The sequence below is a fragment of the uncultured Methanobrevibacter sp. genome (genome assembly GCF_900314695.1).
Lineage (GTDB): Archaea > Methanobacteriota > Methanobacteria > Methanobacteriales > Methanobacteriaceae > Methanocatella.
Map to the genome: position 1 here is coordinate 1 of NZ_OMWD01000005.1, position 57,671 is coordinate 57,671.

Sequence of the window (57,671 nt, forward strand, 5' to 3'; positions counted from 1 at the left end):
AGCTGTCAACTTCCAATGGACTGATGATGAGTTAAAATATGTGCCTAACCAATACCATAATTATCCTGTTGTTGGTGGGTGGTATGGTTCTCAAGATGGCAGTTATGAGGAATTTATTGCATCCGAACCGGATATTGTAATTGAATCTATCGATGAAGGTGGAGATGGCGATTTGTCAACAGTTAAAGAACGTCAGGATAAATTTGGTAAAATTCCTGTTGTTGCAGTAAATGATACAACAAATGTTGAAAAGATTGGGGAATCAATAACATTTATGGGGGAAGTTGTTGGAGCACAAGACAAAGCAAAAGAGCTCAATGACTTCAACAATAAATATCTTGATATGGTTCATGATAAATCATCTAAATTATCTGACAGCAATAAAAAAACGGTTTATTATGCTCAAGGTGATGACGGTCTTCAAACCAATCCTTCACATTCAACCCATGGACAACTTATTGATTTGGTCGGTGGAAAAAATGTTGCAGATTCTGTCAGTCAGGGAAATACGACAGCTGGTGTTCAGGTTTCAATGGAACAGGTAATAAGCTGGAATCCTGATAAGATTATTACAAATGATCCTGAATTCTATTCACATGTTTATAATGATTCCAATTGGGGCAAAATCAATGCGGTCAAAAATAAGGAAGTTTACCTGTCACCGCAATCTCCTTTCAAATGGTTTGATAGGCCTGTTGGAGCAAACATGATTATTGGTGTGCCATGGACTGCAAAGGTTCTTTATCCTGATGATTATAAGGACATCAACATGAAAGATGCAACCAAAGAGTTTTATTCCAACTTTTATCATATTGATTTGAGTGATGATGATGCAAAACAAATTTTATTAGATTCAGGACTTAAGGAATCAAATCTGTAGTGGTTTTATGGATAAAGAAACAAAAGAGATTATAAGTATCATACTTTTAATCTTTTTTCCAATAATTTTGTTTTTCGCTTCATTTTTAATAGGGAGATACCCAATAAGTCCCATTGATGTAGTCAATACAATATTGTGTCCAATATTTCCACAATTGGAAGTGAACTCTACAATAACAACAATTGTTTATGAAATAAGGCTTCCAAGGATTCTTGGAGCAATTGTCGTTGGAGCATGTCTTGCAATTTCTGGAGCTGCATTTCAGTCAATATTCAAAAACCCTTTGGTATCCTCTGATTTGCTCGGAGTTTCAAACGGTGCTGGATTTGGGGCGGCATTGGCTATTTTGTTAAGTGGTGCAAACATTGTCACCCAGATATTTGCATTTGTCTTTGGATTGATTTCTGTTGCAACTACTTATTTGATATCAAGAACTTATAAAGCCGGTGGGATACTAGTTTTGGTTTTATCTGGAGTTGCAATATCCGCATTTTTCAATTCATTAATTTCTGCAATTAAGTTTATAGCAGATCCTGATGATAAACTGCCTGAAATTGTATATTGGCTAATGGGCTCTTTGGCTTCCATAAACGCTGACAAATTGCTCATGATTTTAATTCCCGTAATCATCGGCCTTGTGATATTGTTGCTTTTGAGATGGCATATGAATTTGCTTGCAATGGGTGATGAGGAAGCACAGTCATTAGGTTTGAACCCTTCAAGAATACGATTGCTGATAATTGCCGGTTGCACATTGTTAACTTCAGCTGCAGTTTCCATAAGTGGAATCGTCGGATGGGTTGGTTTGATAATACCTCACATGGCACGTATGATTGTAGGTCCTGACAATAGGGTACTTCTTCCGGCTTCTTTGAGTTTGGGAGCTAGCTTCTTATTGTTGATAGATAATATATCAAGGGCAGTCATAGCGATTGAAATACCAATAGGCATTTTAACAGCAATTATTGGTGTTCCAATATTTTTATACTTACTTAAAAGGGGTTATTCAGAATGGTCGTAGATACAAAATTGTTTGAAGTAAAAAATATTTCCTTTTCATATGATGATGAGGAAATTTTTTCAGATATCAGCTTTTGCATTAACCAAGGTGATGTATTATGTATTCTGGGACCAAACGGTACTGGAAAAACCACATTAATCAAATGTCTCAATGGATTGCATGAAATTGGTTCTGGTGAAATTCTCATTAATGGTGAAAATATGAAAAAACTATCATTTAGGGAAATTTCAAGGCATATTGGTTACATTCCTCAATCGCATGTACCTTCTTTTCCATTTAAAGTATTTGACGTTGTGTTGATGGGGAGAGCGCCTTATCTTAATTTAACAGATTCTCCTAAGGAGGAGGATGTTAAAATAGCTGAAGATACCTTAAAAACTTTAGGAATTGAAAATCTGAAAGATAAGGAATATACCAATTTAAGTGGTGGTGAACGTCAGCTGGTGTTTTTGGCTAGAGTCTTATGTCAAAAACCTGACATTCTGATACTGGATGAGCCGACTTCACACTTGGACTTTGGAAATCAGATTAAACTTCTTGAAATTATTGACAATCTGTCAAAAAGTGGATTGGCGATTATAATGTCGTCACATTTTCCTGATCATGCATTTTTAAGCTCAACAAAAGTAGCAATCATGAAAAATAAAAAATTCATAGATTTTGGAGCGCCTGATGATGTTGTAACTGAAGATAACTTAAAAAAGGCTTATTCAATTGATGTTAAATTAATGGAATTGGATGATAAAAGAAAAGTATGTGTACCAATGAAAACAAATTTAAAACTAGATTTATAAGGTGATATTATGAATGAAAAAGATTATGATGAACAATTGGCAAAAGCCCGTGATTTTCACGGCCATATTTGCGGGGGAATTGCAATCGGAACAAAACTTGCAATGTATGGGCTGGAATTGCTTGGAATGCCTTTAAATGAAAGACACAAAAACCTGATAGTATTTTTGGAAATAGACAGGTGTATGTCTGACGCAGTTCAATCAGTAACTGGATGTTCAATGGGTAAAAGAACATTGAAACAAATGTATTATGGTAAATTTGCAGCAACGTTCTACAATCAGGATACTGGCGAAGCCTTAAGAATTACTGATGCAGATGCAAACAAGAAATTCAAAGATGAAGAAACAAAAGATGAAATGATTGCTCGTTTCAGAAGAACTCCTCCTGAAGAGTTGTTCAGTGTTCAAAAAGTAAAAATTGAATTGTCAAGAGGTGATATGCCGGGTAAACCTTACACAACCACATTCTGTTCGGTTTGTGGTGAAAAGGTATCTGACGGTCGCCATAAGCTCATAGGTGGAAAACCTGTTTGCAGGTCTTGTGCTGAAGGTTCCTATTACGAAATTATTGATGAATGATATTGCTATTTTTTATTCATCATAATTTTTCTTATTTTTAAGTTTTAATCAAAATTTTTTATTTAATCTATTAAATACTTATTTTATTTATTTAATTTTACTTATTGGCAATTATTTGTTTATTAATTTATTTTTAAATTATTCATTACGATATGTTTATATATTCATGTTGATTAATATTTAATTGTATAAAGAGTATAGGTCGGAATAATGGATTTAATTGGGGGGTATTTAATAGTAATGCTGGTATTGTTTACAGGCAATATTGCATTATTGATGGGAAACATTAAGATCAACAATTTAAAATTGATTGCAACTTCAATACTTTTTTCTATCGTAGTATTTATAATATTAAATGTCTCTGTTTACTTAAATATATTCATAGTGGATTATTTTAGCTACATTTTTCTAATCATTTCACTCATATTATTTTTCGTAATTTTCTATTTCATTAGAAACAATAACTTCAAACTTGCATTGTACTCTGTTTTGGCATTGTTTATCATTTCATTGACATTGTTCTGTTCACAAACAAGTTTAAATTATTTAGAAATGATTTTATATTCTTTATGTGTATTTATTATATTATTTGTTGTTTATCAACTTTCAAAATTATTGCATCATGCAAAAAGGCAATATTCTGTAATAATTGGGGAGTATATGTGCTTATTTTCTATATTGACATTAATTTTTGCATTGACATATAACTCTACTTTAAATTTGGATTATTCGATGTTCAGTCCATTTTTAATTTTAACTCCTACATATCAGTTAATTTATGTTATTATCGCAATTATTGCTGTTTTGGTCATTGGTGTGTTCATAAATGATAGTAAAGGAGGAAATTCATGATAATTCAAGGAACTGAAACGTTAACTTCATTAATTCACATTTTATCCGAAAGCCTTTTAACTCCTGTTATTGTATTGCTTGTAATTTCAATTGTGATTGTTATTTTGTCTTTCGGTGGTTTAATTAATGAATATATTTCTAGAAAACCAATCAAATCTAAAGATTTGGAAGATTTGATAAGGAAAATTTCTTTTTCAACTAATGTCAATCAGATGAAAGAAGAGATTGCAAATAGTAATCTGTTTGATTATCAAAAGGAAGTTTTGACAAGAATTGCAGATAATTATGATATTGGTCCTGATGCAAGAAAAGCGTTAGCCAGTGAATTAATCTCTGCTCAAGAAACTAGATTGATTAAAAAAACTAATAAGACTGATATATTGGTTCGTGTGGGTCCTAGTTTGGGTCTTTTAGGTACATTAATTCCATTGGGTCCTGGACTTGCTGCATTAGGCAGTGGAGATATTGCAACTCTTGCAGAATCTTTGACAATTGCTTTTGATACTACTGTTACTGGATTGACTGTAGGTGCGCTTTCTTTTTTAATTTCAAAATATAAAAAGCAATGGTATGAAAGCGAATTGATTGATGTTGAAACTGTTGCTGAAGCGGTGCTTGAAACTATAAACAAATGGTGATTTGGATGCTTAGAAAAAGAAGAAGAATTTCGGAATCTGTTGATGATGATCCGATGAGTGGTTTAAATAACCTTTCAGATGCAATGCTAGTCCTTGCTTTAGGGTTTTTGATTTTTGCAATCATGGCGTTGGCTGTCAATCCGGATATGATTACTCAAACTCAATCAACTAAAGATGTTTCAACAGCAGACACATTTTCCCAAAATTACACTAATGCTAGTGGGATGGAAGACAGTGGATACAGTGAAGTTGGAAAAGTATATCAGGATCCGACTACCGGCGAACTGGTAATGGTGTCGAGCTAATATTTAGGAGTAATTTTGCTCCTAAACTATCATTTCATATACATGTCATTAATTTTAAATATTTTTTTTCAAGCAAGGTACAATAATTTTAATGTGGGATATTTTTAAAGTCGATATTGAAGGTATTTCATATCAAATAATTAATCGATAATTTGGTTTAATTAATTTTGGAACCGCACTCGCTACATGTTTTTGTTTGGAATTTTACAACTCCTCCACATTCTGGACATGACCATTTTTCCATATCTTGCACCATCATTTTGCCGATTCCTGTTGTCTTAATGCGTTTGGCACTTTCAAGTGTGTTTAAATCATGCCTTTTGACATATTTTTTTGAGTGCTTTTTCATTATGGGGCATGGAAACTCACTGCATCTGCCACAATAGCTGAAATTCTTTTTATCAAAGCAATTTTTTATTTTACACTTTAAACTGGCTTTGCTTTTCCCATCATCACCTATTAAGCATCCTGCACATGGATTTTGATATTTTTCACAGCTAATGCAATTGATGCCGCATGGTGCAAGTAATTTTGAATCGATTTCATCAGGCATTTTCATAAGTTAGTCCTCCTTAAGAAAGTTATATACATAATTTTAAGGTTTGTTAAATTTAAAATTTTCTTTAAAGGGTAATTTTTTCTTATTTTTACGATACCTTTATAAATACATAAAACAAATATTTGATTACTGTTATTTTATAGCAGTGCTAAAATACTTTTTTTGGGGATAAGTTCCCATATGGATGTGGCCCTTGTGGCTGAACAAAAAGGTGTTATTTATGTATAAATATATTAGAGACGCATGGAAAAACCCTGATGAGTCTTACGTACGTGAACTCATGTGGGAAAGAGCTCCTAAATGGAGAAGACAAAAAGCAGTTCAAAGAATTGAAAGACCAACTAGACTCGACAGAGCTAGAAGTTTAGGTTACAGAGCTAAAAAAGGTTTCGTTTTAGTAAGAACCAGAGTAAGACGTGGTGGAAGAAGAAAAACCCGTCACTTCAACGGTCGTAAACCTAAAAGAATGGGTGTAAACAAAATTACCCAAGCAAAATCCATTCAAAGAATTGCTGAAGAACGTGTAGGCAAAAAATACCCTAACTTAGAAGTTTTAAACTCTTATTGGGTATGGTCTGACGGTAGATATAAATATTATGAAGTAATTTTAGTAGATCCACAAAGTCCTTCTATCATTAATGATAAAAAAATCAATTGGATTTGCTCCAAAAAACACACTAACAGAGCTCTCAGAGGCTTAACTAGTGCTGGTAATAAAGGACGTGGAATCAAATCTAAAGGAAAAGGCTCAGAACAAGCTAGAAGAAGAAAAATTTAATTTTTCTTCATTCCTTTTTGATTAAAATGATTCATAATATAAAATTCAGGGCTTTCGTTTATGAAAATGAAAGTATTGATGAAATAACTCAATCTATTTTAAATATTCTTCCTGAAGCCGATATTGAAGCTGAAGAGGCTGAAGGATTGCTTGAAGATAAAATAATAATTTTATCTGGTGTTGTATCCAAAAAAAGATACACAAAGACTTTTTTTAAAACACTTTTGGACAGTGTTGATTTAGAAAAATTGAATGATGATTTAGAGCTTAAAATCGATGAAAAAGGTAACTGGTTTTTAAGATTCGATAAGGATGATGCTCTTGATGAAAAATGGACAATTCTGGATAAGGGTGATGCGATTCATCTTAAGGTTAAAATTGCTGCATTTCCTGCAAAAAAACAGATTGCAGTTGACAAGGTGCGCGAAGCTATTGAAAGCCATTCATGATTATTCATTTAAATGTGGTAGTTGCAATTTCTAAGCCGCATTCATCAATCATATTTAAAATTTCTTTAAATATTTCATATTTTAAAATATCGTTTGTTACAAGACTGTTTGCACCTGCATCGAGGTAATATTTACCATATTCCAGTTTATATTGGGAAAGTGGAACTGTAATGGTAATTTTTGGATACATTATACGTGTAATTGCAATTGTCTTTAGATGTTCCATAAGGGGGATAATCTGCTCTTCTTTGGTTGGAAGATCTGGGTATGTATTGTAATTTATGATAGGTATTTCTTCAAGTGTTCTATAATTGCTTAAAAATCTTAGATGTTTTAATCTATCTGGAATCTCTTCTCCAATTCCCAAAACTAATCCTGATGATAATCCTATTCCGTTTTTGGAAATGTTTTGACAAAGTTTAATTCTTTGAGTTAATGTGTCTTTTGGATGATTGTTTAGGAATACTTCATTATTCACTGTTGATAGGTTACAGCAAATTGTATCAACACCTATATTGGACAATTCTTCAATTGATTCAAATGAAAATTCTCCGCTTATGCTTACATGTGTCTTTAGGTTTGTATTTTCCTTAACAAGTTTACAGGCATTTATAACGTCTTCATCAGTTTCATATTGTCTAAAAAAATTCACTCGAGGAATATCCAATTCTTCGCTTCTTTTAATACATGCTAATAACTTTTCGCAAGTTTTATCTTTAATTGATAATGTTGGAGTTAATAAGACTTTTTTAGAGTATTTGTCTCGAATGGTTTTGGCTGAATTTAGCAATTGATTTATCTTATTTTCATCTTCGAGTGTAAGCAATTTTTCATAGTCTAAACTGGAAAGGTTTTTTCCTTTTTGACATTTATCCAAAATTGCATCGACCATATAAAACACCTGCTTTTTATTTTATTCTTCGTAATTTATTTCAATTTTTAAAATAATGTAATCTCCAATTGTTGCAATATCTTCGTAATTAATTTTGGTGATATTTGTACTAGATAGTATGTTCTTTTTCAATGCAATGTCTAAAGTTTTTATTTCACCTGTTTCATTGTCAAAATCTGCATTATCTATTCTTCCAATATCATTTGCATTTTTGTCTAATACTTGTTTTAAGAAAAGTTCTTTGATTTTCATGTTTTCACCTAAAGTTATAATTACTTTTTTTAACATATAATTTAATAGTAATATTATTTTGAATATTATTTAATTTAAACTTTTTTCATTTATAAAGTTATGTATGATTAAGGTGATATTTTGGAAAAACAAAGTAAATATTTAATAATTATACTTTTGGCCTTTGTAGTATGCATTAGTGTTTTCTGGTACCAATATAATAATAATGTTTCAACATTTATAATGATTAATGAGACAGAAGTGGCTCAAAATGGAAGCTTTTCAGGGATGTTGGTGGATGCTTATGGTCAGGGTGTAGCAAACAAGACAATAACTTATCATAAGCCAGGTTATCAAATGGGAACTTTGGTTGATGTAACAACAAAGGATGATGGTAGTTTTACAATTGATAATGCACAATATCTAGCCAATGCAAGTGATGGAAACTATTATGGTGATTTCACATTTGCTGGTGATGGTAAATACAAGGAATGCAGATATGAAGGTAATGTTACTGTCGTTGCCAAGTGAAATCATGTCATGTCGGCTTAAGCACTTTATCTTAAATGTGCAAGAATACCAGGACTTCCTTAAGTCATGATGAATTGCACTAATGTAGGCACTACTTTTCTAATGCTTTTTGATGAAATTTAAATAATAAGATAACAAAAATAATAAATGACAATGATAAAATCAAATTAAACTTTTTCAAAGATGACCAAGTTTAAAAAGCAATATTAATTAAATATTTCTGAACCTTTGGGGCAATGGGGATTGCACGGTAATCCTATACTCATAAGAGTATACGGCTCGTGAAGTAAGAATCCTCAAATCTATAAAGTTGAGGTAGTTCAATTCAAGTTCGGATGGTTAAATATCAATATTTAGTGAGATAAAGGGAATGGCATTATGAGTATAGAAAAAGATCAAAATGAAACAGTAACTGGAAGAATCAGAAAGATGTTTTCATTATCAGAGGATTCGGCATCATATAAGGAAATCCGCACACGTCTCTTGGATGGTGGGCAAGTTACCGGAACAAATATGTGTGTTCTTGTATGTGCAATGGTAATTGCTTCTGTTGGTCTCAATATGAGTTCAACAGCAGTGATAATTGGTGCAATGCTGATATCACCTATAATGGGAAGTATTCTTGCTTCCGCATATGCAACAGTGTCTGGAGATTATCCTCTTCTTCGAAAACATGCGTTGGGTTTTGGTGTGCAGATTGTAATCAGTGTTTCTGCAGCAATGATTTATTTTTTCCTCTCTCCGGTTAAAGAACCAACAGTAGAATTGCTTGCAAGAACATCCCCTACTTTTTTTGATGTTCTAATAGCATTCTTTGGTGGACTTGCAGGAATCATCGGACAAACTCGTGATGACAAAGTGAATACTGTTGTTCCAGGTGTTGCAATTGCAACTGCTCTTATGCCGCCTTTATGTACCTGTGGCTATTCGATTGCAAATGGAAGATGGGATATGCTCCTTGGAGCAGGATATCTATTTATTCTCAATGCTTATTTCATTTTCTTGTCAGCGGGAATTATTCTTAGTGTTTTGAAAATTCCAAAAAATAAGGATATTACACAAAAACAATGGAAAATACTTCGTTGGAGAATGGTCCGTAATACTATTATCATTGCGTTACCAAGTATCATTGCGGTTTATGCGATGATTCAATAGTACTGTATTTTGGATTACTTTCAGGTTAACAACTAATGTTAACTTATTTTCTTTTTTTTCTTTGGCAAAATGATAATTTTTTTAATACATTAAGTCAATATTTTTAATCATGAAAAGGATTTTTAAATTCATTGAAAAATATTTTTTCATAATAGTCTTGCTGGCTGTTGTTATTTCTTTAATTTATCCAAATGCATTTCTATGGGTTTTAGGTAATTTCAATGGCATAAATATATTGAATTTGCTTTTGGGTATAGTTCTTTTTACAATGGGAACTACTTTAAAATTAGGGGACTTTGTTAATGTATTTAAAAATCCAAAAGAGATTACTGTGGGTATTTCGGCACAATATGTTATAATGCCTATTATTGCATTTCTTCTTGCAAGAGTCTTCTCTTTAAATGATGCATTAACAGTCGGGCTTATTTTAGTCGGAACTGTGCCTGGAGGAACTGCTTCAGATGTCATCACATTTCTTTCCAAGGGGGATGTGGCATTATCTGTGTCTTTAACTGCAGTGTCTACTGTTATTTCACCAATTTTAACTCCATTGATTACTTTATTGCTAATAGGCAATCAAATTAATTTCAATCCTGTTGACATGTTTATTTCAATTATTGAAATTGTCATTATTCCAATTATTTTAGGAATACTGTTAAATTACAGATTCCCTGATTTCTGTGAGAAGTTGAAAGATTATTTACCAGGAATATCTTCAATTGTAATTTGTTTGATTGTTGCAGGTGTAATTGGTGTTAACAAACAAGCTATCTTGACATCTTCTGCAATAATAATTATTGTTATTGTTCTGCAATATTTCCTTGCAATGTTTATTGGATTTGGAGTTGGCTATTTGGCGGGAATGGATAAGAAACAGATTATTACTGTGGCCATTGAGTTGGCTTTTCAAAATTCTGGATTGTCTACAGGTCTTGCAAAGACTCATTTTCCAAACTTGTCTCAAGCAACGGTTCCGGGTGCACTCTATTCTGTTTGGCAGAATCTTGCAGGATCAATTCTTGCATATGTATTTAGAAGATATCTATGATTTGTTTTTGTTGATTTTTTAGATAATTTTAAGTCTTAAACATTCATTTCATTATTCGGAATCATTTTCATCAAAAAAACTTTATTACGATTAAATTATAAATATTATATTTAGCATTTATTTCAATAGTCTTTTTTTTTTGCTGTTGTCATATAATTGCGGACAATATTTTTTAATAATTAAAAGGAGATTGATTATGAATTATATGAAAGTTCTTGGAATTTTATATATAATATTGGGTATAATTTTCATGGTTTGCCCAATAGTTAGTGCAGAAGTGGTGTCTCTGATTGCAGGAATATCATTGATGGCATTTGGATTCGCCGCTATTATTGATGGATTTTCTGCACAGAGTCGAGCGACACATCTTTCAGCACTTAAAATATTGCTTGGAATTTGTGCAGTAATATTTGGATTACTATTTGTTTATAAAATAGACGCATTATCTTTCCTCGTTGCATTCCAATTTTATTTAATTTCATTTGTAATGATATTGATTGGTATAATTGGTGTTTTGTTAGAATCCGAAACAATGTCAAAAGTTGCAGCTGCTTTGATTTTCATCTTAGGTATAATATCTTTTTTCATTGCAACATTCGCAATCGCACAACCGTTATATACTGCAATTCTAGTTGGAATATGTCTGATTATGGAAGGTATAATTTGTTTTGCAACAGATGTTACTGAAATAAACTAATTTCGTGTTGAACCTCCCTCTGGAAGGGAGGATTCAAAAACACTTTGAAATGCCTCAGTCAATGATGTTGGGGATTTTTTAATCATGAATTCTATGCTTTAAAGAGTATAGAATTATCGTACTTTATTTTTTGTATATTTTTGCCATACTTTATCGTCATCACTTGCTGAAACCTTATTGTCAGCCATTACTCCAACCAGATCATGGGCTATGTAAGGTTCTTCAAGATAATTCATGTCTTTTGAGGATAATTTTAAATTCACTGCATTAACTGCACCATCTACATGATGCATTTTAGTTGCACCGACTATAGGTGAGGTAACTTTTTCTAAAAGCCAAGCAAGTGAAACTTCAGTCATTGAAACATCATATTTTTCTGATATTTCATTTACTCTTCTGATTATTTCTAAATCTTGTGTTTCTGTGTTTTGATATTTCAGTTTTGCATAGAAATCTTCCTGTAATCTTTTAGAATCTTCACCAGGCAACCTTGAGAGCCTTCCGGATGCAAGTGCGCTGTATGGGGTTAATGCAATATTGTCAGTTTTACATAATGGGAGCATTTCACGCTCTTCTTCACGAAAAATTAGATTGTAATGGCCTTGAATGGATACAAATTTACTAAAATCATTTATTTCAGCTAAGGCATTTGCTTTTGCAAGTTGCCAAGCGAAACAATTGGAAATACCAATATATCTAACCTTTCCTTCTTCAATCACTTCGTTTAGACCTTCCAGAATATCATAAAGGGGAGTATTGTAATCCCACATGTGATAAATGTATAAGTCTATATAATCCATTTGAAGATTGTCCAGGCTTTTGTTTACAAGATTATGGATATGTTGCTGACCTGAAACATTGTTTTTAATGTCTTCTTCAGTTCTAGGCAGGAATTTGGTTGCAATTACAATATCTTCACGATTGGCATGCTCGTCAATTGCTTTTCCAAGATATTGTTCAGAAGTGCCGTTCTGATAACCGATTGCGGTATCATAAAAAGTTATTCCATTCTCCAATCCTTTTTTAATCACTTCAATTGATTCTTTTTCCGGTAATGTCCAGGTATGCATTCCTATTGTTGGATCGCCAAAACCCATACATCCCATACACACTCGACTAACATTAAGGTTTGAATTTCCAAGTTTAATATATTTCATGATTATTATTTTTTAAGAAATTACTTTAAAAACATTGTTAATTAAATTTTTACCAAAATCATGATTTAGGGTTCAATTTGGTAAATGCAGCAGAAAATCCAACAATGATGATTGTAATGATTATATCCACTATTATTTCAAATGAGTTATTATTATTAAATAAGTCTACTAGTCCAAATGCCCAAATACCAATTAATAGGATAGGTAATAAATATTTTAATGTGAAAATCCATGTTTTTCCAACTTTTAAAGTTGAAAATTCATTCAATACTGGAATGACTTTTTCAACACCATAAAACCATCCGAAGATTATGACTTGAGCACCGATTAAGATTAATATTCCAAAATTATTTACAAATATATCCACTATTTCCACTAAATAACTGCTGATTCCTGTTGAAAAAAGAATGGCGCCTGCACATGCAACAATTGTAAGTATTGTAACTCCTTTTTTCCGGCTCCATCCAAATTTATCACATAAGGATGAAAGCAAAGGTTCAAAGAGTGCAAAAGAAGATGTAAATCCGGCAAACAATATGGATAAAAATAATAATGGGGCAATAATATGTCCCATCATTCCCATTGTGTTGAATATCTGTGGGAATATGATAAATATCAATCCTGTACCTTCACTAATTAGTTCATCCATAGGTATTGAAGAGTTTAAAGACATATATCCAAGTATTGAAAATACTCCAAAAGCTATGAAAATCTCATATAATGTGTTTGTAACAACAACAATCAACACTTCATCCACCAATTTAGTATTTTTAGGCAGATAACTTGAATATGTATATACCATTGCCTGTCCAATGCTTAAAGTAAATATGGTTTGCCCAAATGCTGCAAGCCAAACATTTATGTTTAAAAGTGCTGACCAATTTGGGTTAAGCAATGTGGTTACTCCCATGTGAAAACCGGGTAAAGTAAATGCATAAACAAGAATAAAAATCATTATGATAAATAATAATGGCATTAAAATGGTAGATAGTTTACCGATTCCCTTATCTACATCTTTAATAGATACTGCCCAAAAGATTGCCCATAATATTAATGTACAAATAAGTGTGGGCAATATTATTGTAGTTGAGGAGGATAAATTTGAACTTCCTCCAACATAACTTGTAAAAAATGATGAGGGGTCATTTCCCCATCCAAAATTAAAGCTATTTAACAGATATGCAAAGTCCCAACCTAAAATAACCATATAATAAATCACGACGATGAATACAGATAAAACCACCATCCATGCTATAATTTCAAATTCAGGACGAATATTGTACATTAAATTGGAAAAACTTCTTTTAAAACTAAATCCCAGTCCATATTCTAAAATTAAAAAGGGAATTCCCATAATTAAAATTGCAACTATATATGGTATAAAAAAAGAACCTCCTCCATTGGAATACAGTACATAACTGAATCTCCAGATATTTCCTATTCCTATGGTTAGGCCTATCATGGCTATTACGAATGTTAATATTGAATTCCATTGAGAGTTTTTGTTCATTTTTTTCCATCTTCGTTAATGGGGGTTGTTGTATTCTTTTTAAAAATATTGCAATAATATGTTTTATTGGTGAGGTTATTTATAATTTTTCAACTTGTATATAATTAGTATAATATTATTATCCAACTTATTTAAGTCGGAAAGGGGTCAATGATGATTAGTTATGAGATTATGTATTTAAATTTGAATTTTTAATTTTGTCCTTATCATCAATAAATATTATAGTCAAAATAAGCATGACAATATGTAGAATAAGTAAAATCAATGAAGTCTGATTGAATGCCACAACTGAAGCGGAATTGTGGCCTATTGCACCTCCAGCCAAAATAGCCACTATAACAACTACCATTGATGAGCCGATTGCAGCAAAAATCTGTCTTAATGTATTGTTGACTGCAGTTCCATCCTCGACTTTATCTGATACCATTGTCAAAGTCCATGTTGTGGCGGGCATCAGAGCCAAACCTACTCCAATATAACGGATTGACTGAGTTATGGTCATAAATTCAAATGAAGAGTCCTGAGTATAGAACATCATGGCTGCGAATCCTATTATGGAAATTATGCATCCCATAATAAGAACCTTTTTGATTCCTATTCTATTTGTAAGTAATGGACCTATGATATTAAAGACGATTATCAATAATCCGCCCGGCAGGAGTACTGAAGCGGAAAAGATTGCTGAATTGTAAGCTATTCCTTGAATGAATAATGGGAGAAGTGCGGTGCATCCATTCAGGCATGAATAGAGAATGCAGATAAATATTGTTCCCACCATGAAATAATTGTTTTTGAGTATGGATAAGTTAATCAAAGGCTTATTTAATTTTGATTGGCATTTTACAAATAGAATTAAAGTTATAATTCCGATTATTATTGGCAAAATTACCATGTAATGTGTAAATCCATAATCAGCAACATTTGTAAAACCAAGCATTATGCCTGCACATCCAATTATGGACAATACAACAGACAAATAGTCAAGAGGATAATCTTCAGTAGGAGTATCGTCTTTTACAAATACTACTCCTAAAACCAAAAGGATTATTGTGGCTATTGTGAAAAATGAGAACAATTCTCTCCAGCCATATAAAGCTATGACGAATCCTCCTAAAAAAGAACCAATGACTGGAGCTATTGCAATTACCAAACCATAAAGTCCCATATATGTCTGCCATTTTTCTTCAGGCATGGATCTCAAGAGCAAAATTTGAACATATGGCATTACAATACCGTTTCCAATAGCCTGGAGAATCCTACCAATAATCAAAACAATTAGGGAAGTTGAAAAATAACATATGATTGACCCTATGAGGAATATAAACAATGAAAAGAAGAATATTGATCTTGCACTAAATCTGCGTGATATAAAAGCACTTAATGGAATCATGACTCCAACAACAAGTAGAAATGCTGAATAGGACCACTGTGCTTGTGTTGATGAGACGGAAAAGTCACTCATTAAATAAACGAAACCTGTTGTAATAATCGATTGGGCTATACATACTAAGCTTGAAGCTAAAATGAACAAGACCAACAGTTGCATCTTATTGTTTAATTGGATATTCATTTTTTCACCAAATTGTATTGTAATTATTTTTCTATTTGGGCTTTATTTATAATTTTGGGATTTTTTTTTTGAAATGTGTTTAAAAGGAATGAAAAGGAATATTTGTTAGATTTGAATGTCATTACAAGTAGTATTTTTTTAATTGATGATGTGATAACCAATATTTTTTTATATAATCTTGAACAGAAATTTAAGTATTGATTAAATTATTATCAATTTGAGGAGGTATTTTTATTAAATCAAAACTAATTGTTGTTGCATTGAGTCTATTTGTTTTAATCAGCCTATCCTGTGTAAGTGCAGCTGATGACAATCAAACAGACATTAATGCACAAGTTTTTGATGTTAAGGTTGAAGAAACATTAACGGATGTAAGTACAGATGAGGGTAATTTTACGACTTTAAATGAGTTAATTTCCCAATCTGAAAATGAATTAACACTAGATAAAAATTATAAATTTAATCCATCAACTGATAAAGATATTGATGGATTTACAATTGCTAAGGATAATTATGTTGTTGATGGGAAAGGCCATACTATAGATGGTTCCAATCAAGTGAGGATATTTATTTTCACAGGATCAAATATTACTCTTAAAAATCTCAATATAATCAATGCTAATGGTACTAACGGCCCTGCAGCTTATTTTGCTTCTTTAGCAATGATTGATAATTGTAGTTTTATTAATAATACTGCTACTAATCAGGGTGGTGCGATTTATATTAATAATTCAATTTCTAATTGTAAAATCAACTCTACATTCATTAATAATAGTGCATATCAAGGTGGTGCAATATTCTTTAATGGTGAAACTGATAACAACAAAATTGCGGGATATTTTGATGGTAATGAGGCTGAAAGGATTGGTGGAGCATTATGTTTCCAAGCTAAAGCATCCAATAACATAATTTCTGCCAAATTTAATAATAATCGTGCAAATAGTGCCAGTGGTGGAGCAATCTTTTTCCGTGATCTTGCTGATGGCAATCAATTTGAAGGTATTTTCACAGCTAACTATGCAAATCAGGGTGGAGCAATCTTCTTTTACAATAAAGCAAACAATAACAGATTTAACAGTGATTTCAAATCTAATATGGCTAATACATCTGGAGGTGCAATTGTTTTCTTTGGAACTACAGATGGCAATAATTTCACTGGATCTTTCATCAACAACTCTGCTTGGGGTATAAGTTCAGGTGATAGTGTTGGTAACGGTGGAGCAATAACCTTCACTAACATATCAAGTAATTGCGTATTTGCTTGTGATTTCATTAACAACACTGCTGCTAAACATGGTGGAGCAATAAACTACAGGCAAACTCCGCAGGGTATTGCATTTAATGGTAATTTCATCAACAACAAAGCATCATATGGTGCTGGAATCAATTTCTTTGAAAGTATGGAAAATGTGGTATTTAATGGTGAATTCAATGGCAATACTGCTTATCAAGGCGGTGCGATTTTTATTAATAATTCCGTTTCTAATTGTAAAATCAATTCCACTTTCATTAATAATAGTGCATATCAAGGTGGTGCAATATTCTTTAACAATGAAACTGATAATGTTATAATTAATGGTTATTTTGATGGTAATGAGGCTGAAAGGATTGGTGGAGCATTATGTTTCCAAGCTAAAGCATCCAATAACATAATTTCTGCTGAATTTTATAATAATAAAGCAAATAGCGCCAGTGGTGGAGCAATCTTTTTCCGTAATCTTGCTGAAGGCAATCAATTTGAAAGTGTTTTCAGAGGTAACAATGCAGTTTATGGTGGAGCAATATTTTTCTACGATAAAGCAAACAATAATAGATTTAACAGTAATTTTGACTCCAATGTAGCTAATTCCACTGGTGGTGCTATTGTTTTCGTCAATACCACTGATAACAATAATTTCACTGGTCTTTTTGTCAATAATGCTGCTTTAGGTGAAGGATCTGGTGATTTGAATGGTAATGGTGGTGCTATGACCTTTAGGGATGTTTCAAGCAATTGTGTATTTACTTGTGATTTCATTAACAACACTGCTACCAATAATGGTGGTGGAGTGAACTATAGGCAAAATCCATATAACATTACATTTAACGGTAATCTTATTAATGTTACAATCAATGGGGTAGATATTGTCTCCGTAAATGATAATGCAACCCTCACATTAATTAATGCTGTTCCTGCACAATTAAAAAATATCAATGTTTCCAATATTACTTATGGAGAAACTGTAAAGATTTCTTCAGATGTTGTTGATGAAAATAATGTGCCATTAAATAATGGAACTCTCTCTGTTATTATCAACGGAAAAACATATTCTGCTGATGTATCTAATGGAACTGCAACTATCAAAATTTCAAATTTGAATGCAGGAAACTATAATGTTGATGTGAAATATCGAGGAAATGGACGGGTCTTTATTTCATCCGTTGCATTCAGTGTATCTAAACAGGGTGCAGCAATTTCTGCTAAAAATAAGGCATACATCATTAACTATGGTGGAAAATACAGTATCATTCTTAAAGATGCAAAAGGTAAGGCTATTGCTGGTAAAAAGGTTTCATTCAAATTAAATGGCAAAAATATAGGTTCAGCTAAAACTAATGCCAAAGGTGTTGCAACAATTAGCTTGACTGCAAAAATCCTAAAGGCGCAAAAAGCAGGTACTAAAAAACTTGTCATTAAATTTGCAGATTCAAATTATAATACTGTATCAAAAACTGTAAAGATAACAATAAATAAGGAAAAGACAAAAATTGTCGCTAAAAACAAAGTGTTCAAAAAGGCTAAAAAAGTAAAAAAATATACAATAACCTTGAAGAACAGCAAAAATAAGGCAGTTAAGAAAGTTCTTGTTACCTTAAAGGTTAAAGGTAAACTTTACAAGGCAAAAACAAACAGCAAAGGTAAAGCAACCTTCAGTCTTAAAAAGTTAACCAAAACAGGTAAATTTACAGCAGCAATTAGATTTAAAGGAAACACACTTTACAAGCCAACCCTTAAAAAAGTTAAAATCACTGTGAAAAAATAGAATCTTATTCTATTTTTTCTACTTATTTTTTTTAATTTCTGTTTTAATGTATTATGTATTAATTAATCTCATTTCAGATGACATATACAAAATATGAAATAGTTATAGATAAAAAATAGCTATTAATATTGATAAAAAAATAAAAAAATTGCAAGAAAAACTTGCAAATAATAAAACTATAGATTTATTTTTCCATTTTTTTAAATGATTTAATAATGTCTTCAATGCCTTTTCCTTCTGATGCAGCATCAAATACGTCTTTGATTACGTCTAAAATATTGTGTTTATGCTCAGGAGATTCAGAAGTTTTTGAACTGCCAACAGCTAAATCAATATCTTCTGCTTTCACAGTTTTTCTATTTGCATATTTTGTATATACAACTGCTTTTTTAGACACATCTTCTGCGTAATCTTCTAAAAATTCAACTAATGCATCTACTGCATCAGCACTTACTCTTTCAGCACCAGCTTCTTGAATAATTCTTTTTACAGGAGCCTTAGGAATTGCCATATTTTTCACATCCGTTATGTAGCATTGTATTATTATATCAACTATGCAATATTAAAACTTTGCCCATTTTTACTTATTTGTCACTTATTTTTCATATAAAAAAGATATAACTTAAAAAATATTCATATAACTTGGATCTTTCAAAAATTTGTTGTTTTTTCTAAATTGATTTTCGATTGCAGTTTTAAATTAGATTTTTGCGATATATTCGTTTTTAAACGCCTCGTTTAGTTTTGAATGTTTGTTTTTTAGGTTTTGGCTTTGTTTTTGAATGGTATTTTTAATTTTCTTATGGGAATCATTCATTCATAATCTTCACAAAACCTTCCAAAGGATAACGAATGTCCTAAACGACAATAATATTCAACATACCCTTCACTATCAAAATCACCAACTATTCCTCCTCCACTGTCCATAAATTCTTCGTAGCAGTGTCTGCAATTCAAGTTACAATAGTTCCCATGAGCTATTTCATTCTTTTCTATTTTTTTACTATGAATTTCTTTTTCTTTTTTGATTTTAGCTTTTTTTTGTTCTTTGTTCGCTTTTTCTAATTCTATTTTTATGAAGTATTTAATTTCTTCTTCATTCATTTCTTCTTTTTTATTGATTAACTTATTATTTAGATTATATTTGATGGAAAATACATATTTTTGACTAATATTGTTTTTTATTATTTCCGATTTGATTTCTTCTGATTCAAATATTTCATCAATTGTTTTTAATTTTTTCTTTTTTTCTTCTTTTTCTTTAGCTCTTCGGGCTCTGTCTTGTTCTATGCTATCGTAAACTGATTTTAATAAATGTTTACTCTGTTTCATATCAGATTTATCTATTTTTGCCCCACAGTTAGTGCAAAAATTATCTTCTTTTTCTAATTTTGTCCCACATTCAATACAAAAATTACCGTCTTCTTTTATTTTTGTCCCGCAGTTAGTGCAAAAATTATCCTCGTTTCTTATTTTGGTTCCGCAGTTAGTGCAAAAATTGGCCATATTACACACTTCTCAAATTAGTCTTCTTAAACAAATTTCAGTTAAAAAAATTATTTATATGTTGTTATGTTTTTCAATTTTTTCATTCTTGGAATTTCGTTCGAAAGAATCTACGGTAAAACATTCTATACATTATAAGAATAATGAAATATAAAATATTGTTATGAGATTTAATTTGCTTTTTAACATGGTTTTGTGAACTTATGATGCTTTTCAAAACATTGGATGAGTATTGATAAAATATTTTGGAGGAGATGTCATGATTAGTGATGAAGAAAAAGCGAAGATCAAAGATGATATAGTGAACAAAGTAAATTCTGTTTTAGAAAAAAACAATGAATCATTTAGATTGGACAAAGTAAATGTTCTCAACAAAAACGAAACAGTTAAATTCATGGGAAATTATAGAGTTTATGACAGAAAAAATTACAATGCTGTTTCAAGAGAGATTAATAATTTCTTAAAGCAATACGGGGATGTTGATATAAAATCTAAAAAAATCAGAGACAGTGGCATGAAATTTACTGCTGTAAGTTTCAATTTCGAACTATGAGATTTTAAGAAAGACCTATTGAACTGTTGATGTTGAATCAAAAGATTATTATGAAGAATTACATAGATAATAGATGCCACAATCACACAAAAGAAATTTAGCATAATGGAAGAATATGCAATCCGATAATGATTCAAAAAATGGATTGATTGATAAAGAAATCATGAGCAAACATTTTGACAGTTCCTACTTATTTATATATGATGATTTTTAAAAATAATTCCATAGTCCCGTAGGGTAGCGGCAATCCTTTTGGGCCCTGGACCCAAAGACAGCGGTTCGACTCCGCTCGGGACTACTTAATTATCCATTTATCTTAATATTTTTATTTCTTTTTTCTATATGTACTAAATTTTTTAGTACATCTTATATTATTATATTTTTAGCAATACTTACAAAAATTTAATTCAACTCATCTACATAACAGAGTTTTTCAAATTTAGTTTCAGATTTCAAAATGGATGATGTTATGTCAAAACTTAGCGTTAAATGAAAATAAAAAGTGGCTATTATATATAACGAAACTGGAATCGTCCTCATTGCTATACACTCCATATTATGATGTGAATGAAGCTATAAATATTCTTAAAAAAGGATTAGAAATCGTTTGGACGACAGTGCAATAAAAAATTTTCCAAAAAAATACTTTAATTTTTTTGGTTTGCGAATCCCCGTCATCCGCACGATAGGGAGGTTTATTTTTGCCATCCTATTGCTTTTAATATGAAATATATTATGGCACAAATAATGGTAGTTGCTATAAAACAAATTATAGGATTTAAATATCCAAATTGAGGGTTAATAATCCATAAAACCATTAAATGCAAAATATAAATTAAAATATATAATTTTCCACCGATAAATTCAGTTATTTTAAAATTAAGTGTATCTGGATTTTTTACACACCATATGAAAATGCAGACTGAAACTATGATGGTTCCTATATATACATCTAATTTTCCCACTACTATAACTTTTAAAATTGTTAATAACAGACCGAATATTCCAAATGCTATTAAAAATGAATTAGAAATCTTTTCTGTTAAAATATCTTTTTTATCATGAATCAGATATCCTAAAGTGAAAAATGGCAATCCCATAAATAAAAAATTTCGATAATACTTAAGTGTTAAAAAAGATAGTTCCACGCTTTTGTATCCAAAAAATTCACCAATAAATAAAGTAAGAAATTCACCAATAACTAAACTAAATATTATCAGTATTGGGATAATTTATATAATGTATTTGGTTTTACTTGAAGCTTGATTAAAACGTAATAAATAATAAAACAATAAATTAAAACCAATAAAAACCATAAATGATGGAGTCCAAATGGTGTAACATTAAATATTATTAATTAAAATTATTTTGAGGAGAGTTGTTATATGAAAACTCATGCGATAGTTGTATAACTTTTGTTATCTCTACACTACTTTTTTTAGAATTCATGATAATTGAATATTTTCATCTATGCTGGAGAAAATGATCGGCTGGAACGCCAAATCATGTACCATAACTTGAGCCAAAGATATTAATGCAACTATTGTTCTGTTATTGGAAAAGTTGCAGTGTAAGATACTAAAATTATTACAAACAATCGATGAAAAGCAATTATTGTCACGCCAATGTCGATATGAAATTACTTTAAAAGTTGTCTGATATTCGAATATTCTTCTAGTTTAATAATATTGCTTTTATTTCAAACAAAAACTATATAAATTGATTAATTCAATATATGTCTGAAGAATTAGTATTTAATTAAGAATTAAGTTAAAATACATTTATTCAAATATTTGAATAATTCTTTATAAATAAATATTTAAATATTTGAATAATTATTTATATATATTAATTCATATTTGAATATATATAATGAGGATGTTGCTATGATTGAAAAGGAAGAATTAATCGCAAATTTCATTAAAGATGAATTGACTGATGTTCCCAATATCTTAAATAAAGAGTTATCTAATAATAATATGAAATTCAACTCCCGAGAAGAATTGGATGAGATAAAAGGATACTTGGATACTTTTTTAAAAGAAGATACTTCAAATAAGATTATAGTTTTGCCAGGTCTTAGGGGTGTTGGCAAAACAACATTGATTCTACAGGCATATGAATATCTCTTAAAAGAAAAGAATATTCCTCCCAATAATGTATTATACATTTCCTTTGATGATTTAAATGATCTTGTTGAATGCAATATAAGACAGATGGTTGAAGTATACCTGAAAAACATATTTCATGCAAACTTGAGAAATTTAGATGAAAAGGTTTTCATATTCGTTGATGAATCACAAATCGATAAAAAATGGGCTTCCTCTGGAAAAGTAATATACGATAAATCATATAATATTTTCATGATATTTACAGGTTCTTCGGCTCTTCATTTGGAACGCAGTGATGATCTTGCAAGAAGAATGCGTAAAAAATCAATAACTCCTCTAAACTACACACAGCATTTAAAATTAAAATATGGTATTGACGTAAGTTGTTTGTCTGCTGATTTAAGAGATTTGATATTCGGTGGAGATATTAATAATGTTTTATCATCAGAATTTAAAGCAAATAACTTATTGACCAATTGCTTGGATTACTCTTCTACAGATTGGGAGGAATATTTTAAATTCGGTGGTTTTCCAATATTGTTTGACAAAAAGTCTCATCGGGAAATATGTGAGGATTTGGTTGAAATTACACAAAAGGTCATTACAAAAGACATGCCGCAAATAAAAGAGCTTTCATCTGAAAACCAATCCAATGCAAAGCGTATTTTAAGATATCTTGCTCTCCAACAGCCTGGAGAATTAACACAAGCGAATCTGGCAAATTACTTGAAAACATCAACTGCAAATGTAAATAAGATATTGGATTTGCTTGAAAAGACCCATCTGATTTTCCATTGTGAGCCGTATGGTGGTTCAGCCAAAAGGGTTAAAAAATCATGGAAATATTATTTTGCAACACCCAGCATCAGACATGCTCTGTCAACCAAAGTGGGAAACCCATTGCTTGGAAGTGATGATTATGAAGGATTCCTTCTTGAAAACCTAGTTGCATCAAATTTGTTTAACTTATCCAATAATCAATTCACAAATTTCACTATCTATTATGATGCCTATAAAAAAAGAAATGTTGATTTTCTGATTCAAAAAGATTGCGAAAACATCATTCCAATCGAGGTAGGTCGTGGAAAGAAAAAGAAACTACAGATTAAACATGCCATCAACAAATATAATTGTCAATATGGGATAGTGGTTGCAAATAACTACTCTTCTGTAAAAAAGGATGATGATGTAATTTATATACCTCCAAAAACATTTTCATTTTTATGAAATAGCTATTAATTATATATAACTTAAAAATTAAATCATTAATTAATTAAAATTATTTTGGAGAGAGGTTAATATGAAAGGAGATGTATATTACGGTAAAGGTATAAGGGAGTTAAAAGATAGCCATCAGGACTTGTTTGAATTGGTATCTAACATTAACGATACTGTATGGGATGGTAAGGTTTTAGATTACAAAACTCAAAAATTAATTGCTATTGGTATCACTGCTTCCCGTGCAGATCCAAGAGCTACCAAAAAGCAAATGAGAAGTGCTATTGAAGTTTTGGGCATTACCAAAGAAGAGATTGTTGATGTTTTGAGGGTTGTATTATTAACTTCAGGTATGCCTGCATTTTCCAAATCACTTCAAATTCTAAATAGTGTTGTTGCATCTATTGAAGAAGAGGAAAATCTGGAATAATATTTCTCTTTTTTTCTTTTTTTACAGCAATTGATATATGATTTCACTAATGAAGAATATCATAAAAAATATCATTCCAGGATTTAAGATAACTGTTTTTAAAGGGTTTTTTAGATATATTTCTGTTTTTGCCCCATTGAATTTGGCCTTTTTATAGTTTATCAATTCATAAATTCCAATTAAAAAGGCGATAATGATTACAATAAAGTAAATTATTACTATGCTTAAATCAAACATGTTGAAGGAATTATGAGCAATTGCCTGGCCTGCTTCACCTACAAATAAACTCACTACAGATCCCATCAGGTTAAGAATAATATGCAATGCTATTGAGTATTTTATTTTTCCTGTTTTTATGTATACGTAAGCGAAAAATCCACCAATCAAGAATGCATAAAAGAATTGGTTTACATTTCCATGGAAAAATGCAAATAACAATGCTGAAAGTATTATGGATACTTTTGCACCATATTTTATAGTTCTGTCAATTAATATCTTCCTAAATAGTAGTTCTTCAAATACGGGGCCTATTATGCTGATTAGCAAAAGGTTCAATATGATGTTTGAAGAATTTATCAGTTCAACAACAGGATTTGAGATGTCTGAATGTGTTGCTGCACTAAGTAATGATGTGATTAAAAGGCCTGCAATGTTACCTATCCACATCAGGGTTAGTGAAATGGCAATGTAGATAATGAATTTTTTGAAGTTAATGTTTTCCTTTTCAAGTGTTTTCGATTCTATTTTTCTCATTAGATAAATGAAAATTGGCAATGGTAGTATATAATTGCAGATTCCAGATAAAATTGACAAGACATTAACATTGCCAAGTAATTTATCATCATAGAATCCTAAAATATTCACCAGTATTATTTGAAATATTAACGCTAGCAGTCCGAATATCAAATAATTGAATCCGATTTTTGAGAAAAATTTTTTATGTATATTCAATTTCTCACCATTTTTGCTTTTGTTTTGTTATTATTGGTTTTTCTATATAATGTTTGCTATTGGTTTTTAGGCATGACAGTTTTTGCACATTAATTTAGGTTAACCTAAAATTTATATAATATAAAGTACATATTACATAAATGTCGGGGAATTTAGGTTCTCCTAAATATCACTTTATTTTAAAATTAGAGGAGAGAAGTTAAAATGATAAGAAATGAAATTTTTGAAAAATGTGCAGAACATAAACATGCATTGATTTTTGCAGCTGGAATCGCAACTGCAATTGTCGGTAAAAAAATAATTGAATCTAAAACTGTAAAAGATGCAGCAACTCAAGGAATGGCATCTGTAATGTCTGTTAGAAAAGATGCAGAAGAATGCTTCCAGGACATGAAAGAAAATGCTGAAGAGATTGTACTCGATGCACACGAAGAAGACAAAAAAGAAATCTACGTTGAAGCTAAAAAGTAAGTTTATTTTTTTTTAGGTTGAAAAATGAAATTCCAAGTAATGTATGATAACGGATCTCGTTTAAGGGTTCGTGCTGGCAAATGGGCCTTCACTAAAGAGGAAGGTTATGGTCTTGCTTCATTACTTTTGAATCAGAGTTTTATCTATGAGGTCTATACTTCTCATAGGAATGGTAGTATATTAATATACTATGAAGAGGGTATCGAAAATAAAGAGAAAATATTTGATATCTTGAGAGGAATTACATTGGATGATTTGTTTGAGGCTGAACCAACACAAACTCAAGTTTCAAAAGAAATCACTGATGATTTTTATTTAAAATTATCTAAAATGATTTTTAAAAGGTTAATGGGAAGATTGTTCTTACCAATACCTATCAAGAATGCCTTAACAATTTTCCGTGCTTTAAAGTATGTCTCTGGAGGCTTAGATAGTTTAACTAGTTTCCGTGTCGATGTTGCACTCCTTGACGGTGCAGCAGTTGCGGGTTCATTATTGTTAAAACAGTATCAACCAGCGAGCTCTATGATGTTCTTATTGTCAATTTCCGATGAACTTGAAGATTACACACTACAAAAAGCCAAATCAACACTCAAAGATAGTTTGGCTTTAAATATTGATACCGTTTGGATAATCGGTGAAGATGGTGAGGAAAAACAATGTCCTGTCGTGGACATTGATAAAGGAGATAAGATCAAAGTACATATGGGCGATGTAATTCCTGTTGATGGAAAAGTAATTGAAGGTGAAGGAATGGTTAATGAAGCGTCAATGACTGGCGAACCATTAGCCGTTCATAAAAGACCTGGAAAAACAGTTCATGCTGGAACTGTGATTGAAGAAGGAAACTTGATTGTTGAAGTCTACTCGATGAATAAGGAAACAAGATTAAATAAGATTATCGATTTAATCGAAAATTCTGAGGAGTTAAAGGCGGATACACAAAGTAAGGCTGAAAAGCTCGCAGATTCAATTGTTCCATATAGTTTCATTGCAACTGCTTTGACTTATTTAATTACAGGAAATCCAACAAAGGCATTATCTGTATTGATGGTTGATTTCTCCTGCGCAATCAAATTGACTACTCCATTGTCCATCATATCTGCTATGCGCGAAGCATCAGATAACAGAATGATGATTAAAGGTGGAAAATTCCTTGAAAATTATGCCAATGCAGATACAATTGTATTTGATAAGACCGGAACATTAACAAATGCAACACCTAAGGTTGTAGATGTTATTCCTATGTCTAAAAGATACACTCGTGATGAAATCCTGACTATGGCTGCGTGTATTGAAGAGCATTTTGCTCATAGTATTGCTGCCGCTATTGTAAAACAAGCTGAAAAAGAAGGTTTGAAGCATGAAGAAGACCACAGTGAAGTTGAATATATTGTAGCTCATGGTATTGCAACTGAATATGATGGCAAACGTGCCGTGATTGGTTCAAAACACTTCTTATTCGATGATGAAAAGGTTAAGATAACCAAAACTCAGGAGAAAAAAGTCAATAAAGCTGCCAAGGAACATTCTGTTGTTTATCTGGCAATTGATGGAAAGCTTGAGGGAATTATCTGTATTGATGATCCTGTACGTGAAGAAGCAAAATATGTTATTGAAGAACTTAAGTCTTTAGGCATTGAAAATATAGTGATGCTTACTGGAGACAGTGAAAGCGGTGCAAAAGCAGCTTCAAAAGCTTTAGGTATCACAGAATATAGGTCTCAAGTGCTTCCAGAAGATAAATCAAGAATTGTTGAAGAGTTTAAGGATGAAGGCAAGACTGTAATAATGGTCGGGGATGGAATTAATGATTCACCAGCGCTAGCGGCGGCAGATGTATCTGTTTCAATGAAAAATTCATCAGATATTGCTCGTGAAGTAGCAGACATATCATTATTGTCAGATGATTTATATGACCTTGTAACACTTAGAAAATTAAGTACTGGAATGCTGGACAAGATTAATGACAATTATCATAATATTGTATTGGTAAATGGTTCACTTCTTGTATTAGGTGTATTCGGTGTAATCTCCCCATCAACATCTTCAATGATACACAATTTGTCTACAATGTTGTTTGGAGCTATGAGTACCAAATCAGTTCTAAAAGATGAAGACTATAACAAAGGTATAGAAGTAGAAGCTATTGAAGTGGCTGATGCTTCTTAATTTTTTCTTTTTTTAATATTTTTTTAAAGTTTTTATATTATGTTAACATAATTATTAATGTATAAAAATTTTAAATTAAGTGATGAAATGTTTGATAATTATAATAATAGGTTTGTCCCAATAATTTTACCGATAATTTTAATATTTTTTTGGTATTTGATAACTAATGGTTTGGGATTGTTTTCTTCATATATCTTGCCGGGACCTATTGATGTAATCAATTCTGCATGGGTAGTTATTCAAAATGGAAAATTGCTCACTAATACTATTGATACATTATTTAAAGTATTTGCTGGTTTAATTTTGGCATCTTTAGTGGCTATTCCTCTTGGGATTTTACTTGGGTGGTATAAGACTTTGGAAGATTTATGTACTTTTGTAATAAGTGTTTTAAGACCAATCCCTCCTGTTGCATGGATTCCATTTTCAATTTTATGGTTTGGAATAGGAACCGTTCCTGCAGTATTCATTATATTTATGGGATGTGTATTCCCTATTTTGGTATATACTACTGATGGTGTTAAAAGAACTGATAAAGTTTTAGTGGAATCAGCTCAAACTCTTGGGGCTACTGATTGGAATGTTTTAAGACGTGTGGTTTTACCTTCTGCAGTTCCTTATGTCGTATCTGGTTTAAAGGTAGGTATTGGTATTGCATTGATGTGTACTATTTCAGCTGAAATGATTGGTTCAAGTAGCGGTTTAGGTTATATGATTTTAACTGCAACAAACCTGTTTGATACTGGTACTACTGTTGTAGGTATGCTTGTAATTGGTTTAATTGGACTTATATTTGACTTTATATTTACAAGAATTCAAAATAGGATATTTTGGTAGGTGTTATGAATGTCAATTGAGGTAAAAAATATTAATAAATCCTTTGAAGGTAAAAAATCAGATAAATTATCTGTTTTAGAGGATATTAATTTAACTATTAATGATGGGGAGTTAGTTTGCCTTTTAGGACCATCAGGATGTGGTAAAACAACTCTTTTAAGATTAATTGCAGGATTGGACCAACCTACTTCTGGAGAAATTGTTGCCAATGATGAAGTTGTTAAAAAACCATCCGGTGACAGAGCCGTAATTTTCCAACAATATTCTTTATTTCCTTGGTTAACTGTCCTTCAAAATGTAACTTTTGGTTTGGAAATGACCAAAAAGGGAAGCAAGGAAGAAAATATTGCAGCTGCTGAGAGATATTTGACAAGTGTTGGTTTAATTGACTTTAAGGATAGCTATCCTCATGAACTTTCAGGTGGTATGAAGCAAAGGGTTGCAATTATTAGATCTTTGCTTAATCATTCACCAATCTTACTTATGGATGAGCCATTTTCTGCATTGGATATGCAAAATAGACACAAGCTTCAAGAGCAACTGATTGGGGTTTGGAAAAGATTTGAAAATACAATTGTTTTTGTAACTCACGATGTTGATGAGGCCGTGTATCTTGCTGATAAAATTGTCATTATGGATAAAAATCCAGGTAAGATTGCAACTATCGTGGATGTAAATATTGAAAGACCAAGAAAAAGAGAATCTGAAGAATTCATAGCTCTTCAAGAATCCATTGTTGAAGGTTTGGATATGGGAGATTAGCTTTTCAGCTATATCTCATTTATTCTTTTTTTAACATTATATTTTAGCTATTAAAGTTCCGTAATTTCCATTTTTTATCCCTTCATAGACATAATCGAGGGATTTTAAAATACTTGTTTTTAAATCATTATCTTTTGCTAAATATGCAACAATTGCTGATGATAAATTACAGCCTGTTCCATGCAAATTATCTGTTTCTATTAATTCCTGTTTTTCAATCAGGGTCTCGCCATTTATGTTGATGGTGTTTATTCCATCCAAATGTCCTCCGGTAATGAGGCTATCGCAAACTATTTTTTCACAGGCTTTAATAGCATCTTCCCTTGAATTAATTTTTAAGCCGGTTAACTTTTCGGCTTCTGCAATATTTGGTGTTGTTAAAATGGAGTTTGGAAGCAGATATTTGTTCAATGCCTTTGCAATGTCCTGTTGGGTTAAGTCTCCGCCGGATGTTGCAACCATGACTGGATCTACCACAGCCTTTAAGTCATATTCCTTGATTTTTTTGGAAACTAATTTGATTATTTCCGGGGAATATAACATTCCTGTTTTTATAAATTCGACATCATATGAATCCATTACTGCATCAATTTGCTCAGTAATGTAGTCTTCACTGACAGGCAATGTTGAAAAGAATTTATAGGGATTTTGTGCGGTTAGAGCTGTTACGATGCCGGTTCCATAAACACCAATTGCCTGAAATGTCTTTAAATCTGCAAAAACACCTGCTCCGGCAGAAGGGTCAACACCAGCTATGCTCATTACAATCATCTAATCAGCTCTTGTAACTTTAATTCTTTCACTTCCACGGAAAGGCTCAAACTGCACTTTCAACTCTTTTAGATATTTTCTGGTATGGGTTTTTTCACCGTGAATCATGATTTCACCCAAATCTTCTGCAGTATTGACATCCAAAGCCATGAATAGTGAATCATGAACTTGGGGGTTTAGTTTTTTCCTTTCTGCAGCATTGACATGCTCTTTATAGCTGAACCCTTCAAAATGAGTGTGAATAGCCATAGGCTTCATAATCATCATATTTGTCCCTCCACCTTTAGATGGGACAATAATGAAATCTAGACTTTTTGATGCTTCAATCAACATGGCAATGTTTGTTTTTCCTATCAATGGGATGTCTGATGGAACAATTATGACCTTTCGGGTTTTACCTTTGCAGAATTTCATTGCCTGTGTTAATGCTTTGTTTAGATTGGAATTTTCATTTTCAAGAATAGTATCCAATTTAAGGCTTTTAGCGTAAGTGAGGACGTCTTCATCTCTGCTGATTATGAAAATTTTATCGACATATCTTTTTAAGGTATCTGTTACATCCTGAAGCATTACTTTCAGGAGTTTTTCCCTTTCTTCTTCTGATAAAAAAGGAGAAAGCCTTGTTTTTGCATTTTTGAATTTGCTTACTGGAATTATTGCATAAATATTGTCCATATTATCACTAGTAAGTTTTAGCTATTAAAGCAATGTATTTTGCATCGTTGTCGCTGGCTATACATTTGCCTTCAGATACTTCTTCCTGAATACCTAAAATGTCATAACCTGTTTTTTCTTCGATTTCCTTACCGATTGCTTCATCTCCGCACCAGTAGAATTTGACTACGTTTCCAGCTTCAACAAGCTCTGAAATTTCATCTATGTTTTCTGTGAATTTGACGTGTTCGGCTTGGAAATCCCATGCGATTTGTGAAAGGTTGTCTTGTGATTTATTTAATAATTCAATGATATTATCTGCTAGTGCATCATCCAATGGAATTTCTATTTTTTCTTCCTCATCCCTTCTCATGGCTATGGTAATATTGTTTTCCAAATCACGTGGACCTAGTTCAAGTTTGATTGGAGTTCCTTTCAATTCCCAATCATTGAATTTTTTACCAGGCCTGATGTCTCTGTCATCAAGGTTAACTCTAATGCCTTCAGCTTCCAATTGTTCCTTTATTTCAGCACATTTTGCAAGAACTTCCTCTTTTCCTTTCTTAAATAAAATTGGGATTATTGTAACTTGGTTCGGTGATACTTTTGGTGGTAAGCGTAAACCTTTGTCATCTCCGTGAATTCCAATAACTGATGCGATTACCCTATCTGATAATCCTGCACATGTTTGATAGACGAGTTTGTGTTGACCGTCTTTATCTTCAAAGGTAATGTCAAATGTTTTTGCAAAAGTTTGACCTAAATTGTGGATTGTACCAATTTGTAATGTTTTTCCGTTTGGCATTATTACATCAAAGGCCATAGTGTAGTCTGCTCCTGGGAATTTGTCCCATTCTGGTCTTTTAGAAATTAAATATGGGAGACCCAAATCATCAAAGAATTCTTTGTAAATTTCAATAAAGTCTTGGATTTGTTCATCGGATTCCTCTTTAGTTGCATGTGCAGTATGGGCTTCTTTAAATGTTGTAATTTCTCTTACACGAATCAATGGTCTTGTGTGTTTTGTTTCGTATCTAAATGTATTTACGATTTGATACATTTTGATTGGAAGGTCAATATGTGTTCTAATCCATAATGAATACATCGGATAAATTGCTGTTTCGCTTGTAGGTCTTAAGGCTAAATGTTCATTTAAATCAGTTTGCCCTCCTTTTGTAACCCAATATACTTCATCTTCAAATCCTTTTACGTGAATTCCTTCTTTTGCAAGTTCAGTTTCAGGTACAAGCATTGGGAATAATACTTCTTCGTGGTCCTTATCCAATAATTTTTTTATAATGTTCATGGAGTGTTTTCTTATTTGAAAACCGTATGGCATCCATACTGCCATTCCTTTAATAGGATATCTTGAATCAGTAATATTTGCATTTTCTAAAATATCATGAAACCATTCATCAAAATTTTCCACCATATCACCTAATAAATTTTTATAATATTAAATAATCTATTTTTAATAAGTATTAAATTTATTTAATGATGAAGTTTCTTGTAGTTGTTGTGACATTTTTTCATAAGAAAGTTATTTATAATTACTTTTTACATATATATTAATGTATAATTTATTTTAGGAGATATTATGAGCAATAGGAAAATACAAATGCCTCGTGAAGTTTACATTGATCCGGGTATTATAAAAGATACGGGAGAAATTTGTAAGTCTTTGCATTTGGATAAAAAGATTTTAATCGTTACAGGCAATCATACATATGAAGCAGGTGCAAAACCTGCAATAGAAAGCCTTGAAAAAGCAGGCATTGAATGGGATGTTATTAAAGTCAACAATGCAACATACGATTCAATTGCCGAAGTTGAAGAATTGATTACTTCAGACACTACTGTTTTAGGCATTGGTGGAGGAAAAATAATCGATGTAGCCAAGCTATCTTCACATAATAAGGGTGTTTATTTTGTTTCCATGCCAACAACAGCTTCACATGATGGTATTGTATCTCCTTTAGCTTCAATTAAAGACCCTAATACTTCAACATCTGCTAAAGCACAGTCTCCAATAGCTGTAATTGCCGATACTGAAATTATTGCACAATCCCCATTCAGACTGCTGTCTGCAGGATGTGCTGATTTGATTGCAAATTTTACAGCCATTAAAGATTGGGAATTGGCTCATAGGCTAAAAAATGAACCTATCAGTGAATCAGCAGCTGCACTGTCAATCATGTCGGCGCATTTAATCACTGATAATGTGGCCAATATAAAGCCAAATCTTGAGGCAAGTGCAAGAATAGTCATGAAATCATTGTTCAGTGGTGGAATGGCTATCAGCATTGCAGGTTCATCACGTCCAGCCAGCGGGTCAGAACATCTGTTCTCACATGCATTGGATAAGATTTTGGATAAGCCTGCATTGCACGGTGAGCAATGTGGTATTGGAACTATTCTGATGATGTATCTTCATGGGGGAGATTGGAAGGCAATAAAAGATACACTTAAAGCTGTACAAGCACCAACAACCGCCCAGGAAGTGGGAATATCAGAAGAAGACATAATTGAGGCATTGGTGATGGCTCATAAAATCAGGCCTGAAAGATATACTATTTTAGGTGATAATGGAATTTCAAAAGAAGCGGCATATGAATTGGCTTATAAAACAGAGGTGATTTAGATGATTACATTGATAGGAAAAGATTTAGCAAAAAAAGGGCAGGAATTTGTTTTTCTAGGTCCGGCTGATGAGTGTGAAAACTGTAGGTTTAAATCATCTTGCGTTGGAAACCTGGAATTAAACAGGAAATATGTTGTAGTGGATGTCAAGGACAGCGAACAGAAATGTCCAATACATGCAGAAGGGGTTGTAATTCCTGTTGAAATAGATTTTGCCAAAATAGACTTATTGACCACTTCAAAAAACATTTTTGAAGGATCAACATTTACTTATAATGCTCATGATTGTGATGAGAAATGCGATTATCATGATTTGTGTTTCCCTGATGGATTGCAGGAAAATGATAAATGTATTGTTTTAGAAAACAATGGAAAACATAAAGAAGAATGTAAAAAAGGTTATAAACTTAATAATCTTACTTTGGGGTTTGTGATTTAAATGAAAAGCGCTAGCAGTAATGATTCTAGTAAGAAAAATGCAGGTTACAAGGCTGCTGAATATGTTAATGACGGTATGGTTTTAGGACTTGGTACAGGTTCAACAACACATTACTTTATAGAAAAAGTGGGTATGAGAATTAAAGATGAAGGAATCAACGTAAAAGGAATTCCAACATCATTTCAATCATTATTAATAGCCAAACAATGGAACATTCCAATCACTACTTTGGAAGAAAACGACATTGACTTGTCAGTGGACGGTGCTGATGAAGTGGATAGTGAATTCAACTTAATTAAAGGTGGAGGAGCGGCACATACTAAAGAAAAGATTGTAGATTATGCTGCAAAGAAATTCATTGTTATTGTCGATGAATCAAAATGTGTTGAAGAGTTAGGCACATTCCCTGTTCCTGTTGAGGTATTGCCTGATGCATCCCGTATGGTCATAAAGGAACTTGAAGATATGGGTGCCAAATGTGAAATAAGAATGGCTCAAAGAAAAGACGGTCCAGTAATAACCGACAATGGTAATTTTGTCATTGATGCCAAATTTGAGAAAATCGAATCACCTGAACATATGGAAATTGACTTGAATACAATTCCGGGTGTTGTTGAAAATGGAATTTTCTCACAAATGGTAGATAAGGTTATTGTTGGAACTCCAAAAGGAACTAAAGAATTATAGGTGATGATGTGCCTGGTCCGTTTGGTGGAATGCCATTATATGATTTTAAGGATTTGTTGTATAAGCTAGCTATTTTGTTTGGAGCATTGCTTGTAATCTATGGTGTTTTGTGGCTTTTGGCAGAATTGCATATAATTCCAGGAATAATATTTGCAGTATTTCCTCAAATTGTTTTAATTCTGATTGGAATATTCATAATGTATGTTGCTTTTTCCAAAAGAAAATCATACTGATTTGAATTTTTAAAAGGGAGCATTTAATCTCTCTTATTGATTTTTATTTTTGATTTTGACTAAAAAAAGAAAATTAAAAGAGATTATGGGAAATCTCTTTATTTGATTGTTATTTTTGCTTTAACTGTTTTTCCGGTAAAGTATTTGTTGCCTGCAAATTTAACTGTAGCAGTGTGTTTGCCTTTTTTAGTTAATTTGGTAATTTTAAATGTAGCTTTACCTTTTGCAGTGGTGGTTGCTTTATAGGTTTTGCCTTTAACTTTGAGAGTAACTTTTACTTTTGATATTGCTTTACCAGATTTGGATTTTAAGGTTACAGTGTATTTTTTAGTTTTTGTTTTAGCCTTGAAAGTCTTTTTGGATGCAGTTAATTTGGATGCTTCTTTTGTGACTTTGATGGCTGCAGTTTTTGTAGCTGCTACATATTCGTCATCACCAGCAAATTTAACGGTAGCTTTTAAAGAACCTGTTTTTGTTGCTTTAAGGGTAACAGTAGCTACTCCTTTTGAATTGGTTATTGTTTTGTAGGTTTTGCCGTTAAATGTAACTGTGATATCTTTATCAGCTAAAGTTTTACCGTTTGCATCTTTAAGAGTTATTTGGTATTTGCTGCCTTTTTCAATAGCTTGTAAGTAGAATGTTTTTCCACTAGCTGTTATTGCAGTTGCTGTTCTGTCATCTTTAACAGTGATTAGAGCTTCGGCATTGCCTGCTTTGTTGTAATAATCACTTGAAGTATGTACGCTGGCACTATAATTTCCAGGAGTTAAAGTTAAGTTAATAGAAGCAACACCATTTGAATCAGTCACAACAGAGTATTCTTCACCATTGAGGCTAATTGTTGTTGGTTTGTTAGCTATTGCTTTACCTTTGTTGTCTTTTAAAGTAATTTCAAATGTACCCTTCTTGTATCCTACAGTCACATCATCTGCTGTTAAGTTTACAGCTTGTGAATCTTTATAAGTTCCAATTACTTTTTCTGAAGATTGGTATCTGGTTTCACCTTGAACTATGAAGTATTCAAAAGTAGGTGGGAATGGTAATTTATCAGGTTTGTATGTATTTGGACCTACAGTTACATTGAAGTATCCGTCACCAATCAAGATAGCTATTCTGCTTCCACTTAAAGTGTTGTTAAATATATATTCGTTTCCTGATCCGTAACAGGTAATTGAACTAATTTTTGAGTTTAAAATGGTATTTTCATATACTTTGTGTCCGGAAGAATGTAAAAGATAAATACCTTCTTTTGCACCTGAAACGGTATTATTAAATACGGTAACATTAAATCCATTAGCCTTGAATCTCACATCGATTCCATGATTTTTAGCATTTGTTACAGTATTATTTGCAACTATGGAGAATTGTGATCCAAAGCAGATAATTCCTGTTGTATATTGGTTTGATACTTTGTTGTTTGTTATTATTGAGTTAGGACAACCATTTTTTTGGAATCCTACAAATAATCCCCATGATGCTCCATCAATGTCACATCCGGTAATGGTGATGTTTTTACTGTTTTCTGCAAAGATACATGCAGTTTTGTATTCTTCACCATTTGGATTGGAATAATTTGGATAATTGCTAATTAAATTTAAATTACTTATTACAACATTAGTGTTGTTGATGGAATATATGATTGAGGAGTAAAGTAACGCATTGTATGTGCTTGGTAATCCTATAGAATTGATTATCTCTTTGTTTGCATTGTTTAATCCTTTTAAAGTTGCATTATTACCAATAATCTTTATGTTTTTATTAATGTAAATGCAAATGTCTTCAAATACTGCATCTTTTTCAAAGATTATTGTATCTCCATTTTCCATTCCGTTAATTGCAGTTTGGATTTGGGAATTTGTCATTCCTGCAGAAATTGTCACATTTTTACCGGTTGGTTTTAAAATTGTATCATAATCAACAACAACTGGTTTTGGTGTTTCGATTCCTTTATATTCAGCATAAGTTATATTTGTTAGTCCACTGTCTGTGTAGGTACCCATCATAGCAGATGTACTTGCATAATCTCCCTTTGCTTCAGCAACATAAAATACAAATGATGGTGGCATTGGTAAATTATCTAATTTCCATTCGTTTTCACCAATGGTAATGTTGTTATATCCTGTGTAAGCACCTCCAACAGGTTGTCCTCCACCTAAAAGAACTCCAATCCTTGAATTTAATAATTTATTATTGTTGATAGTTATATGGCTAGCACCACAACATGTAATTGAGCTTAAACTACAATCTCTTATTATATTTCCAGTTACAACATGTTTTGCTGAATGTAATAAATAAATACCTTCTTTAGCACCAATCACAGTATTGTTTAAAACTTTAACATTTGGTCCAACGCCATGTCTCACATCAATTCCGTGGTTTTTGGCATTGGTTACTGTGTTATTTCTAATTATTGTTCTAGGGGACTGGAAGTTGAGTATTCCAGTAATTAATTGGTTTTGAACTTTATTGTTTTCAATGATTCCGTCAGCACAATTTTGGAACCAAATACCCCAGGAACATCCGGTAATGCTGGTGTTTGTAATTGTTGTATGGTTTGAGAAATAATTATATATTACACAATTGCTGTATCTGGAGTCTGCCCCTTTATCAGTTCCACTATTTGCACCTGCGACAAGTTTTATGTCTTTTAATACTAAACCGTTGGTTTTGAGAATGTATAATGTTGCAAGATTTGTAATTGCGTAACCACCTTCTGTGGTTTTGTTCATGATTATTTCGGGAGTGGTATTTGCAGATGGTCTGTCATATCCATATAATGTGGATCCATTCCCATTTATTGTAATGCTTTTGTTTACATAAATGCATATATCTTTATATTCTCCCTGTTGGAAATTTAAAGTATCTCCATCATTTAAACTATTTATTTTTGTTTGAATTTGATCATTAGTATCGGTAGTTTCAATTGTAACTTCTGTACTTGATAGCTTTTCGCTATTTCCTATAGTATCAGTTATATTTTCAGCTGATACTATGGTTGTACTTAAAAATACAATTAATACTAACATTAATGCTAATATTAAACATTTTTTATCCATATTTTCATCTCTAAATTAAATATATTCAATCACTTATACCAATAAATTTCATCGATAAGTAATTAGTTATATATTGATTTTTATATTATTTAAATGAAAATGTCTCAAATTTTTAATATAACAGTGTTAATCAAATATAATGGGTGTAATTTGATTTATATCGGTAGGATTTTCCAATATAATGCTGTTATATAGGTTAGATTTATATAGATTTGACTTCAAAAATATACTCGTTAATCAATATTATGTATATGGTATAATTTTTTATTTTATAAAATTTTATTAACTTATATAATTTGATTATAAAAATAAAGATTGGGAAGTTTTTAATATGGACAAAAAAGTGTTAATTCTTTTTTTCTTATCTCTATTATTCTTATTATTAGTTTCTTCAGTTAGTGCAACTAATATCTATGAGAACAATATGACACTTCTTTCTGATAGTGGTGATAATTATGAAACTATTACTGCTGATTTGTCAAATGAAGATATCCAATCAAAATTTGATAATGCAAAAGATGGAGATACTTTTGAATTTACAGATAATGAATATAATGATATTTCTTTGGTTGTAGATAAAAAATTAAATATTGTTTCAAAAAACGGTAGTGTTGTATATACTTTAGGTAAATTAACTGATAAAGCTAAGAAGTTAGGATTAGATAAAACTTTCGGATTTTATTTCACATCAAAATCAGCAGGAAGTGTATTGTCTGGAATAACGATTGTCGCTTCAAATAGTGATTGTGGAGTCATCGTGGATAATGCAAAAAATGTTGTGGTTAAAGATAACAAGATTGTTGGTGGAAAAAACTGTATTTTAGTAAAAAATTCTGATAAAATTGTTGTTTCAGGCAATGATATCCTAAAAGCCAGTCAAAATGGTTTGCAGCTTCAGGATGTAAAAAATACATTAGTATATGATAATTCGATTTCATATAACAAATGGTCTGGAATTGAAACTTCAAATATTTATTATTGCAATATTACCAACAATACAATTCATCATAATAACTTAAATGGTATTTCAACCTTCAACAAGTCTTCCCATACATTAATTGCAAGAAATAAAGTTTATGAAAATACTAATGGTGTCTATATCAACTCAACATCCACTAATGATGTTGTTAAAACAAATTCATTAACAAATAATAGAAAAGACCCACGTTCAAGCATGGGTGGATTTGAAACAGGTAATGGATTTTTGTTAGGTTCAGGATTCAAAAGTTCTGGAAGCACCATACTTAAAGTTGAGTATAACTATTTGGCACATAATGAATTTTACCAGGCTAAAAATTATTGGGAAAATGAAAACTTTGAATTGGGTCAAAACTGGTATGATTCAAATGATCCCTCAAATACTTTTGTATGTCCAAGGCTTTTAGCATCTTTAATGAATTTGGATACTTTATCCATTAGTAACACTCTATCTCTTCAATTAAGGGACTCTTCAGGTAGGGCTGTAAATGAATTTGCAACTTTTCAAACAAATGTTGAAGTTGATGGGAATAGGTACACTGTTACAGTTAATGATGGGCAAGCAACAGTTGTTAAAGATTTGGATCCTACTGTTGACCATAATGTAAAGGTAGAAATTGGCGGTCAGTATTATAACTATGATTATCATGCTTCAGGTGATAAAGGCCAATCAACAGATTCAAAGTCATCAACATCAAATGATAATGAAAAAGGGTCTCAAAATAATAATGGAAATGAAGGAACTTCTGATGTAAATGGAAACTCCAATTATCAGGGTAATTCCCATGGTGGTAATTCTTCAGGTTCACATGTGGCAAATTCACTAAACTCAGGTAACTATGGAACAAACAGCTCAGACATTCCATCTCAAGACACTTCTGATAATGGACAGGATGCATTATCTAATGGTGATTTGAACTCCGGAGATACTGGTAATGGCGAAGCTTCTAAGGAAGGTAAAGCATTTGAGATTGTTCCTCCAGTAACCACTTCAAAAGAACTTACAAACACTTCTGGCCTTATAGTGATGTGCATATTATCCATAATGGGATTGTTGATTTATGGATATAGGGGTAAATTCGATAAAGATGAATATTAATAAAACATTTTCTTTTCTTTTTTTCTTTAATTTATTAATAAGTTTAATTAAATTATATATTGATGACAGTCAAATCTTATTCTTTAAAAATCAATACTAATAAAAGCTTTGAAATTATTGATATCACTTCACAAATTAATAATCTGATTGATATTGATGAAGGAATCATCTCAATTTTTTCAAAACACTCTACATCAGCCATTGTGGTTAATGAAAATGAATCTGGTCTTTTAAATGATTTGGAATTCACATTAGATAATTTAATTGATGATAAATTTTCATACAAGCATGATAAAATCGATAATAATGCAAAATCACATTTGAAATCATTTTTACTTTCATCAAGCGAATCATTACCAATAAAAAATTTAAAATTGGATTTAGGTACTTGGCAATCTGTTTTTTTCATTGAATTAGATGGACCAAGAAGTGGAAGAACAGTAACTTTGACGATGGTTGGTGAATAATTGCAGAAATGGACAATAATTTTGATAGTTGTTATTGTACTATTGTTGATTTTCATTGCTGTTTTCAGTAATTATGATGCTTCTCCAGCTGTGAATAATTACTCTGAAATTGAAACACAAATGAGAAAATTATGGTATTAAAAAAAGAATTTTAGAATTCATTTGTTGATGAATTCTATTTCAAATGCAATTACAGGATACTCGAGGGTAAAGTTAGTTATTACTTCTGGGGAAACTTCACCAAAGAATCCTTTGATTGTACCTTTTTGAGCTTCGCCAACTACATCAGCTACTCTGCCTTCAATAAATGTCTTATTTTCACTGTCGCTTATTTCCATAGTATATCCTAAATTAGTCAATACGCTTGTCATTACTGATTTGATTTCAGTAAAGTTGGCGGTTGAATGGCAAATTAGGGCAGCTAACTTTTTGGAAGATCTTGTTTTGTTTTCTTTTGTATCGTCAAGATATAAAATATCTCCAATCTCAAATATTTTTTGAGGTAGGTCTTCATGCTTGTTGTCTTCTAAAAATTCCATTAAAGAATTGATTAGGCTAGTTCTAATCATAGTTCTGTCAATGGTAATTGGTCTTGCAACTTGCACATGTTCCTCTTCCTGTTGATTCATTTTTTCGTAATGTGCCTCTTCGTTTGTAAGCATTAGGCTCATTACTTCCTGAAAACCTAATCCAACCATTACTTCACGGATAGTGCTTTCTGCTTTAAACCAATCGTTTTCATAAGCTACAGTATTTATTTCAGGTAATTTTGCTTCTACGGAGTTAATGTGGTATTGTACTGCAATATTTTCAACAACATCCACTTCATGCAATATGTCTACTCTATAAGCAGGTATAATTGCTTTGACTTCGTTTTCACTAATGATTTCAGCATCAAAACGTGCTTTTAAAAGCAATCCTTTAATGTCTTCAGCAGTAAGGCTTGTTCCACCAATCAAACTATTTGCTGTATCTACATGGACATTCATCTCTTGAGGAGTTAAATCTGGAGTCTTAATGCTTTTGTCAGCATATCTGACTTCCATGGATTTAATTTGACCTCCGACCTCTGCAAATGAACAGCATATGATATTCAATGCCTGATTGACAGCTCTTTCATCAGTTCCAGTCACATCAACAATAATGTTTTTTGTGTCTTCCTTGATTTTGGTCAACTCGCCGTTGATAATTGGCGGCATTGACAAGACATTGTCGTCCTTATCAAGAATTAATGGATATTTGTCAAAGTCTTGGATTAAATGAGCATAATCAACACCTTTGTCGTGTTGGGTTAATATTTCATCAGGAGTCATTTCAAAGTCCTTTTCTAAAGGAACAAATGCATTTGCATCCTTAGGGGTTGCAATATATTTAAATGGTCCGGTAACGACATCAGCATTATGAATACCGATAGCTACTTTTTTCCTGTCTCTTCCGATTACCCAATGGAGATTTTCCTGGAAATCCATAATATATTTGAGTTTATCGCCAGTAAAATCAACATTGTCAATTTTTGCAAATCCTATGTATGGTCTGATTTTTGCCACATCTTCATCCACTTCAACATATTCTCCAGATTCTTCAACCTTATAATCTGGAAAACCGATTTCCTGACCGATAAATCCTTTAAATGATCTGGCTACTCCTTCGACAGATAGATTGTCTGGGCGGTTTGGGAAGAATTCTACCTTGATTTCTTCATCATCAAAGTCTTCAATATCACTGGACATCATTGGCAATGTGTCTATTAATTCATCTTTTTCCATGTCTATTCCTAAATCTTTCAAATCCTGATATTTGAATGTAATAACTGGCATTTAATAACTCCATTAATTATTTTTAAAATCCATAAATCAATATGAAGAATAGAGATTCAATTACGAAATGCAATGCTCTATGTTCTATTTCACCCATATTGCGTATTAATACGGTATGTGAAACATCGATTACAAAATGAATTAGGGCTGCTTGAATTCCTACAACTGGATTTAAGAAAACTATTGATAAAACAATAAAATGAAATCCTGCTTCCATTGTCTCATGTGCTAACCATGTTTGCCATGTTGTTTTTGTGGTCTGTTGGATTAAACCACCTAAAATAATGTAAAAATTATTAAAAACTTTCCACATTATTTGTGTGTGCAATACATCGCTTACAGCTAGTACAATAGCAACATAAAACCATAATAAGTTCATTTTTTACACAGTCCTTTTTTTGATTGATAATATTAATAATATGATTTTAGTATATAATATATTTATCTATATTTTCGATTTTTACTTAATATTTTTAAATAAGAAGCAACATATCTAATAATATTATTTTTATCTACATTTATTAGGAGAAAATATATGTCAAAAGAAGAGATTCCTAAAGACTATGACTTTAAAAAAGAAAAAGAATGGGAGAAGAAATGGGAAGATGAAAACATCTACAAATACATTGGAGATGGATCTCGTCCTAGATATGTTATTGATACTCCCCCACCATACCCAACAGGAGCTATTCACTTAGGACATGTCCTTAATTGGGTTTACATTGATATGAATGCAAGATACAGAAGACAAAAAGGATATGATGTCTTATTCCCTCAGGGATGGGACTGCCATGGTCTTCCTACTGAGGTTAAGGTTGAAGAAACTCATGGAATCAAGAAAAATGATGTTTCAAGAGCTCAATTCAGACAGTATTGTATTGATTTGACCACTAAAAACATTGCAAGCATGAAAGCGGACATGAAGGCAATGGGTTATTCACAAGATTGGACTCGTGAATTCGTTACAATGAATCCTGAGTATATGAAAAGAACTCAATATTCCTTTTTGAAAATGTATGAAGATGGTTTGATTTATCAAGGAAAACACCCAGTAAATTGGTGTCCTCGTTGTCAAACAGCTATTGCTTTTGCGGAAGTTGAATATTCGGACAACACTACCTTTTTAAATTATGTTAACTTCCCTCCTGCAGTTGAAGATTCATACAATGACATAGCATCTTCACAAGAATCCGGCAAGCAAGCTGACCCTAAAGAAGAGGGTATTTTAATTGCAACAACTAGGCCGGAATTGATGTCTGCATGTGTAGCGGTTGTAATTCACCCTGAAGATGAAAGATACACTCACCTTTTAGGTAAATATGTTGAAGTTCCTTTATCACACCAAAAAGTAAAAATTATTGCAGATGAAGAGGTAGATCCAGAATTTGGTACAGGTGCAGTAATGATTTGTACATTTGGGGATAAAACTGACGTAAGTTGGGTTCAAAAATATGACCTTGAAGTCATAGATGTTATTGATGATTCGGGTACATTAACAGCTGCTGCTGGAAGATATGAAGGAATGGACCTTCAAACATGTAAAAAACAGACTATCGAAGATTTGGACAGTGAGGGCTACTTATTGAAGAAAGAACAAGTTGATCAAAATGTAGGTCAATGCTGGAGATGTAAAACTCCTGTTGAAATTCTTCTTAAAGAACAGTGGTTTGTAGCTGTAAGAGATCTAATTGAAAAGACCAAAGTGGCAGCGAATGAAATGAATTGGGTACCTGAACACATGAAATCCCGTATGATAAACTGGGCGGATTCTATGGAATGGGACTGGTGTATTTCAAGACAGAGAATATTTGCAACACCAATTCCTGTATGGTACTGTAAAGACTGTGGAAAAGTCATTTTGCCTGAAGTTGAGGATTTACCTATTGACCCAACTGTCGACAAGCCGAAACATGCATGTGAATGCGGATGTGAAGAGTTCGTACCGGAAGTAGATGTCTTGGACACTTGGATGGATTCATCAATTTCACCGTTATCCATTGCAGGATGGCCTGATGAAGATTATGTAAATCATTTCCCATCAGATATTCGTCCACAAGGTCACGATATTATCCGTACATGGGCTTTTTACACTACCTTAAGATGCATAGCTCTAACAGGTCAAAAACCCTTTGATGATATTGTAATCAATGGTATGGTATTTGGTGAAGACGGAAATAAAATGAGTAAATCAAGACCTGAGTTTGTTGTTGGACCTGAGGAGGTCATTGAAAAATATGGTGCCGACTCATTGAGAACTTGGGCGGCCAACAGTGTTCCTGGATCTGATGTAATATTTGACTGGAAGGATATTAAACACGGATACAGATTCCTTAGAAAATTCTGGAATGCATTCAGATTCATTAGCATGCAAATATTTGATGAAGAAATATCTTATGATGATGTCAAAGATAATTTGGGTCCTATTGACTTATGGATTTTATCAAAACTCAATAACTTAAACAGAACTGTTGATGAAGCCTTTGCAGAATATAACTTTGCGGAAACAATCACTTCAATAGAAAGATTCTTCTGGCATGATTTCTGTGATGAATATATTGAAGCTGTAAAATACAGATTATACACAGATGTTTCAGATGAGTCAAGACGTGCTGCAAAATACACATTAAGAACTGTTGTTGAGACCTCTTTAAAATTATTAGCTCCAATAGCTCCATTTTTCACAGAGGAAGTATATCAATACTTCTCAGACGAATCAATTCACACAACTTCATGGCCTGAAGTATATGATGAATTAATCAATGAGGAAATGGAGAACAAAGGAGAAACCACTGTCGAGTTAATCGATGAAGTAAGGAGATTCAAATCATCTGCAAAAATACCATTAAATGCTGAACTTTCTGAAGTCAATGTTTACACTTCAGATGAAGATTTAGTTGATGTATTTAATCAATTCGATGCAGATATTAAAGGAACTTTAAAAATCAATGACTTGGCAATTAGCTCTGGAAAACCTGAAGTCCATGAGAAAATAATCGAAGTCGAACCGGACATGTCTCAAATTGGACCGAAATTCAAAGGTGATGCAGGTAAAATCATCGGTTATTTAAAATCCACTCCAATTGATGAAATTGGAAGCGTTTTAGATGAATCACATGAGCTAACCATTGGGGATATTGTAGTTCCTGAAGACATGTTAAACATCAAAAAGGAGATTGTCGGAGCATCCGGTAAAAAGGTGGATATCCTACAATCTGAAAACTTGGATATGATTGTGGAAGTAATTAGATAATTACTTTCCCATTAACTTTTTTTAATATTGATGATATTGCATAAGTTATGGCAAAAATAAGTACTGTCCATATTATTGAATGGATTATTGGCTGATTGTGAACCAATAAGAATGGATAAGGGCCTTTCACTATTTTTAAAATGTTTAAACTAATCATGATTATTCCATATATTGCCGTAAAATACAGTCCTTGAATTGCATGCAGGTTTTCATATCTTTCAAGAAAAACAAAGGATATGATTGCTAAAACTGGACATAATGTGTGGTGGTATAGCATAGATTCATGGAATAATAAATGATACAGTCCTAATTCAGTTGTCCACGACAGTACTGTTAAAACGATTATTAATGTTAATGTTGTTGAAACAATTGCAATGTATCTGAAAGATTTAAACCATGATGGTATTTCATTATTTTTTGAAATTTGGATTAAAATGATTATGGATGATAGCAATAACAATAGATTGCTGTCTTCGGTATAATATTCTAGTGATGTAATTCCCATTTCTTTAAAAACTAATACAAATCCCATAATCTCTAAAATAATTATCAACAGGTTTATTAGTATATTGATATTTTTATGTGTGGTTTTCATTTTTTAATCTCTTATTAAATAATTATTTCAATCTTATTCGAGGTCATTTTCTATTTCTTTAGTTTTCAGTTACATTTAATAATGCATTATTGAATATTATATTCGACAATTTATATCCATTTTTATAAATGAAATCAGTTAATGGGGTGTTATTTCCTCTTATTTTCAACATTTCTTTTTCAATATCAAAGCATAGCCCTCATATTTTTTTGTGTTGAATTTTCCAAAATGAATCAGTCAAATCTTTTTTAAATATTTTTTTCATGTTTTTAACTTTGTTGTACAAGAATTTTCAGGTTTCTACAACAGGGGAGGTTAAATATATTCAATGTTAATCTCAAGTAATACATTTAAGCACAAGTAAGTATGAACTGACTCATATATAAAATTTTTCAGTGAAAATACTTAATCACATCTTTAAAATAATAACTAGAAGTTTATTTTAAAAAATAACTTTATTAAATCTTTAATTTAATTTTTTTGTATATTTAAGATATTATCAATATATTTTTTTAAAGTTCATATTGTTCTTGAACACATTCCAAAAATTTAATTAAGTATCTTTTTTAAACTGTATAATAAGAAAGTAAAGAAGAAACGTAATTTTAATATATTTTCGGTAGGGTAAAATGATTCTTAAGGTTAAAAATATTTCAGAAATTGGGGGTGTTGTAAAGGCTCCTCCTTCCAAAAGCTATTCTCACAGAGCAATAATACTGGCGGCACTGTCTAAAGGTACTTCTAAACTATATGATATGCTATACTCAGAAGACACTTTGGCTTCAATAAGGGTTTGTAAAGCGTTAGGTGCTAAAATAAATAAAAATGATAATTATTTAGAAGTTACTGGAACTGGGGGAAAATTGCATAATTATTCTGAAAATCCAATTGATTTGGCAAATTCTGGAACTACGTTACGATTGATGACATCAGTCTCTGCTTTGAGTGATAATGAAGTTATATTGACTGGTGATGACTCTTTAAAGACTCGTCCAATGGGACTACTTATGAATGCTTTGGAACCTTTGGGAGTCAAAACTAAATCTTTAAATGATAATGACAAAGCGCCGATATTGATTAAACCAGGATATGGTGGTGGCGAAACTAATATTATGGGTAATGTTAGTTCACAGTTTATTTCATCAATTATTATATCTTCACCATTATCCAAAAATGGTGTAACATTATATGTGTTGCCTGAATTTAAATCAAAGCCTTATGTAAATATGACTTTAGATATAATGAGAAAATTCGGTGTTAGAACACTAAGTGGATATTATCTAAAGCATGATGAATGCGATAAACAACATCAAGGTTGCAGAATTGATGAATTTAAGGTTAAAAAACAGTCTTATTTAGCTTGTGATTATACTGTAGAAGGTGATTATTCATCAGCATCTTATCTTTTAGCTTTAATTGCCATAAATGGTGGAAAAGCCAAAATTAAGAACTTGTTTAGGGATTCAAAACAGGGTGATAAATACATTTTGGAAATCCTGCAGAATATGGGTGCTACAATTATCCGTGGTGAGGATTATGTTGAAATTGCATCAAATGGTGATTTAAAAGCTATTGATGTTGATTTATCAAATGCTCCTGATTTATTGATAACTGTGGCAGTACTTGCGGCAATGGCTCAAGGAACTACCAATATTACTGGTGTGGCTCATGCAAGAGTAAAGGAAACTGATAGAATTGACACTACTTGCCGTGAACTTGAAAAACTGGGCTGTGTTCTTGAAGAGCATGAGGATGGAATGACCATAACTGGTGGCGTTGAATCAGGTGTTGTGGATTCTCATGGAGATCATCGTTTAGCTATGGCATTTTCATTAATCGGTCTCAAGCATGACATAAAGATTACTGATGGAGAAGTCTTTGATGTGTCTTTTCCTAATTTTATTGAAAGTATGGCTGAACTTGGATTTGAATTGGAGTTAGAAAATGAATAAAGAGGAAAGGGTAATTGAACTTATCAATCAATTGGAAAATACTTTTGAGATTAGAACATTTTTGGACCATGACCCTTATAAGGTATTGGTCAGAACAATTTTATCCCAAAGAACAAGGGATGAAAATACAGATCAAGCTACTAATAATCTATTTGAGAAGTATCCAGATATTTATGCAGTGGTTGATGCCCCAATTGATGACGTTAAAGAGTTAATAAGGCCGGCTGGATTTTATAATGTTAAAGCTGCAAGGATACAGGAAGTTTCACAAATCTTGATTGACCAGTATGGTGGGGAAGTTCCGGATACTGTTGATGAGCTTGTTAAGCTTCCAGGTGTTGGTCGTAAAACAGCTAATTGTGTTATGGTTTTTGCCTTTGAACTTCCGGCAATTCCCGTTGACACTCATGTTCACAGAATATCTAATCGTTTGGGATTGGTTGACACAAAAGATCCTGAAGATACTGAAGTTGAATTATGCAAAATCGCTCCTGAGGATTTATGGATTAAACTGAATGATTTGATGGTTCAATTTGGTCAAAATATCTGCAAGCCGATTGGTCCTCAGTGCGAGATTTGCCCCTGTACTGAAATCTGCGATTATTACAAATATAATATTTGATTTTTTCAACTTATTTTTTTTAGTTATACCAAAACATTTATTAAGTAAAACAATGTTATATAACAATAGTTATAATAACATCTGTTATATAACTTCAAAATAACCCTTTTAATATACCATTAAAAACAATTAATATAATAGGAGAATGAAAATTATGGCAAATATACCAGAATTAAAAAGAGGAGTATTGGATAGCATTACTGATGCTATTGGAAACACTCCAATCGTAAGATTAAATAATTTAACCGAAGGATTAGAAGCAGAAGTTGACGTAAAAATTGAATCATTTAACCCAACAGGAAGTGTAAAAGACCGTGTTGCAGTTGCAATGATTGAAGATGCAGAAGAAAAAGGTTCACTTAAACCTGGTGCAACCATAATTGAGCCAACCAGTGGAAACACAGGTATTGGTCTCGCATTTGCAGCGGCTGCAAAAGGTTATAAATTAATTTTAACCATGCCTGACACCATGTCTATTGAAAGAAGAAAGTTCCTAAGTGTTTTAGGGGCTGAACTTGTTTTAACTCCTGGTTCTGAAGGAATGGGTGGAGCTATTGCAAAAGCAAAAGAACTCAATGAAGAAACTGAAGGATCAATCATTTTAGGCCAATTCGACAACCCTGCAAACGTTAAAATCCATGCTGAAACCACTGCTCAGGAAATCCTAAGGGACACTGAAGGCAAAGTTGACATTGTTATCGGCGGTGTAGGTACTGGAGGTACAATCACTGGAATTGGTAAAGTTTTAAAAGATGCTGTTCCAGGCGTAAAAATTGTTGCAGTTGAACCAAAAGATTCTCAAACTTTAGGAAAAGGAGAAAAAGGGCCTCACAAAATTCAGGGAATCGGTGCAGGATTTGTACCTTCAATCTATGATGCAAGCGTAATTGATGAAATAATTCCTGTTGAAAATGAAGATGCTGGAAATACTTTACTTGCACTTGCTAAAGAGGAAGGTATATTTTCCGGTATTTCGTCTGGAGCTGCAACTTGGGCAGCATTGGATTTGGCTAAAAAAGAAGAAAATAAAGGTAAAAGGATAATTGCTATTTTACCGGATAACGGTGAAAGATATCTCTCTGTAGACTGGTTATTTGATTAAGAATAACTATTTATACTATATGTTATATTATATAATATTATAAAATTTGGAGATTTCAAATGTTCGATGGTTTAAGGAGTGAAATTCAAGCTGTTAAAGATAAAGACCCTGCAGCACGTTCTACATTGGAAATATTTTTGTGCTATCCAGGTTTTTATGCCTTGATATTTCATAGAGTAAGTCACTGGTTATGGAACCACTCCCTTAAACTTCTTGCCCGTATGAATTCCAATTTGGCCAGATTCATTACTGGAATTGAAATTCATCCTGGAGCAACATTTGGAAAAAGAGTTTTCATTGACCATGGAATGGGTGTTGTTGTTGGTGAAACAGCTATTGTTGGTGATGATGTATTAATCTATCAGGGAGTAATCCTTGGTGGTACTAGTACTGAAAAAACAAAGAGACATCCTACCATTGAAGATGGAGTGATTATTGGAGCCGGTGCTAAAGTAATGGGTAACATTACTATTGGAAAATATTCTAAAATCGGTACTGGTGCAGTCGTTTTGAAGGATGTTCCTCCAGAATCCACATGTGTGGGAGTTCCAGGTCGCATAGTCAAGCATAAAGGTGTACGCAAGAAAGTTGACCTTGACCACGATAAACTTCCAGACCCTGTTGCTGATGCATTGAGGACACTTGAAAAGCATCTTCAAGACAATGATAAACGCTTTGAGATTTTATTTGAAAAACATGGAATTTGTTTAACTGAAGATATCAGAGATGAACAAGAAGATCTCGAGGATCTGTTTAAAAAATAGAAGGGATTTTTATGAAACCACCTTGTGAAATTGTAGTATGGTATGTAATACCGGCAATTAGATCTGAACTAGCAAAAGAACTTTTAAACTTAGGAATGAAACAAAAGGATGTTTCTGAGCTTATGGACATAACCCAACCTGCAGTATCTCAATATATTACTGATAAGAGAGGTAGTGGAATTAAGCTTGATGATAATGTAAGGAGCATGATTCATGAATTTGCTCGTGAATTATCTGAAGGTGAAGCTACCAAAGCAGATTTAATTCCAAGAACCTGTAAAATTTGTAAAAACGTGAGAACTATTGATGTATTGGAACAACTTGACATTGATAAATCTGAACTTGGTGATGATTGTAAAAGTTGTATTGGTTCCGAACTTGAAGCTAAGTAAATTTGTAAAATATTGGAAAAAATAGTAAACTTTATAAACTATTAATTACCAATATTTTATTATCCTATTAATTTTAGTGGCAAGTTTACCGAGTGGCTTAGGTGTGTGGCTGCAGACCATAATACGGGGGTTCAAGTCCCTCACTTGCCTTTTACAATTACTATTTTTTTGAGGTTATTTTTATGGACGTCTATTCAACTTTAACTCGCAGTAAAGAGGATTTTGTAACTATTAATAAAAACAGAGTTAACTTATTTGTATGCGGTCCAACTGTTTATGATGATGCACACATTGGACATGGAAGGACATACATTTCTTTTGATACAATTAAAAGATATTTGGAATACAGTGGATATGCAGTATTTTACATTCAAAACATTACTGACATTGATGATAAGATTATTAACAGATCAAAAGAAAGTGGAATTCCGGCACATGAGTTAGCCAGAAAATTTGAAAGAAGATATATTGAAGACATGAACAAATTAAATGTCAACGGTGTTAATTTATTTGCAAGAGCAACTGATCATGTTGATGAAATATTGGATCAAATTCAAAGATTGATTGATAAAGGATTCGCTTATGAAACCGAAGATGGGGTTTACTTTGAAATTGAAAAATTCCCTGAATTTGGTAAATTATCCAACAGAAATATTGAAGAGCTGGAATCTCACAGAGATTTGGCAGATACAACCAAGAAAAATCCGCAGGACTTTGCGCTTTGGAAAAAACGTGAAGGTGTAGATGAACCTACCTGGCCGTCCCCATGGGGTGACGGAAGACCTGGATGGCACATTGAAGATACAGCAATTACTGAATACTACTTTGGACCACAGTATGATGCACACGGCGGAGGTCTTGACTTGATTTTCCCACACCACGAAGCTGAAATTACTCAAATGGAAGCTGTAAGTGGAAAAGCACCTATGGTAAAGTTCTGGTTGCATACTGGATTTTTAAACGTTAATGGAGAAAAAATGTCAAAATCACTCAATAACTTCATTACTATCCGTGAATTATTGAAAGACTATGCTCCTGAAACATTCAGATTCTTCGTACTTTCAACCCACTACAGAAGTCCAATTGACTTTTCAAAGGATTCACTTCACCAATCTGAAAAAAGTTTGGACAGAATCAGGAAATACTATGAGCTTTTAGATGTTGAAGTGGGAGATGAATCTTATGAATCAGATGTGTTGGCTCATCACAAGAAAGAATTCTTTGACAGCATGGACGATGACTTTAATACTCCAAAAGCTATTGCATCAATCTTTGGTTTAATCAATGATACCAAAAACGAGTTAGACTCATTATCAGATGATGATAAGAAAGCTATTAAATCATTCCTTGATGATGCTGCACATATTTTTGGTGTAAGCTTCGAACTTGAAGATGTAAATGCCGGATCTGATGATTTGCTTGATTTGATTTCAGAAGTAAGATCAGAACTAAGGGCTAATAAGCAATATGATTTATCTGATAAAATTCGTGACAGTTTACAATCTTTAGGCTATGAAATTAATGATTAAGGAGATTTTTTCTCCTTTTTTTTCAAAACATGATGTAAATTATTTTTAACATTTCAGAACAATATTTTTTTTGTTTTGACTATTTTATTGGTTATAATAATAGTAAATGTTTAATTGATATTAATTAGCACATATTCGCATTTTGCTTCGTTTCTCATAGGCCATCCCCATCCAGTTAAACCGGACGATACAATTTGTTTCATGTCTTTAATTTCATACTCTCCATAGTTTAAACGGCCTGATAAATCATATATCATTCCATAAGGAAATACTTGTCCACCATGTGTATGACCTGAAAGTTGCAAATCAACACCTTCTTGAGCGTTCTCTTCATATTCAACAGGTTGGTGGTCCAATACTACAATATATTTCGATAAATCACTTTCATTAAGAATTTCATTCACATCAGTTCTATTGATTGAATCTTCCCATTCAGCATCACTTCTTCCAACTAAAACAAAGTCATTATTGATAGTGATTTTATCATCATTCAATATTTTAATTCTATTTTTCTCAATGGATTGATTTAGGTCACTATCGGTGAATGTCCTATTTCCATTTTCATAGTCTGAAGTATATGGTTGCCTATCATGGTTTCCAAAGATGTAATATGTTCCATATGTTGAATTGATTTTTCCTAATTCTTCGAATATTTCTTGCATACTGTCTTTCGTAGTTCTTTCATCAACAATGTCTCCCCCTAAAAGAACAATATCTGGTTTTAAATTATTCATTTTTAAAATGCTGTCTTTCACTAATTGGGTATTCTGCACAGTTCCATAATGAACATCACTAATGAAAAGAATAGAATAAGATTTATTGTCAATTTTATCTGTTGTTAAGTTATACTCGGTTAGTTCAATATGGTTCATTCCATAAACACTACCAAGAATAATGATGGTAAAAATAATAATGGCAAGTAATCCTTTTTTATGAATTATTGGAATGAAATTTAGGTGTTTTTCTTTAATCAAATATTTTTGAATTATTCTTATTAAATCAGCTATTAAAGATGAAATAAACAAATAGAATATCAATATTGCACCCATTGACCATATGTTTAAGCAAAATAGAAATGATAAAATTGCGATTATACTACTTATTATGATTTGTTTGTTTTTTGATAAATTGGAATCATTGAGAGCATATTTCACTCTGAAAAGTGTGTATATTCCAATTAAAATGCCTAAAATTATTCCCATAACTATATATTCTGGGAAAAATCCTAATGTAAAGAAGTGGATGAGATTCATAATATTAAGTATGATTAATGTAATTTTATAATTTTTTATTTATGAAATTGTTAAAATCAAAAAAATATAACAATGTTTATATAGTAAAATAACATATGTTATAATTGTATAACATAAGTTATAATTTATTTTTTAGGTTTACCAAAACATTTATATATGAATAATAACAATTGTTATATAGTAAATATAACACGTGATATATTTTACTCAAATTAAATTATAAAGGTGATTATTAATGACAAATAAAAATTATGGATTAGCAACATTAGGTGTACGTGCAGGACAAACTCCAGACCCCGTAACTGGGGCACAAGCAGTTCCAATTTTCCAAACTACTTCATATGTATTTAAAGACTCAGATGAGGCTGCAAGAAGATTCGCCCTTCAAGAATTTGGACAAATTTATTCCAGATTAACAAACCCTACCAGTGATGTATTTGAAGCAAGAATTGCTGCTATCGAAGGTGGTAATTCAGGTATTTCAACATCAAGTGGTCTTGCAGCAATTTCATATGCAATATTGAATGTAACAGAACCTGGAGACAACATTGTATCTGCAGACAACCTTTACGGTGGAACATACCAATTATTTAATTATACTTTTAAAGACTTGGCAAGAGAAGTTAAATTTGTTAATTCACAAGACTTACAGGCTTTTGAAGATGCAATTGATGAAAAAACAAGAGCAATTTATGTTGAATCAATTGGAAACCCAAAATTGGATGTACCTGACTTTGAAGCATTGGCAGAAATTGCACATTCACATGACATCCCGTTAATTGTAGATAATACTGTTGGTGTAGGACTTGTCAGACCATTGGAACATGGTGCTGATGTCATTGCTGCTTCAGCAACCAAATATGTTGGAGGTCATGGTACTGCTGTTGGAGGTTACATCGTTGATTCTGGTAAATTCAATTGGGGAAATGGTAAATTTAACAATTTCACAAAACCTGATCCAAGTTACCATGGTATTGTATTCTGGGATTCATTCGGAGATGTTCCTGAACTTGGAAACCTTGCATTTACTGTAAGAATAAGAGCAAGACTCTTAAGGGATCTCGGAGCAACTCAAGCACCAGTACACAGTTTCATATTCTTGCAAGGACTTGAAAGTTTAGATGTTAGAGTAAAAAGACACTCTGAAAATGCTTTAAAAGTAGCTAAATTTTTAGAATCACATCCTAAAGTCAAATGGGTAAATTATCCGGGTCTTGAATCACACCCAACATATGAAATCAACAAAAAATACTTGAAAGACAATTTTGCAGGTATTTTAGGTTTTGGTGTTGAAGGTGGAGAAGAAGCCGGAAGAAAAGTAATTGAAAAATTGGAATTATTCTCAATTCTTGCAAACATTGGGGATGCAAAAAGTTTAGCAATTCACCCTGCAAGTACTACCCATCAACAATTGACTCCTGAAGAACAAGAAGCAACAGGTGTAACACCAGACTTTATCAGACTTTCCATCGGTTTGGAAGATGTTGATGATTTAATTGCAGATTTAAGTCAAGCGTTAGATAGTATCTAGTTACTATCTAATCACTTAAAACATATATACTTAAAAATTTTTATTTATTAAAAAAAGACAATTGGGAGATAATGAAATGTATTTAGATAACTCAGCAACTACTCAAGTTAGTGAGGAAGTATTTGAAGAAATGAAACCATTTTTCACAGAAGAGTTTGGAAACCCTTCAACTCTTTATGGAATTGGTCGTGAATCAAAAAAGGCATTAAATTTGGCTCGTCAAAGAGTGGCTGATGCTATTAATGCAAAACCTGAAGAAATAATTTTTACAAGCGGAGGATCAGAATCTGATAATCTTGCAATTAAAGGAATAGCTTTTAAATTATCTAAAAAAGGTAAACATATTATCACCACCAATATCGAGCATCCTGCTGTAAAAAATACTTTAGGATTTTTAGAATCCCTTGACTTTAAAGTGACTTATTTGCCTGTAAATGAAGAAGGTATCATTAGTGTTGATGATTTAAAAGAAGCAATAACTGATGAAACAATTTTGATAACCATTATGCATGCAAATAATGAATTGGGTACTATTCAACCAATCGAAGAGATTGGTAAAATTGCTCGTGAAAAAGGCATTAAATTCCACACTGATGCCGTACAAAGTTTCGGTAAAATTGAAGTTGATGTTGAGAAATTAAATGTGGATTTACTTTCTTTATCTTCTCATAAAATTAATGGTCCAAAAGGTGTAGGAGCTTTATATATTAAAAAAGGAACTCGTGTTGTCCCACTTATTCATGGTGGAGGTCAGGAAAGAGGAATCAGATCTGGAACTGAAAATGTCCCTGGAATTGTTGGATTTGGTAAAGCATGTCAATTAGCAGCAGAAAACCTTGATGCACATTATGAAAAGTTATCCTCAATTCGTGATGAACTGATTGAAAAAGTATTAACAACCATTCCTGAAGCTTATTTAAATGGATCTGAAGAAATTAGATTGCCTAACTTAGTTAATTTCAGATTTAAAGCTATTGAGGGTGAATCCTTAATTCTTTTATTGGATGCTAAAGGTTATCAGGCATCCACGGGATCTGCATGTTCATCTAATACTTTAGAAGCATCTCCTGTATTGACTGCATTAGGTCTTGACCCTGTTGATGTTCATGGATCATTGAGAATATCTTTAGCACCTGAAAGCGATGCTTTTGATGTTGATGAATTTGTTAATGTAATTGCAGAAGCTGTTAAAAGATTAAGACAAATGTCACCGTTATGGAATCAGGAACTTGATTATGATAATATAATGTGTAGAAAACATGAAGATAACTGTAGGAAGTGTTAATTATGGATTATTCAGAAAAAGTTATGGATCACTTTGCAAACCCAAGAAACTGTAGAGAGATGGAAGATGCTAATGGAGTTGGAACTGTAGGAAATCCTACATGTGGAGATTTGATGACTATTTACATTAAAGTAAACGATGATGAAGTTATTGAAGATATTTCCTTCCAAACTTTCGGTTGTGGAGCAGCAATTGCAACAAGCAGTATGATTACAGAGATTGCTGTTGGAAAAACCATAGATGAAGCATTGCAAATTTCTAGAAATGATGTTGCGGAAGAATTAGATGGTCTTCCACCAATTAAAATGCACTGTTCAAACCTTGCAGCTGATGGGCTTCAGGCAGCAATTGAAAACTATAAGGAAAATAATCAATAATAATATATACTTTGTTAGATAAACTATCTTTAATCTATTTAAGGAGATGTTTTATTATGGCAAAAATTCTAAAATGTGACGACTGTGGAAGTATTATTCAAGTTTTAGTTGAAGACGATGGCGATACCTGTGACACTCATATGCTCAGTATCCCGGTACAAACTGAAGGTGAAAAATCACCTAAACACAAACCTGTAGTTGAAATCGATGGTGACAAAGTAACCGTAAAAGTCGGTGAAGCAGCTCACCCAATGGATGATGACCATTATATCCAGTTTATTGTTGTTGAAGCTGGAGCAGAACAATATGCAAAAAGTTTTAAACCTGGAGATGTTGCAGAAGTAACTTTCACTGTTAACTCTACAGATGACGTAAAAGCATGTGCATTCTGTAATTTACACGGCCTTTGGGCTAGTGAATAAGTTTAAAATCTAGTTTTAAACTTCTTTTTTTTATTTTTTCTTTAGGCTTTGTAGAAATCCTATTTGATTTTTGCAA

57 protein-coding genes and 2 tRNA genes are annotated in these 57,671 nt (G+C 32.1%); 41 read left to right on the forward strand and 18 right to left on the reverse strand.

The window, feature by feature from the left end; translation table 11 throughout:
- From QZN45_RS02040 to QZN45_RS02070, 7 genes are all read left to right on the forward strand, one after another.
- On the forward strand, positions 1–880 hold an 880-nt coding region (locus tag QZN45_RS02040), incomplete at its 5' end, for an ABC transporter substrate-binding protein (RefSeq protein ID WP_296810765.1).
- Positions 881–887: 7 nt separating this feature from the next.
- Complete coding sequence (locus QZN45_RS02045; protein ID WP_296810768.1) at positions 888–1,901, forward strand: iron ABC transporter permease; 1,014 nt, start codon at positions 888–890, stop codon at positions 1,899–1,901.
- Complete coding sequence (locus QZN45_RS02050; RefSeq protein WP_296810770.1) at positions 1,892–2,695, forward strand: ABC transporter ATP-binding protein; 804 nt, start codon at positions 1,892–1,894, stop codon at positions 2,693–2,695. Before QZN45_RS02045 ends, QZN45_RS02050 begins: the two co-directional genes overlap by 10 nt.
- A gap of 6 nt (positions 2,696–2,701) precedes the next feature.
- Complete coding sequence (locus tag QZN45_RS02055) at positions 2,702–3,274, forward strand: FmdE family protein (protein WP_296810866.1); 573 nt, start codon at positions 2,702–2,704, stop codon at positions 3,272–3,274.
- A gap of 210 nt (positions 3,275–3,484) precedes the next feature.
- Complete coding sequence (locus QZN45_RS02060) at positions 3,485–4,126, forward strand: peptide ABC transporter permease (RefSeq protein ID WP_292605599.1); 642 nt, start codon at positions 3,485–3,487, stop codon at positions 4,124–4,126.
- Positions 4,123–4,764, forward strand: a complete 642-nt coding sequence (locus QZN45_RS02065; RefSeq protein ID WP_296810774.1) for a MotA/TolQ/ExbB proton channel family protein — start codon at positions 4,123–4,125, stop codon at positions 4,762–4,764. The genes QZN45_RS02060 and QZN45_RS02065 overlap by 4 nt, the downstream gene beginning before the upstream one ends.
- A 5-nt stretch (positions 4,765–4,769) precedes the next feature.
- Entirely contained in the window at positions 4,770–5,069 is a 300-nt protein-coding gene (locus tag QZN45_RS02070) for a DUF2149 domain-containing protein (RefSeq protein WP_296810777.1), read from the forward strand.
- 157 nt (positions 5,070–5,226) lie between these two features.
- Here QZN45_RS02070 and QZN45_RS02075 read toward each other — a convergent pair whose 3' ends face one another.
- Positions 5,227–5,628: a DUF3795 domain-containing protein gene (locus QZN45_RS02075; RefSeq protein WP_296810779.1), complete on the reverse strand. Its 402-nt coding sequence runs from the start codon at positions 5,626–5,628 to the stop codon at positions 5,227–5,229.
- Positions 5,629–5,848: 220 nt separating this feature from the next.
- Between QZN45_RS02075 and QZN45_RS02080 the strand changes: the two genes are divergently transcribed.
- Positions 5,849–6,406: a 50S ribosomal protein L15e gene (locus QZN45_RS02080; protein ID WP_296801925.1), complete on the forward strand. Its 558-nt coding sequence runs from the start codon at positions 5,849–5,851 to the stop codon at positions 6,404–6,406.
- 26 nt (positions 6,407–6,432) lie between these two features.
- Positions 6,433–6,855, forward strand: coding sequence for an RNA-binding protein (locus QZN45_RS02085; protein WP_296810782.1), 423 nt, complete (start codon positions 6,433–6,435; stop codon positions 6,853–6,855).
- Between the two features lie 4 nt (positions 6,856–6,859).
- On the opposite strand, the gene QZN45_RS02090 is transcribed toward QZN45_RS02085, so the two are convergent.
- Both QZN45_RS02090 and QZN45_RS02095 read right to left on the reverse strand, forming a co-directional pair.
- Positions 6,860–7,747, reverse strand: a complete 888-nt coding sequence (locus QZN45_RS02090) for a radical SAM protein (protein WP_296810785.1) — start codon at positions 7,745–7,747, stop codon at positions 6,860–6,862.
- Between the two features lie 21 nt (positions 7,748–7,768).
- Positions 7,769–7,999, reverse strand: a complete 231-nt coding sequence (locus QZN45_RS02095; protein WP_292605586.1) for a PRC-barrel domain-containing protein — start codon at positions 7,997–7,999, stop codon at positions 7,769–7,771.
- Between the two features lie 120 nt (positions 8,000–8,119).
- Here QZN45_RS02095 and QZN45_RS02100 point away from each other — a divergent pair, with 120 nt between their 5' ends.
- From QZN45_RS02100 to QZN45_RS02115, 4 genes are all read left to right on the forward strand, one after another.
- Positions 8,120–8,509 (forward strand): hypothetical protein, encoded by a 390-nt coding sequence (locus QZN45_RS02100; protein ID WP_296810789.1) that lies wholly within the window; start codon positions 8,120–8,122, stop codon positions 8,507–8,509.
- Positions 8,510–8,887: 378 nt separating this feature from the next.
- Positions 8,888–9,664 carry a DUF389 domain-containing protein gene (locus QZN45_RS02105; protein WP_296810791.1) on the forward strand — a complete coding sequence of 259 codons (777 nt, stop codon included), beginning with the start codon at positions 8,888–8,890 and terminating at the stop codon, positions 9,662–9,664.
- A 109-nt stretch (positions 9,665–9,773) separates the two neighbouring features.
- Complete coding sequence (locus QZN45_RS02110) at positions 9,774–10,712, forward strand: bile acid:sodium symporter family protein (protein WP_296810794.1); 939 nt, start codon at positions 9,774–9,776, stop codon at positions 10,710–10,712.
- 196 nt (positions 10,713–10,908) lie between these two features.
- Positions 10,909–11,409 carry a DUF308 domain-containing protein gene (locus QZN45_RS02115; RefSeq protein ID WP_296810797.1) on the forward strand — a complete coding sequence of 167 codons (501 nt, stop codon included), beginning with the start codon at positions 10,909–10,911 and terminating at the stop codon, positions 11,407–11,409.
- A 113-nt stretch (positions 11,410–11,522) separates the two neighbouring features.
- Here the strand turns inward: QZN45_RS02115 and QZN45_RS02120 are convergent, their stop codons facing one another.
- The 3 genes from QZN45_RS02120 to QZN45_RS02130 form a co-directional block, all read right to left on the reverse strand.
- The gene (locus QZN45_RS02120) at positions 11,523–12,566 is read right to left on the reverse strand and encodes an aldo/keto reductase (protein WP_296810800.1); all 1,044 of its coding nucleotides are present in this window, start codon (positions 12,564–12,566) and stop codon (positions 11,523–11,525) included.
- A 58-nt stretch (positions 12,567–12,624) separates the two neighbouring features.
- A complete protein-coding gene (locus QZN45_RS02125) occupies positions 12,625–14,076 on the reverse strand; it encodes a sodium-dependent transporter (protein WP_296810803.1) in 1,452 nt (483 codons plus the stop codon).
- 169 nt (positions 14,077–14,245) lie between these two features.
- Complete coding sequence (locus QZN45_RS02130; RefSeq protein WP_296810806.1) at positions 14,246–15,646, reverse strand: DHA2 family efflux MFS transporter permease subunit; 1,401 nt, start codon at positions 15,644–15,646, stop codon at positions 14,246–14,248.
- A 260-nt stretch (positions 15,647–15,906) separates the two neighbouring features.
- On the opposite strand from QZN45_RS02130, the gene QZN45_RS02135 reads away from it, so the two are divergent.
- Positions 15,907–18,669, forward strand: a complete 2,763-nt coding sequence (locus QZN45_RS02135) for an Ig-like domain repeat protein (protein ID WP_296810809.1) — start codon at positions 15,907–15,909, stop codon at positions 18,667–18,669.
- A gap of 184 nt (positions 18,670–18,853) precedes the next feature.
- On the opposite strand, the gene QZN45_RS11050 is transcribed toward QZN45_RS02135, so the two are convergent.
- Together QZN45_RS11050 and QZN45_RS02145 are read right to left on the reverse strand one after the other, a co-directional pair.
- A complete protein-coding gene (locus QZN45_RS11050) occupies positions 18,854–19,180 on the reverse strand; it encodes a histone (RefSeq protein WP_342764021.1) in 327 nt (108 codons plus the stop codon).
- 302 nt (positions 19,181–19,482) lie between these two features.
- Complete coding sequence (locus tag QZN45_RS02145; RefSeq protein ID WP_292605566.1) at positions 19,483–20,175, reverse strand: zinc ribbon domain-containing protein; 693 nt, start codon at positions 20,173–20,175, stop codon at positions 19,483–19,485.
- 259 nt (positions 20,176–20,434) lie between these two features.
- Between QZN45_RS02145 and QZN45_RS02150 the strand changes: the two genes are divergently transcribed.
- Together QZN45_RS02150 and QZN45_RS02155 are read left to right on the forward strand one after the other, a co-directional pair.
- Complete coding sequence (locus tag QZN45_RS02150) at positions 20,435–20,728, forward strand: hypothetical protein (RefSeq protein WP_292605564.1); 294 nt, start codon at positions 20,435–20,437, stop codon at positions 20,726–20,728.
- Between the two features lie 226 nt (positions 20,729–20,954).
- Positions 20,955–21,026 (forward strand) — tRNA-Gln (locus QZN45_RS02155).
- A gap of 397 nt (positions 21,027–21,423) precedes the next feature.
- Here QZN45_RS02155 and QZN45_RS02160 read toward each other — a convergent pair.
- A complete protein-coding gene (locus tag QZN45_RS02160; RefSeq protein WP_292605562.1) occupies positions 21,424–21,828 on the reverse strand; it encodes a hypothetical protein in 405 nt (134 codons plus the stop codon).
- 786 nt (positions 21,829–22,614) lie between these two features.
- On the opposite strand from QZN45_RS02160, the gene QZN45_RS02165 reads away from it, so the two are divergent.
- Together QZN45_RS02165 and QZN45_RS02170 are read left to right on the forward strand one after the other, a co-directional pair.
- Positions 22,615–24,066, forward strand: coding sequence for an ATP-binding protein (locus QZN45_RS02165; protein ID WP_292605560.1), 1,452 nt, complete (start codon positions 22,615–22,617; stop codon positions 24,064–24,066).
- 73 nt (positions 24,067–24,139) lie between these two features.
- Positions 24,140–24,487 carry a carboxymuconolactone decarboxylase family protein gene (locus QZN45_RS02170; protein ID WP_292605558.1) on the forward strand — a complete coding sequence of 116 codons (348 nt, stop codon included), beginning with the start codon at positions 24,140–24,142 and terminating at the stop codon, positions 24,485–24,487.
- A gap of 21 nt (positions 24,488–24,508) precedes the next feature.
- Here the strand turns inward: QZN45_RS02170 and QZN45_RS02175 are convergent, their stop codons facing one another.
- Entirely contained in the window at positions 24,509–25,438 is a 930-nt protein-coding gene (locus tag QZN45_RS02175; protein WP_292605556.1) for a CPBP family intramembrane glutamic endopeptidase, read from the reverse strand.
- A gap of 204 nt (positions 25,439–25,642) precedes the next feature.
- Here QZN45_RS02175 and QZN45_RS02180 point away from each other — a divergent pair, with 204 nt between their 5' ends.
- The 4 genes from QZN45_RS02180 to QZN45_RS02195 all read left to right on the forward strand — a co-directional run bounded on the left by QZN45_RS02180 (position 25,643) and on the right by QZN45_RS02195 (position 29,680).
- Positions 25,643–25,909 (forward strand): hypothetical protein, encoded by a 267-nt coding sequence (locus tag QZN45_RS02180; protein ID WP_292605554.1) that lies wholly within the window; start codon positions 25,643–25,645, stop codon positions 25,907–25,909.
- A 24-nt stretch (positions 25,910–25,933) separates the two neighbouring features.
- Positions 25,934–28,081, forward strand: coding sequence for a heavy metal translocating P-type ATPase (locus QZN45_RS02185; RefSeq protein ID WP_296810816.1), 2,148 nt, complete (start codon positions 25,934–25,936; stop codon positions 28,079–28,081).
- Positions 28,082–28,168: 87 nt separating this feature from the next.
- Positions 28,169–28,918: an ABC transporter permease gene (locus QZN45_RS02190; protein WP_292881759.1), complete on the forward strand. Its 750-nt coding sequence runs from the start codon at positions 28,169–28,171 to the stop codon at positions 28,916–28,918.
- Between the two features lie 9 nt (positions 28,919–28,927).
- Positions 28,928–29,680, forward strand: a complete 753-nt coding sequence (locus tag QZN45_RS02195) for an ABC transporter ATP-binding protein (RefSeq protein ID WP_292605548.1) — start codon at positions 28,928–28,930, stop codon at positions 29,678–29,680.
- Positions 29,681–29,716: 36 nt separating this feature from the next.
- Here QZN45_RS02195 and thiD read toward each other — a convergent pair whose 3' ends face one another.
- From thiD to proS, 3 genes are read right to left on the reverse strand one after another with little or no spacing between them, the layout of a single operon-like run.
- On the reverse strand, positions 29,717–30,451 hold the full coding sequence (gene thiD, locus QZN45_RS02200; RefSeq protein WP_292605546.1) for a bifunctional hydroxymethylpyrimidine kinase/phosphomethylpyrimidine kinase: 735 nt from the start codon (positions 30,449–30,451) through the stop codon (positions 29,717–29,719).
- Positions 30,452–31,126: a 2-phospho-L-lactate guanylyltransferase gene (gene cofC / locus QZN45_RS02205; protein WP_292605544.1), complete on the reverse strand. Its 675-nt coding sequence runs from the start codon at positions 31,124–31,126 to the stop codon at positions 30,452–30,454. It abuts the gene before it with no gap.
- Positions 31,127–31,133: 7 nt separating this feature from the next.
- Positions 31,134–32,537, reverse strand: a complete 1,404-nt coding sequence (gene proS / locus QZN45_RS02210) for a proline--tRNA ligase (protein WP_292605542.1) — start codon at positions 32,535–32,537, stop codon at positions 31,134–31,136.
- Between the two features lie 165 nt (positions 32,538–32,702).
- On the opposite strand from proS, the gene QZN45_RS02215 reads away from it, so the two are divergent.
- The 4 genes from QZN45_RS02215 to QZN45_RS02230 are packed head-to-tail and all read left to right on the forward strand — an operon-like array spanning position 32,703 to position 35,104.
- Positions 32,703–33,746 carry an NAD(P)-dependent glycerol-1-phosphate dehydrogenase gene (locus QZN45_RS02215; protein ID WP_292605540.1) on the forward strand — a complete coding sequence of 348 codons (1,044 nt, stop codon included), beginning with the start codon at positions 32,703–32,705 and terminating at the stop codon, positions 33,744–33,746.
- On the forward strand, positions 33,747–34,184 hold the full coding sequence (locus QZN45_RS02220; protein WP_292605538.1) for a UPF0179 family protein: 438 nt from the start codon (positions 33,747–33,749) through the stop codon (positions 34,182–34,184).
- Positions 34,185–34,871, forward strand: a complete 687-nt coding sequence (gene rpiA / locus QZN45_RS02225; protein ID WP_292605536.1) for a ribose-5-phosphate isomerase RpiA — start codon at positions 34,185–34,187, stop codon at positions 34,869–34,871.
- 8 nt (positions 34,872–34,879) lie between these two features.
- Positions 34,880–35,104, forward strand: coding sequence for a hypothetical protein (locus QZN45_RS02230; RefSeq protein WP_292605534.1), 225 nt, complete (start codon positions 34,880–34,882; stop codon positions 35,102–35,104).
- A gap of 98 nt (positions 35,105–35,202) precedes the next feature.
- Here QZN45_RS02230 and QZN45_RS02235 read toward each other — a convergent pair whose 3' ends face one another.
- Positions 35,203–38,160 carry a right-handed parallel beta-helix repeat-containing protein gene (locus QZN45_RS02235; protein ID WP_296810825.1) on the reverse strand — a complete coding sequence of 986 codons (2,958 nt, stop codon included), beginning with the start codon at positions 38,158–38,160 and terminating at the stop codon, positions 35,203–35,205.
- Between the two features lie 424 nt (positions 38,161–38,584).
- Between QZN45_RS02235 and QZN45_RS02240 the strand changes: the two genes are divergently transcribed.
- From QZN45_RS02240 to QZN45_RS02250, 3 genes are all read left to right on the forward strand, one after another.
- A complete protein-coding gene (locus QZN45_RS02240) occupies positions 38,585–40,237 on the forward strand; it encodes a right-handed parallel beta-helix repeat-containing protein (RefSeq protein ID WP_296810828.1) in 1,653 nt (550 codons plus the stop codon).
- A 62-nt stretch (positions 40,238–40,299) separates the two neighbouring features.
- Positions 40,300–40,704 carry a secondary thiamine-phosphate synthase enzyme YjbQ gene (locus QZN45_RS02245; RefSeq protein ID WP_292605526.1) on the forward strand — a complete coding sequence of 135 codons (405 nt, stop codon included), beginning with the start codon at positions 40,300–40,302 and terminating at the stop codon, positions 40,702–40,704.
- Positions 40,705–40,845 carry a hypothetical protein gene (locus QZN45_RS02250; RefSeq protein WP_292881728.1) on the forward strand — a complete coding sequence of 47 codons (141 nt, stop codon included), beginning with the start codon at positions 40,705–40,707 and terminating at the stop codon, positions 40,843–40,845.
- Positions 40,846–40,862: 17 nt separating this feature from the next.
- On the opposite strand, the gene pheT is transcribed toward QZN45_RS02250, so the two are convergent.
- Complete coding sequence (gene pheT / locus QZN45_RS02255; protein WP_292605524.1) at positions 40,863–42,521, reverse strand: phenylalanine--tRNA ligase subunit beta; 1,659 nt, start codon at positions 42,519–42,521, stop codon at positions 40,863–40,865.
- A 22-nt stretch (positions 42,522–42,543) separates the two neighbouring features.
- The gene (locus QZN45_RS02260; RefSeq protein WP_292605522.1) at positions 42,544–42,900 is read right to left on the reverse strand and encodes a hypothetical protein; all 357 of its coding nucleotides are present in this window, start codon (positions 42,898–42,900) and stop codon (positions 42,544–42,546) included.
- 156 nt (positions 42,901–43,056) lie between these two features.
- Between QZN45_RS02260 and QZN45_RS02265 the strand changes: the two genes are divergently transcribed.
- Positions 43,057–45,771, forward strand: a complete 2,715-nt coding sequence (locus QZN45_RS02265) for a valine--tRNA ligase (protein WP_296810834.1) — start codon at positions 43,057–43,059, stop codon at positions 45,769–45,771.
- On the opposite strand, the gene QZN45_RS02270 is transcribed toward QZN45_RS02265, so the two are convergent.
- Positions 45,764–46,303, reverse strand: a complete 540-nt coding sequence (locus QZN45_RS02270) for a hypothetical protein (protein WP_292605516.1) — start codon at positions 46,301–46,303, stop codon at positions 45,764–45,766. The two genes, QZN45_RS02265 and QZN45_RS02270, sit on opposite strands and share 8 nt — an antisense overlap.
- A gap of 692 nt (positions 46,304–46,995) precedes the next feature.
- Here QZN45_RS02270 and aroA point away from each other — a divergent pair.
- From aroA to cysS, 7 genes are all read left to right on the forward strand, one after another.
- On the forward strand, positions 46,996–48,318 hold the full coding sequence (gene aroA, locus QZN45_RS02275) for a 3-phosphoshikimate 1-carboxyvinyltransferase (protein ID WP_292605514.1): 1,323 nt from the start codon (positions 46,996–46,998) through the stop codon (positions 48,316–48,318).
- Positions 48,311–48,940, forward strand: coding sequence for an endonuclease III (gene nth / locus QZN45_RS02280; RefSeq protein WP_292605512.1), 630 nt, complete (start codon positions 48,311–48,313; stop codon positions 48,938–48,940). The genes aroA and nth overlap by 8 nt, the downstream gene beginning before the upstream one ends.
- A gap of 154 nt (positions 48,941–49,094) precedes the next feature.
- Positions 49,095–50,042, forward strand: a complete 948-nt coding sequence (cysK, locus tag QZN45_RS02285; protein ID WP_292881683.1) for a cysteine synthase A — start codon at positions 49,095–49,097, stop codon at positions 50,040–50,042.
- A 59-nt stretch (positions 50,043–50,101) separates the two neighbouring features.
- The gene (cysE, locus tag QZN45_RS02290) at positions 50,102–50,806 is read left to right on the forward strand and encodes a serine O-acetyltransferase (RefSeq protein WP_292605510.1); all 705 of its coding nucleotides are present in this window, start codon (positions 50,102–50,104) and stop codon (positions 50,804–50,806) included.
- An 11-nt stretch (positions 50,807–50,817) separates the two neighbouring features.
- Positions 50,818–51,198 (forward strand): transcriptional regulator, encoded by a 381-nt coding sequence (locus QZN45_RS02295; RefSeq protein ID WP_292605508.1) that lies wholly within the window; start codon positions 50,818–50,820, stop codon positions 51,196–51,198.
- A 78-nt stretch (positions 51,199–51,276) separates the two neighbouring features.
- Positions 51,277–51,348: transfer RNA gene (locus QZN45_RS02300), tRNA-Cys, on the forward strand.
- Positions 51,349–51,380: 32 nt separating this feature from the next.
- The gene (gene cysS / locus QZN45_RS02305; protein WP_292605506.1) at positions 51,381–52,727 is read left to right on the forward strand and encodes a cysteine--tRNA ligase; all 1,347 of its coding nucleotides are present in this window, start codon (positions 51,381–51,383) and stop codon (positions 52,725–52,727) included.
- A gap of 110 nt (positions 52,728–52,837) precedes the next feature.
- Here the strand turns inward: cysS and QZN45_RS02310 are convergent, their stop codons facing one another.
- Positions 52,838–53,980: a metallophosphoesterase gene (locus tag QZN45_RS02310; protein ID WP_292605504.1), complete on the reverse strand. Its 1,143-nt coding sequence runs from the start codon at positions 53,978–53,980 to the stop codon at positions 52,838–52,840.
- 235 nt (positions 53,981–54,215) lie between these two features.
- Here QZN45_RS02310 and QZN45_RS02315 point away from each other — a divergent pair, with 235 nt between their 5' ends.
- From QZN45_RS02315 to QZN45_RS02330, 4 genes are all read left to right on the forward strand, one after another.
- Positions 54,216–55,511, forward strand: coding sequence for an O-acetylhomoserine aminocarboxypropyltransferase/cysteine synthase family protein (locus QZN45_RS02315; RefSeq protein ID WP_292605502.1), 1,296 nt, complete (start codon positions 54,216–54,218; stop codon positions 55,509–55,511).
- 76 nt (positions 55,512–55,587) lie between these two features.
- The gene (gene nifS, locus QZN45_RS02320) at positions 55,588–56,796 is read left to right on the forward strand and encodes a cysteine desulfurase NifS (protein ID WP_292605500.1); all 1,209 of its coding nucleotides are present in this window, start codon (positions 55,588–55,590) and stop codon (positions 56,794–56,796) included.
- A gap of 2 nt (positions 56,797–56,798) precedes the next feature.
- On the forward strand, positions 56,799–57,173 hold the full coding sequence (gene nifU, locus QZN45_RS02325; protein WP_292605498.1) for a Fe-S cluster assembly scaffold protein NifU: 375 nt from the start codon (positions 56,799–56,801) through the stop codon (positions 57,171–57,173).
- 56 nt (positions 57,174–57,229) lie between these two features.
- Positions 57,230–57,595: a desulfoferrodoxin family protein gene (locus QZN45_RS02330; protein ID WP_292605496.1), complete on the forward strand. Its 366-nt coding sequence runs from the start codon at positions 57,230–57,232 to the stop codon at positions 57,593–57,595.
- The last annotated feature ends 76 nt before the right edge of the window (positions 57,596–57,671 follow it).

Bases quoted from the DNA above. Each gene is read 5' to 3' on its own strand.
- QZN45_RS02045 (WP_296810768.1), top strand. From the start codon at position 888: ATGGATAAAGAAACAAAAGAGATTATAAGTATCATACTTTTAATCTTT.
- QZN45_RS02050 (WP_296810770.1), top strand. From the start codon at position 1,892: ATGGTCGTAGATACAAAATTGTTTGAAGTAAAAAATATTTCCTTTTCA.
- QZN45_RS02060 (WP_292605599.1), top strand. From the start codon at position 3,485: ATGGATTTAATTGGGGGGTATTTAATAGTAATGCTGGTATTGTTTACA.
- QZN45_RS02065 (WP_296810774.1), top strand. From the start codon at position 4,123: ATGATAATTCAAGGAACTGAAACGTTAACTTCATTAATTCACATTTTA.
- QZN45_RS02070 (WP_296810777.1), top strand. From the start codon at position 4,770: ATGCTTAGAAAAAGAAGAAGAATTTCGGAATCTGTTGATGATGATCCG.
- QZN45_RS02075 (WP_296810779.1), bottom strand. From the start codon at position 5,628: ATGAAAATGCCTGATGAAATCGATTCAAAATTACTTGCACCATGCGGC.
- QZN45_RS02080 (WP_296801925.1), top strand. From the start codon at position 5,849: ATGTATAAATATATTAGAGACGCATGGAAAAACCCTGATGAGTCTTAC.
- QZN45_RS02085 (WP_296810782.1), top strand. From the start codon at position 6,433: ATGATTCATAATATAAAATTCAGGGCTTTCGTTTATGAAAATGAAAGT.
- QZN45_RS02090 (WP_296810785.1), bottom strand. From the start codon at position 7,747: ATGGTCGATGCAATTTTGGATAAATGTCAAAAAGGAAAAAACCTTTCC.
- QZN45_RS02095 (WP_292605586.1), bottom strand. From the start codon at position 7,999: ATGAAAATCAAAGAACTTTTCTTAAAACAAGTATTAGACAAAAATGCA.
- QZN45_RS02105 (WP_296810791.1), top strand. From the start codon at position 8,888: ATGAGTATAGAAAAAGATCAAAATGAAACAGTAACTGGAAGAATCAGA.
- QZN45_RS02110 (WP_296810794.1), top strand. From the start codon at position 9,774: ATGAAAAGGATTTTTAAATTCATTGAAAAATATTTTTTCATAATAGTC.
- QZN45_RS02115 (WP_296810797.1), top strand. From the start codon at position 10,909: ATGAATTATATGAAAGTTCTTGGAATTTTATATATAATATTGGGTATA.
- QZN45_RS02120 (WP_296810800.1), bottom strand. From the start codon at position 12,566: ATGAAATATATTAAACTTGGAAATTCAAACCTTAATGTTAGTCGAGTG.
- QZN45_RS02125 (WP_296810803.1), bottom strand. From the start codon at position 14,076: ATGAACAAAAACTCTCAATGGAATTCAATATTAACATTCGTAATAGCC.
- QZN45_RS02130 (WP_296810806.1), bottom strand. From the start codon at position 15,646: ATGAATATCCAATTAAACAATAAGATGCAACTGTTGGTCTTGTTCATT.
- QZN45_RS11050 (WP_342764021.1), bottom strand. From the start codon at position 19,180: ATGGCAATTCCTAAGGCTCCTGTAAAAAGAATTATTCAAGAAGCTGGT.
- QZN45_RS02145 (WP_292605566.1), bottom strand. From the start codon at position 20,175: ATGGCCAATTTTTGCACTAACTGCGGAACCAAAATAAGAAACGAGGAT.
- QZN45_RS02150 (WP_292605564.1), top strand. From the start codon at position 20,435: ATGATTAGTGATGAAGAAAAAGCGAAGATCAAAGATGATATAGTGAAC.
- QZN45_RS02160 (WP_292605562.1), bottom strand. From the start codon at position 21,828: ATGGGATTGCCATTTTTCACTTTAGGATATCTGATTCATGATAAAAAA.
- QZN45_RS02165 (WP_292605560.1), top strand. From the start codon at position 22,615: ATGATTGAAAAGGAAGAATTAATCGCAAATTTCATTAAAGATGAATTG.
- QZN45_RS02170 (WP_292605558.1), top strand. From the start codon at position 24,140: ATGAAAGGAGATGTATATTACGGTAAAGGTATAAGGGAGTTAAAAGAT.
- QZN45_RS02180 (WP_292605554.1), top strand. From the start codon at position 25,643: ATGATAAGAAATGAAATTTTTGAAAAATGTGCAGAACATAAACATGCA.
- QZN45_RS02185 (WP_296810816.1), top strand. From the start codon at position 25,934: ATGAAATTCCAAGTAATGTATGATAACGGATCTCGTTTAAGGGTTCGT.
- QZN45_RS02190 (WP_292881759.1), top strand. From the start codon at position 28,169: ATGTTTGATAATTATAATAATAGGTTTGTCCCAATAATTTTACCGATA.
- QZN45_RS02195 (WP_292605548.1), top strand. From the start codon at position 28,928: ATGTCAATTGAGGTAAAAAATATTAATAAATCCTTTGAAGGTAAAAAA.
- thiD (WP_292605546.1), bottom strand. From the start codon at position 30,451: ATGATTGTAATGAGCATAGCTGGTGTTGACCCTTCTGCCGGAGCAGGT.
- cofC (WP_292605544.1), bottom strand. From the start codon at position 31,126: ATGGACAATATTTATGCAATAATTCCAGTAAGCAAATTCAAAAATGCA.
- proS (WP_292605542.1), bottom strand. From the start codon at position 32,537: ATGGTGGAAAATTTTGATGAATGGTTTCATGATATTTTAGAAAATGCA.
- QZN45_RS02215 (WP_292605540.1), top strand. From the start codon at position 32,703: ATGAGCAATAGGAAAATACAAATGCCTCGTGAAGTTTACATTGATCCG.
- QZN45_RS02220 (WP_292605538.1), top strand. From the start codon at position 33,747: ATGATTACATTGATAGGAAAAGATTTAGCAAAAAAAGGGCAGGAATTT.
- rpiA (WP_292605536.1), top strand. From the start codon at position 34,185: ATGAAAAGCGCTAGCAGTAATGATTCTAGTAAGAAAAATGCAGGTTAC.
- QZN45_RS02235 (WP_296810825.1), bottom strand. From the start codon at position 38,160: ATGGATAAAAAATGTTTAATATTAGCATTAATGTTAGTATTAATTGTA.
- QZN45_RS02240 (WP_296810828.1), top strand. From the start codon at position 38,585: ATGACACTTCTTTCTGATAGTGGTGATAATTATGAAACTATTACTGCT.
- QZN45_RS02245 (WP_292605526.1), top strand. From the start codon at position 40,300: ATGACAGTCAAATCTTATTCTTTAAAAATCAATACTAATAAAAGCTTT.
- pheT (WP_292605524.1), bottom strand. From the start codon at position 42,521: ATGCCAGTTATTACATTCAAATATCAGGATTTGAAAGATTTAGGAATA.
- QZN45_RS02260 (WP_292605522.1), bottom strand. From the start codon at position 42,900: ATGAACTTATTATGGTTTTATGTTGCTATTGTACTAGCTGTAAGCGAT.
- QZN45_RS02265 (WP_296810834.1), top strand. From the start codon at position 43,057: ATGTCAAAAGAAGAGATTCCTAAAGACTATGACTTTAAAAAAGAAAAA.
- QZN45_RS02270 (WP_292605516.1), bottom strand. From the start codon at position 46,303: ATGGGATTTGTATTAGTTTTTAAAGAAATGGGAATTACATCACTAGAA.
- aroA (WP_292605514.1), top strand. From the start codon at position 46,996: ATGATTCTTAAGGTTAAAAATATTTCAGAAATTGGGGGTGTTGTAAAG.
- nth (WP_292605512.1), top strand. From the start codon at position 48,311: ATGAATAAAGAGGAAAGGGTAATTGAACTTATCAATCAATTGGAAAAT.
- cysK (WP_292881683.1), top strand. From the start codon at position 49,095: ATGGCAAATATACCAGAATTAAAAAGAGGAGTATTGGATAGCATTACT.
- cysE (WP_292605510.1), top strand. From the start codon at position 50,102: ATGTTCGATGGTTTAAGGAGTGAAATTCAAGCTGTTAAAGATAAAGAC.
- QZN45_RS02295 (WP_292605508.1), top strand. From the start codon at position 50,818: ATGAAACCACCTTGTGAAATTGTAGTATGGTATGTAATACCGGCAATT.
- cysS (WP_292605506.1), top strand. From the start codon at position 51,381: ATGGACGTCTATTCAACTTTAACTCGCAGTAAAGAGGATTTTGTAACT.
- QZN45_RS02310 (WP_292605504.1), bottom strand. From the start codon at position 53,980: ATGAATCTCATCCACTTCTTTACATTAGGATTTTTCCCAGAATATATA.
- QZN45_RS02315 (WP_292605502.1), top strand. From the start codon at position 54,216: ATGACAAATAAAAATTATGGATTAGCAACATTAGGTGTACGTGCAGGA.
- nifS (WP_292605500.1), top strand. From the start codon at position 55,588: ATGTATTTAGATAACTCAGCAACTACTCAAGTTAGTGAGGAAGTATTT.
- nifU (WP_292605498.1), top strand. From the start codon at position 56,799: ATGGATTATTCAGAAAAAGTTATGGATCACTTTGCAAACCCAAGAAAC.
- QZN45_RS02330 (WP_292605496.1), top strand. From the start codon at position 57,230: ATGGCAAAAATTCTAAAATGTGACGACTGTGGAAGTATTATTCAAGTT.